The sequence below is a fragment of the Campylobacter hepaticus genome, from assembly GCF_001687475.2.
Taxonomy (GTDB): domain Bacteria; phylum Campylobacterota; class Campylobacteria; order Campylobacterales; family Campylobacteraceae; genus Campylobacter_D; species Campylobacter_D hepaticus.
This window is the reverse complement of sequence record NZ_CP031611.1, coordinates 1,268,772-1,326,442: the sequence shown is the minus strand read 5'-3', so window position 1 is coordinate 1,326,442 and position 57,671 is coordinate 1,268,772. Positions and strand designations below refer to the sequence as shown.

The 57,671-nt window shown below is 27.9% G+C and carries 53 protein-coding genes, 6 tRNA genes and 5 pseudogenes (1 of these 64 only partly in view); 28 read left to right on the top strand and 36 right to left on the bottom strand.

What is annotated here, in order from left to right; genetic code table 11:
- From A2J15_RS06540 to A2J15_RS06505, 6 genes are all read right to left on the bottom strand, one after another.
- On the bottom strand, positions 1–573 hold the start of the coding sequence (locus A2J15_RS06540; RefSeq protein WP_152778859.1) for a ShlB/FhaC/HecB family hemolysin secretion/activation protein. 1,050 nt of this gene lie to the left of the window's left edge; 573 of the gene's 1,623 nt are visible here — the first part of the coding sequence; its start codon is at positions 571–573; its stop codon lies beyond the left edge, outside the window.
- A gap of 30 nt (positions 574–603) precedes the next feature.
- Complete coding sequence (locus tag A2J15_RS07975; RefSeq protein ID WP_066779073.1) at positions 604–6,303, bottom strand: hemagglutinin repeat-containing protein; 5,700 nt, start codon at positions 6,301–6,303, stop codon at positions 604–606.
- Positions 6,304–6,551: 248 nt separating this feature from the next.
- Positions 6,552–7,655, bottom strand: coding sequence for a chorismate synthase (gene aroC, locus A2J15_RS06520; RefSeq protein ID WP_066779077.1), 1,104 nt, complete (start codon positions 7,653–7,655; stop codon positions 6,552–6,554).
- Between the two features lies 1 nt (position 7,656).
- Positions 7,657–8,331 (bottom strand): ribonuclease III, encoded by a 675-nt coding sequence (gene rnc, locus A2J15_RS06515; protein WP_066779079.1) that lies wholly within the window; start codon positions 8,329–8,331, stop codon positions 7,657–7,659.
- Positions 8,318–8,758, bottom strand: a complete 441-nt coding sequence (gene rnhA, locus A2J15_RS06510) for a ribonuclease HI (protein WP_066779080.1) — start codon at positions 8,756–8,758, stop codon at positions 8,318–8,320. Before rnhA ends, rnc begins: the two co-directional genes overlap by 14 nt.
- Positions 8,745–9,725: a tetratricopeptide repeat protein gene (locus A2J15_RS06505; RefSeq protein ID WP_066779082.1), complete on the bottom strand. Its 981-nt coding sequence runs from the start codon at positions 9,723–9,725 to the stop codon at positions 8,745–8,747. Before A2J15_RS06505 ends, rnhA begins: the two co-directional genes overlap by 14 nt.
- A 70-nt stretch (positions 9,726–9,795) precedes the next feature.
- On the opposite strand from A2J15_RS06505, the gene dnaG reads away from it, so the two are divergent.
- From dnaG to A2J15_RS06440, 13 genes are all read left to right on the top strand, one after another.
- A complete protein-coding gene (gene dnaG, locus A2J15_RS06500) occupies positions 9,796–11,607 on the top strand; it encodes a DNA primase (protein WP_066779088.1) in 1,812 nt (603 codons plus the stop codon).
- Positions 11,608–11,688: 81 nt separating this feature from the next.
- The gene (locus A2J15_RS06495; protein ID WP_066779091.1) at positions 11,689–11,961 is read left to right on the top strand and encodes a NifU family protein; all 273 of its coding nucleotides are present in this window, start codon (positions 11,689–11,691) and stop codon (positions 11,959–11,961) included.
- Positions 11,948–12,499 (top strand): histidine kinase, encoded by a 552-nt coding sequence (locus A2J15_RS06490; RefSeq protein WP_066779094.1) that lies wholly within the window; start codon positions 11,948–11,950, stop codon positions 12,497–12,499. Before A2J15_RS06495 ends, A2J15_RS06490 begins: the two co-directional genes overlap by 14 nt.
- Entirely contained in the window at positions 12,483–13,766 is a 1,284-nt protein-coding gene (locus A2J15_RS06485) for a UDP-N-acetylmuramoyl-L-alanyl-D-glutamate--2,6-diaminopimelate ligase (RefSeq protein WP_066779096.1), read from the top strand. Before A2J15_RS06490 ends, A2J15_RS06485 begins: the two co-directional genes overlap by 17 nt.
- Positions 13,767–13,769: 3 nt before the next feature.
- On the top strand, positions 13,770–14,078 hold the full coding sequence (locus A2J15_RS06480) for a YbaB/EbfC family nucleoid-associated protein (protein ID WP_066779099.1): 309 nt from the start codon (positions 13,770–13,772) through the stop codon (positions 14,076–14,078).
- Entirely contained in the window at positions 14,078–15,166 is a 1,089-nt protein-coding gene (locus tag A2J15_RS06475; protein WP_066779141.1) for a PDZ domain-containing protein, read from the top strand. The genes A2J15_RS06480 and A2J15_RS06475 overlap by 1 nt, the downstream gene beginning before the upstream one ends.
- Positions 15,163–16,008 carry a polyprenyl synthetase family protein gene (locus tag A2J15_RS06470; RefSeq protein ID WP_066779101.1) on the top strand — a complete coding sequence of 282 codons (846 nt, stop codon included), beginning with the start codon at positions 15,163–15,165 and terminating at the stop codon, positions 16,006–16,008. The genes A2J15_RS06475 and A2J15_RS06470 overlap by 4 nt, the downstream gene beginning before the upstream one ends.
- 10 nt (positions 16,009–16,018) lie before the next feature.
- Entirely contained in the window at positions 16,019–17,917 is a 1,899-nt protein-coding gene (tkt, locus tag A2J15_RS06465) for a transketolase (protein ID WP_066779104.1), read from the top strand.
- A gap of 3 nt (positions 17,918–17,920) precedes the next feature.
- Entirely contained in the window at positions 17,921–19,030 is a 1,110-nt protein-coding gene (locus A2J15_RS06460; protein WP_066779106.1) for an MlaE family ABC transporter permease, read from the top strand.
- Positions 19,031–19,753, top strand: coding sequence for an ABC transporter ATP-binding protein (locus tag A2J15_RS06455; protein ID WP_066779108.1), 723 nt, complete (start codon positions 19,031–19,033; stop codon positions 19,751–19,753).
- A gap of 3 nt (positions 19,754–19,756) precedes the next feature.
- Positions 19,757–20,647: an MlaD family protein gene (locus tag A2J15_RS06450; protein WP_066779112.1), complete on the top strand. Its 891-nt coding sequence runs from the start codon at positions 19,757–19,759 to the stop codon at positions 20,645–20,647.
- Positions 20,647–21,243, top strand: a complete 597-nt coding sequence (locus tag A2J15_RS06445) for an ABC-type transport auxiliary lipoprotein family protein (RefSeq protein WP_066779115.1) — start codon at positions 20,647–20,649, stop codon at positions 21,241–21,243. Before A2J15_RS06450 ends, A2J15_RS06445 begins: the two co-directional genes overlap by 1 nt.
- Before the next feature lie 58 nt (positions 21,244–21,301).
- Positions 21,302–21,802, top strand: a complete 501-nt coding sequence (locus A2J15_RS06440) for a flagellar FLiS export co-chaperone (protein ID WP_066779119.1) — start codon at positions 21,302–21,304, stop codon at positions 21,800–21,802.
- A 303-nt stretch (positions 21,803–22,105) separates the two neighbouring features.
- Here A2J15_RS06440 and map read toward each other — a convergent pair whose 3' ends face one another.
- The 9 genes from map to A2J15_RS06395 form a co-directional block, all read right to left on the bottom strand.
- Entirely contained in the window at positions 22,106–22,867 is a 762-nt protein-coding gene (gene map, locus A2J15_RS06435) for a type I methionyl aminopeptidase (protein WP_066779122.1), read from the bottom strand.
- Positions 22,868–22,878: 11 nt separating this feature from the next.
- Entirely contained in the window at positions 22,879–23,622 is a 744-nt protein-coding gene (gene murI / locus A2J15_RS06430) for a glutamate racemase (RefSeq protein ID WP_066779125.1), read from the bottom strand.
- Position 23,623: 1 nt separating this feature from the next.
- Positions 23,624–24,085 (bottom strand): C40 family peptidase, encoded by a 462-nt coding sequence (locus A2J15_RS06425; protein ID WP_066779128.1) that lies wholly within the window; start codon positions 24,083–24,085, stop codon positions 23,624–23,626.
- Positions 24,086–24,088: 3 nt separating this feature from the next.
- Complete coding sequence (gene nhaA / locus A2J15_RS06420) at positions 24,089–25,255, bottom strand: Na+/H+ antiporter NhaA (RefSeq protein ID WP_066779130.1); 1,167 nt, start codon at positions 25,253–25,255, stop codon at positions 24,089–24,091.
- A complete protein-coding gene (nhaA, locus tag A2J15_RS06415) occupies positions 25,252–26,400 on the bottom strand; it encodes a Na+/H+ antiporter NhaA (RefSeq protein ID WP_116980507.1) in 1,149 nt (382 codons plus the stop codon). Before nhaA (A2J15_RS06415) ends, nhaA (A2J15_RS06420) begins: the two co-directional genes overlap by 4 nt.
- 132 nt (positions 26,401–26,532) lie before the next feature.
- The gene (locus A2J15_RS06410) at positions 26,533–26,712 is read right to left on the bottom strand and encodes a putative motility protein (RefSeq protein ID WP_066779134.1); all 180 of its coding nucleotides are present in this window, start codon (positions 26,710–26,712) and stop codon (positions 26,533–26,535) included.
- A gap of 116 nt (positions 26,713–26,828) precedes the next feature.
- On the bottom strand, positions 26,829–27,272 hold the full coding sequence (locus A2J15_RS06405) for a DUF411 domain-containing protein (protein WP_066779136.1): 444 nt from the start codon (positions 27,270–27,272) through the stop codon (positions 26,829–26,831).
- Between the two features lie 712 nt (positions 27,273–27,984).
- Positions 27,985–28,155, bottom strand: a complete 171-nt coding sequence (locus tag A2J15_RS07685; RefSeq protein WP_185157313.1) for a hypothetical protein — start codon at positions 28,153–28,155, stop codon at positions 27,985–27,987.
- A 273-nt stretch (positions 28,156–28,428) separates the two neighbouring features.
- Positions 28,429–28,653 carry a helix-turn-helix domain-containing protein gene (locus A2J15_RS06395; RefSeq protein ID WP_066777481.1) on the bottom strand — a complete coding sequence of 75 codons (225 nt, stop codon included), beginning with the start codon at positions 28,651–28,653 and terminating at the stop codon, positions 28,429–28,431.
- A gap of 177 nt (positions 28,654–28,830) precedes the next feature.
- Between A2J15_RS06395 and A2J15_RS06390 the strand changes: the two genes are divergently transcribed.
- Both A2J15_RS06390 and A2J15_RS06385 read left to right on the top strand, forming a co-directional pair.
- Positions 28,831–29,055, top strand: a complete 225-nt coding sequence (locus A2J15_RS06390) for a DUF6290 family protein (protein WP_066777479.1) — start codon at positions 28,831–28,833, stop codon at positions 29,053–29,055.
- Entirely contained in the window at positions 29,052–29,315 is a 264-nt protein-coding gene (locus A2J15_RS06385) for a type II toxin-antitoxin system RelE family toxin (protein ID WP_066777477.1), read from the top strand. Before A2J15_RS06390 ends, A2J15_RS06385 begins: the two co-directional genes overlap by 4 nt.
- Positions 29,316–29,408: 93 nt before the next feature.
- Here the strand turns inward: A2J15_RS06385 and A2J15_RS06380 are convergent, their stop codons facing one another.
- Together A2J15_RS06380 and A2J15_RS06375 are read right to left on the bottom strand one after the other, a co-directional pair.
- Entirely contained in the window at positions 29,409–29,663 is a 255-nt protein-coding gene (locus tag A2J15_RS06380; protein WP_066777474.1) for a hypothetical protein, read from the bottom strand.
- Between the two features lie 14 nt (positions 29,664–29,677).
- Entirely contained in the window at positions 29,678–29,926 is a 249-nt protein-coding gene (locus tag A2J15_RS06375) for a hypothetical protein (RefSeq protein WP_066777470.1), read from the bottom strand.
- A 749-nt stretch (positions 29,927–30,675) separates the two neighbouring features.
- On the opposite strand from A2J15_RS06375, the gene A2J15_RS06365 reads away from it, so the two are divergent.
- Positions 30,676–31,002: a hypothetical protein gene (locus A2J15_RS06365; RefSeq protein ID WP_066777468.1), complete on the top strand. Its 327-nt coding sequence runs from the start codon at positions 30,676–30,678 to the stop codon at positions 31,000–31,002.
- Positions 31,003–31,073: 71 nt separating this feature from the next.
- Positions 31,074–31,421 carry a hypothetical protein gene (locus tag A2J15_RS06360; protein ID WP_066777465.1) on the top strand — a complete coding sequence of 116 codons (348 nt, stop codon included), beginning with the start codon at positions 31,074–31,076 and terminating at the stop codon, positions 31,419–31,421.
- A gap of 300 nt (positions 31,422–31,721) precedes the next feature.
- Here the strand turns inward: A2J15_RS06360 and A2J15_RS06355 are convergent, their stop codons facing one another.
- Positions 31,722–32,393 carry a LexA family transcriptional regulator gene (locus A2J15_RS06355; RefSeq protein ID WP_066777462.1) on the bottom strand — a complete coding sequence of 224 codons (672 nt, stop codon included), beginning with the start codon at positions 32,391–32,393 and terminating at the stop codon, positions 31,722–31,724.
- 443 nt (positions 32,394–32,836) lie between these two features.
- Here A2J15_RS06355 and A2J15_RS06350 point away from each other — a divergent pair, with 443 nt between their 5' ends.
- The 6 genes and pseudogenes from A2J15_RS06350 (at position 32,837) to A2J15_RS07800 (ending at position 39,000) form a co-directional block, all read left to right on the top strand.
- On the top strand, positions 32,837–33,817 hold the full coding sequence (locus A2J15_RS06350) for a hypothetical protein (RefSeq protein ID WP_066777458.1): 981 nt from the start codon (positions 32,837–32,839) through the stop codon (positions 33,815–33,817).
- 9 nt (positions 33,818–33,826) lie between these two features.
- Positions 33,827–34,402: pseudogene (locus A2J15_RS07910) on the top strand (hypothetical protein); the annotation flags it as partial.
- Between the two features lie 429 nt (positions 34,403–34,831).
- On the top strand, positions 34,832–35,212 hold the full coding sequence (locus A2J15_RS06340; RefSeq protein ID WP_066777456.1) for a hypothetical protein: 381 nt from the start codon (positions 34,832–34,834) through the stop codon (positions 35,210–35,212).
- Positions 35,213–35,472: 260 nt separating this feature from the next.
- A pseudogene (locus A2J15_RS06335) lies at positions 35,473–36,616 on the top strand (hypothetical protein).
- Between the two features lie 19 nt (positions 36,617–36,635).
- Positions 36,636–38,581, top strand: a pseudogene (locus A2J15_RS06330) (hypothetical protein); the annotation flags it as partial.
- A gap of 164 nt (positions 38,582–38,745) precedes the next feature.
- The gene (locus A2J15_RS07800; RefSeq protein ID WP_066777454.1) at positions 38,746–39,000 is read left to right on the top strand and encodes a putative barnase/colicin E5 family endoribonuclease; all 255 of its coding nucleotides are present in this window, start codon (positions 38,746–38,748) and stop codon (positions 38,998–39,000) included.
- Between the two features lie 147 nt (positions 39,001–39,147).
- On the opposite strand, the gene A2J15_RS06325 is transcribed toward A2J15_RS07800, so the two are convergent.
- From A2J15_RS06325 to A2J15_RS06320, 3 genes are read right to left on the bottom strand one after another with little or no spacing between them, the layout of a single operon-like run.
- Positions 39,148–39,594 (bottom strand): hypothetical protein, encoded by a 447-nt coding sequence (locus A2J15_RS06325; protein ID WP_066777452.1) that lies wholly within the window; start codon positions 39,592–39,594, stop codon positions 39,148–39,150.
- The gene (locus A2J15_RS07600; protein WP_162876108.1) at positions 39,563–39,739 is read right to left on the bottom strand and encodes a hypothetical protein; all 177 of its coding nucleotides are present in this window, start codon (positions 39,737–39,739) and stop codon (positions 39,563–39,565) included. The genes A2J15_RS06325 and A2J15_RS07600 overlap by 32 nt, the downstream gene beginning before the upstream one ends.
- 11 nt (positions 39,740–39,750) lie before the next feature.
- Entirely contained in the window at positions 39,751–39,936 is a 186-nt protein-coding gene (locus A2J15_RS06320) for a hypothetical protein (RefSeq protein WP_066777450.1), read from the bottom strand.
- A 195-nt stretch (positions 39,937–40,131) separates the two neighbouring features.
- Between A2J15_RS06320 and A2J15_RS06315 the strand changes: the two are divergent.
- Positions 40,132–41,124: pseudogene (locus A2J15_RS06315) on the top strand (SU10 major capsid protein).
- Positions 41,125–41,289: 165 nt separating this feature from the next.
- Here the strand turns inward: A2J15_RS06315 and cas2 are convergent.
- The 13 genes and pseudogenes from cas2 to recA form a co-directional block, all read right to left on the bottom strand.
- On the bottom strand, positions 41,290–41,715 hold the full coding sequence (gene cas2 / locus A2J15_RS06310; protein WP_066777447.1) for a CRISPR-associated endonuclease Cas2: 426 nt from the start codon (positions 41,713–41,715) through the stop codon (positions 41,290–41,292).
- The gene (gene cas1 / locus A2J15_RS06305; RefSeq protein ID WP_066777444.1) at positions 41,702–42,604 is read right to left on the bottom strand and encodes a type II CRISPR-associated endonuclease Cas1; all 903 of its coding nucleotides are present in this window, start codon (positions 42,602–42,604) and stop codon (positions 41,702–41,704) included. Before cas1 ends, cas2 begins: the two co-directional genes overlap by 14 nt.
- Positions 42,594–45,596: pseudogene (gene cas9 / locus A2J15_RS06300) on the bottom strand (type II CRISPR RNA-guided endonuclease Cas9). Before cas9 ends, cas1 begins: the two are co-directional and overlap by 11 nt.
- Positions 45,597–45,832: 236 nt before the next feature.
- A complete protein-coding gene (locus A2J15_RS07795; protein ID WP_227655908.1) occupies positions 45,833–46,048 on the bottom strand; it encodes a hypothetical protein in 216 nt (71 codons plus the stop codon).
- A 626-nt stretch (positions 46,049–46,674) separates the two neighbouring features.
- Positions 46,675–46,759 (bottom strand) — tRNA-Leu (locus A2J15_RS06290).
- A gap of 4 nt (positions 46,760–46,763) precedes the next feature.
- Positions 46,764–46,840 (bottom strand) — tRNA-Arg (locus A2J15_RS06285).
- 13 nt (positions 46,841–46,853) lie between these two features.
- Positions 46,854–46,930: transfer RNA gene (locus tag A2J15_RS06280), tRNA-Arg, on the bottom strand.
- Positions 46,931–46,936: 6 nt separating this feature from the next.
- A tRNA-His gene (locus tag A2J15_RS06275) sits at positions 46,937–47,013 on the bottom strand.
- 19 nt (positions 47,014–47,032) lie between these two features.
- Positions 47,033–47,110, bottom strand: a tRNA-Pro gene (locus A2J15_RS06270).
- Between the two features lie 159 nt (positions 47,111–47,269).
- Positions 47,270–47,929 carry a glycoprotein CgpA gene (gene cgpA, locus A2J15_RS06265; protein WP_066777442.1) on the bottom strand — a complete coding sequence of 220 codons (660 nt, stop codon included), beginning with the start codon at positions 47,927–47,929 and terminating at the stop codon, positions 47,270–47,272.
- On the bottom strand, positions 47,919–48,122 hold the full coding sequence (locus A2J15_RS06260; protein WP_066777440.1) for a hypothetical protein: 204 nt from the start codon (positions 48,120–48,122) through the stop codon (positions 47,919–47,921). The genes cgpA and A2J15_RS06260 overlap by 11 nt, the downstream gene beginning before the upstream one ends.
- A 65-nt stretch (positions 48,123–48,187) precedes the next feature.
- Positions 48,188–49,432 carry a phosphopyruvate hydratase gene (gene eno / locus A2J15_RS06255; protein ID WP_066777438.1) on the bottom strand — a complete coding sequence of 415 codons (1,245 nt, stop codon included), beginning with the start codon at positions 49,430–49,432 and terminating at the stop codon, positions 48,188–48,190.
- A gap of 2 nt (positions 49,433–49,434) precedes the next feature.
- Positions 49,435–50,469 carry a recombinase RecA gene (gene recA / locus A2J15_RS06250; protein ID WP_066777435.1) on the bottom strand — a complete coding sequence of 345 codons (1,035 nt, stop codon included), beginning with the start codon at positions 50,467–50,469 and terminating at the stop codon, positions 49,435–49,437.
- 111 nt (positions 50,470–50,580) lie between these two features.
- Here recA and A2J15_RS06245 point away from each other — a divergent pair, with 111 nt between their 5' ends.
- From A2J15_RS06245 to A2J15_RS06230, 4 genes are all read left to right on the top strand, one after another.
- Positions 50,581–51,441 (top strand): menaquinone biosynthesis family protein, encoded by an 861-nt coding sequence (locus tag A2J15_RS06245; RefSeq protein ID WP_066777431.1) that lies wholly within the window; start codon positions 50,581–50,583, stop codon positions 51,439–51,441.
- Between the two features lie 11 nt (positions 51,442–51,452).
- Positions 51,453–51,722 (top strand): flagellar biosynthesis protein FliQ, encoded by a 270-nt coding sequence (gene fliQ / locus A2J15_RS06240; protein WP_066777426.1) that lies wholly within the window; start codon positions 51,453–51,455, stop codon positions 51,720–51,722.
- On the top strand, positions 51,719–52,495 hold the full coding sequence (locus A2J15_RS06235; protein WP_066777423.1) for a UDP-N-acetylmuramate dehydrogenase: 777 nt from the start codon (positions 51,719–51,721) through the stop codon (positions 52,493–52,495). The genes fliQ and A2J15_RS06235 overlap by 4 nt, the downstream gene beginning before the upstream one ends.
- 234 nt (positions 52,496–52,729) lie before the next feature.
- Positions 52,730–56,683 (top strand): autotransporter outer membrane beta-barrel domain-containing protein, encoded by a 3,954-nt coding sequence (locus A2J15_RS06230; RefSeq protein ID WP_116980506.1) that lies wholly within the window; start codon positions 52,730–52,732, stop codon positions 56,681–56,683.
- Between the two features lie 243 nt (positions 56,684–56,926).
- On the opposite strand, the gene A2J15_RS06225 is transcribed toward A2J15_RS06230, so the two are convergent.
- Both A2J15_RS06225 and A2J15_RS06220 read right to left on the bottom strand, forming a co-directional pair.
- A tRNA-Ser gene (locus A2J15_RS06225) sits at positions 56,927–57,016 on the bottom strand.
- 60 nt (positions 57,017–57,076) lie between these two features.
- Positions 57,077–57,631: a hypothetical protein gene (locus tag A2J15_RS06220; protein ID WP_066778131.1), complete on the bottom strand. Its 555-nt coding sequence runs from the start codon at positions 57,629–57,631 to the stop codon at positions 57,077–57,079.
- Between the last annotated feature and the right edge of the window lie 40 nt (positions 57,632–57,671).

The window sequence follows — 57,671 nt, the reverse complement described above, 5'->3', positions numbered from 1 at the left end:
TGAATAATCATAATCTTGGCTAGCTTTTATAGAAATTTTAACATTTTCAGCAGCATTGCTTAAATTTTCTATTCCTGTATCTAAATCATAAATATTAAATTTATCTCCCTTTTTTAAAGGCACACCAAGCTCTAATTTTGTAGCATTATTATCCCCATTAAGATATATTTCTCCAACAAAGCCATATTTTAAATCAAGTAAAAGAGTATGATTGCTCTCATCTATTTTATCAATACTTATACCTGAAGTAGAATAACCCTTTGAAACAATAAAATTAGTAAGCTCTTTAATCATATTATAAATATCATTAATATTTAAAGCCTTATTAAGATATTTTTGCAAAATTACTTCAGCTTTTTTTGTAAGTTCATCTTCTTTTTTAAATTGAATATGTTCAAAAGTATAAAACTTATCTTCAAAATTGGGATTTTCTAAGATAATTTCATCTTCTTCTTGTTGCTTTCTTGCTAATTCATCAAATTCTTTTTCTATATAGATTTGTTGTTGTCTTTTTTCTAACAAATTAAGCATTTTTGCTGAGTCATCTGCTTGTAAAAAGCAGATATAACTCATAGACAAAAATACAATTTTAATAATTCTCACTTATAACCTTGTAGTTTGAGTAGTCTCATTGATATAAGGTCCATTATCAGCACCTCCATTTTGAGCTCCATTTGCATTTGCTCCTCCATGATTATTTGCTTGAGGTCCATTAACATTTGGATTTTGGGCTCCAGCATTTGCTCCTCCATGATTATTTGCTCCTCCATGATTATTTGCTCCATGACCATCAGAACCTGAATCAATAAATTTATTAACTCCATCTTTAATTTTATGAGTAAAGATACCAATATTAACATTTCCTCCATCCCAAGAATTATCTTGCATATGTTGAGTATCTTTAGTATCTTGACTTAAACCATGATCTTTTTTACCATTAACATCAATATTGATTGCAGAATTAACACTACCTGTTTTATCAATATGATCATCTATATTAATTTTTGCTTTATAAACATGGTCTGATGTTCCAGTTAATGAAACATGAGCCCCATCACCTTTTTCATAAACTTTAATATCAGATCCTTTAACCTTTCCTCCAACATTTAAATTGCCTTTTTGAGTATCAGAATTAATAACCCCGCCATCTAAAGACAAATCTCCATTAACATTACCCTTAATCTCATTTTTTGCACTAATGCCACTTTGCTCTCCTACAGTTTGACTATCTTTTTTACCATATCCTACTCCTACTGTGCCTGAAAAATCTCCCGAAACAATATGATTTGATGATAAGTCTAATTCTACAGTTCCGCCTAATGAAACACTATATTTATCTGAATGAGATTGATCTTTTAAAGAATTAACATTTAAATCTCCACCTATATCTAAATTAACATCATTAGAAGCTTTAACATTAGCTCCATTTAAAGTAGCATCTTTTCCTGTTTTAATACTAACATTTTTTCCATCAAAATGAGAATTATGATATTTAGTTTCATCTTCTTTAGAACGTGATCCTCCAGCAGAAAACTCAATTTCACCTCCAACAGTTCCTCCATCAAAAACATTATATCCTGCTACTGTTTTTTTGCCTACTTCCATTTCAAAAGAAGTACTTGAAGAAGAATGGCTTGATTTTGAAGCATTAGCTGTGAAATTTTCTTTTGCATTAATATTGATTTCACCTGCTTTAGCATCAACCCCATTTAAAGTCACATCTCCTTTAGTGCTTTCTATATTTAATTTACCCCCGGCTTTAAGATGGGTAGTATTTTCTTTAGAGCTTCTTTCATGTTCTTTTTCAAATCCTAAACCTACGCTTTCACCAGCACTTGCTTCTGCGATATGATCATGAAGCACACCAAGAGTAGTAGCAAGACCTTGAACTACTGGTATCCCATGATTTACACCTCTATCGCTGCTAAGAGTAGCAATACCTTGATTAAGAGCAGACACTGCTAAGCCACCCACTTCAAGTCTTTCTTTAACATAAATACCAAATCTTGAACTATCCTCAGTTTTGCTATCTTCATATTTAGTGCTTATAACCTCTCCACCTTTTAAGTTAATATCTTTCTCTGCTTCAAAGTTACCTCCACCTATATCTAAAGTACCATCTGCATCAATATTGATATTTGATCCTGTAACTGAGCTAGAAAGATGAGAAACTTCATTTTCTGTTTTTTGAGTTCTAGCAAATTCTATTCCAACTTCAGAAGAACCTAAGGTACTAGATCCTCTAAAATTATCATCATAAGTTTTACCAGCACTTGATATTCCATCTGTAAAGCTGTATTTTGCACCAACTCCATATCCACCTAAACCTATGTCAGTATTAGCAAAAAATCCTATAGCAGAAGAATTGCTTTGTGTGTGAGTTTTATTTTGTGCTGCTTTAAAATCAACCCCATTAGCATGTATATTAATATCTCCACCACCTAAATGGCTTCCTGTAATAGTTGCTTTATCTTTTGCATGTAAATTTAAATTACCTGCTTCAACATTAGATGAAGAAGCTAAAGTACTATCACTATTTACAGAATCATATCTATATCCTAATGCACTAAGACTTGAAGAATCCAAAGAATAAGAAACTTTATTTTCTCCATTTTTAATATTAATATTTTCTGCATCTAAATCTGCTGATTTTTGAGCTTTAAGATCAGAACCTTCAATATTAATATCTTTTTTAGCATCAATTTTAATATCTCCTTTTGAGCTTAATTTACTGCCAATTGATTTAGAACTTTGTGAACTACCGCTTTGATGAGTAATAGATGCTGTTCCAAAATATATTCCATCAAAAGTAGTACTAGATTTTTCATGAGCATCTGTTATATTAACATTATTTCCTTTAATGTTAATTTCACTATTTGCATCTATATTGCTACCTTGTATATTAACATCTTTATTAGAAATAATATCTACATCCCCTGCTTTAAGATTTGAACTTAAAACTCCATCTGTTGTTTTAGAAGTATTAGATTTTTCATTATTTGTATCAGTATTTTTAAAAGATGAAGTATTAGAATAATCATTGGTTATATTAATATTTCCATCTTTAGAATGTAAGACAATTTTAGAATCATCAGCTTCTCCAACAAGATCACTGTTTTTAATATTAATATCCTTATCAGAATCAATATTAATATGATTTTTTGCACTCACTTCACTCTTATCAATAGAATTACGAGAACCTTTTTCATCTATGCCTGAGAAAGTATCTATATTTACTTCTCCTGCATTGATATTAACATCATCTCCTTTAACACTTGTGCTGTGTAAATCAACTTTATCTTTAGCATTGATATTAACTTTACCTTTTGAATCAACACTACCTAGTGAAGAATTAAATGAATTTGTATTGACATTAACACCATTTTTTCCAGAAAGATTTGAGCTAAGCTTATTATCTTCTAAAGTTTTTTTAGAGAAATAAAATCTAGGAATTAAAACTTCTTTTCCATCTCTATTAACTTTTTCAAATATAATCATATCATTGTCAACTTCTTGATCTTTACCCAAGCCTTGACCTAATTTTAAATTATGTTTATTAGCATAATCTGCACCGTTTTTAAGAAGACGCTCAATATCCTCATCACTTAAAACCCCACCAAGACCATATTTTTCATACATTGATTTAAGAAGTTGATGTTGGAAAAAAGAATCTCCTATAACATTATTAGTATCTGAATCTTTATTTTTAAATTCTTTTGCAACATCTTTAAATCCATAATAATCAGGATCTACTATAGCATGATTTGAAGTATACTGATAAGTAATTTCTCCATCTTTTTTATTAGTATAATGGAATAATCCTGTATTAGCCATATCTGGTATTGTAGAGAGTAAATCTTGTTTATTAAGCTCATCTTTTAATTGTGATTTGATTAAAGAAGAATTTTTATTAAAAGAACTTACCAAACCTTGATCATATTCATTAGCATTTACATTTAATTTTCCATTAGATGATATTACAGCTTCAGATTTTGATTTAAAGACTATCTTAGCATCATGATTCCATTCGCTAACTTTTGGAATAAATCTCTTAGAAGCATAATCACTGCCAAACAATAAAGAAAAATATAAATTTAAAGTTTCATTATGAGCAGCAGCATCTTTAAAAGCATTCCAAGCTGATTCTCTTTGATGATCTTTTAAATTAGCTGTAGCAAAATATCTTAAAGCATTAAGTAAATTACCGCCTCTAGCTAAATAATCTTTCCAATTTGTATTCCAAGATCCAAGAAATTCTTTAGCAAAAAGCTTATCAAGTTTCATACGAGCTAAAATTTCTTCTACACTCATATCCTGACTTAAAGTTTTATTATCTATATTTCCAAAAGTTGTAATATCACCTTGAGCTATTATTTTTCCTCTGTTGAAAATAAACGCTGATTGATTTTTTGAATTAACATTGATATTAATATTTCCACCTGCTTGAATTGAAGCTTGTTTACTATCTAAATTATTAGTATATTTTAAAATATCAATTCCAATATCCATATTCCAACGTTTAAAAGCTGTATCACCATAATTTGCCCAACCATTACCTTCAATTCTTTGGCTTGATGCATCAAGAGATCTTGTTAAACTTGCATTATTAGTTAAAACTATTGTTTCAATATTAATGTCTTTGCTAGCAACAATCAAACCATAATTATCAATAGCCTCAGCATTTAAATACATATTATTTAAACTATTAAAAGTTGAATTATTTCCAATATGAAAAGCTTTTGCTATTAAATCATTAACTGCAAAGAAATAACCATTGTTGATAATATTATTGCTAGCATGAAGACTTAAATTTTTACCACTAGCAACAAGATTTCTATTATAAATATTTTGAGCTTCAAGATCTACTGAAGAAGAATTTTCAAGTTTCCCATTGATATTTAAATCACCGGAGCTTTTAACACTAAGTAAATGATCAGCAAATAAATTACCATCATTTAAAGTTAAATCTTTGTTAGCTTGCACCTTAATATCATGTTGACTAAATACCTGACCGCGGTTTACAAAATCATCATTATTTAAAGTTAAGTATACATCTTCATTAGATGAAATTTTACCTTTATTTTCAAATCCTCCTGTAGTAATTCTAAGATCTTTTAAAGTGTTTATAGAACCAAAGTTAGACATTTTGCCTGTAGTATGCAAATCTAAATTTTCAGCAAGTATTTTTGATCCATCTTGATCTGTTTTGAAAATATCTCTAGTTTCTTTACTTAAAGTATCTTTTTTTGCATTTTCAAAATCTTTAGCATCGATTTTAATATTTTTACCTCTATATAAGCCCTCATTAGTAATTTTACCATCGGCATTTAAATTCATATTATCTGCATCAATTAAAGATGTTGTAATATTTCTAGCATCTATACCAACACTTCCTCCACTATTTACACCAAGAGCTTGAAACTGAGCATCACCATTAACTTTAACAATAATATCTTTAAGCCCTCTTATAACTCCAGTATGTCTTACACCAACACCTTCTTCAGTACTTACAAGAGTAACAGTATTAGCATACATAGAACCTAAATTTCTACCATCTATACCATAATCAATTTTATCATTTGTTTGTCTTGAAGCAAGAATTTTAGGTAAATTAGGATTACTTAAATCTACCTTATTAAGCCCGGCTATAAAATTAATATTAGATAAATTTTTTCCCTGTCGATAATGAGCTATACTACCGGCAATATCTATGCTACGGCTAATCACATTAAAATAATCCCCATCAACTGCAACACCTTTATCTCCAATAGATATCTTGCCATTGCTTCCTACATCTGTAATATTATCTCCATTAAATTTACCTGTACTAAAAGTAACTCCTGTTGTATTTAAAAAAGACGCACCATTAATACTAAAACCGTTTTCATTAGCAAAAATTAAATTAGCACTCTTTCCAAATACCTCAATATTACCATGGATCCCAGATGCTTGCTTACTCATAATTTCATTGATTATAGTATTAGCATTTTGTTGTAAATTAGGGTTTTTATCAACCCAACCACCAATTTGTGAATTACCACCTATTAAACTATTATTAAAAATCACACCATCTTGAACATTAAAATCATCAAATTGATTGTGTGAAACCCCATTTTTATTTGGATTATTAACATTAATTACGTCTGTACCATTGCTAGAATGTGTAATGCTGGTATTTTTTGAAACAATAACATTACCATTTCTTTGTCTTAAGTCTGCAGATAACAAGACGCACGGGAATAAAGCGCTAAGCAGCGTTAAATTCAACGATAAACGAACAAATTTTCCTTTATTGAAATTCATATAAAGCCTCCTCTTTTATATTTACATATATATTTTACTATTAAATCAGTAATTTTATATAATAATTTTTACTAAATTACAAACAAAAAATAAAAAAAAATTAATTTTATTTCTTTTTTACACACTATAAAATAAATAAAATATTAATTTGTTATTTAATTTTCAAAACAAAATTAAAAAGTCATAGAAAAGTTTTTAGTAAGTAAATAGTATGATATTAAATCTTTTTTAAAATATTATTATCAAAACTATTTTTTGAAATAGTTTTGATAATAATAAACATTTTTTAAATTCTTTAAATTTGCACTGGCATTTAAAAGCAAACAATCAGCTAAAACTAAACGCACCATAGCATTAACAACCACACTTCCTCTAACCCCCACACAAGGATCATGCCTGCCTTTAAGTTCAAATTCTAAATTATTTCCTAATTTATCCATACTTTTTTGCTTAATAAAAATAGAAGGAGTAGGTTTAAAATAAGTTTTTAAAAGCAAATCATCTCCATTTGAAATACCTCCTAAAATACCTCCACTATGATTGCTTAAAAATTTTCCATCTTTTAAAGCATCATTATTTTCAAAACCACGTAATTTACTCGCATTTATCCCTTCACCTATTTCTACAGCTTTTACGGCATTTATCCCCATTAAAGCATGAGCTAATTTAGAATCTAATTTATCATAAAGAACTTCTCCAAGTCCTATAGGCATACCACTAACCCTAGTAAAAACTGCAGCTCCTACACTATCTTTAGAATTTCTGGCATTTAAAATTTCATTTTTAAAATCTTGTTCTAATTTAGGATCAAGGCAAAAAATTTCACTTTTTTTAGCAAAATCAAAATCAAATTCATCTTCTTTTAAATTTGAAACCAAAGAGCCTACTGCAAAAACTCCACTTTGAGCGCAAATACCAAATTCGTTTAAAAGCATAGCACAAACTGCACCACCAGTCACTCTAGCTATACTTTCTCTAGCGCTTGATCTTCCTCCACCCCTATGATCTCTTAAACCATATTTATAAAAATAAGTAAAATCAGCATGAGCAGGACGGAATAAATCTTTTATATTATCATAATCTTTAGAATGTGCATTTTCATTAAAAACCATGATAGCTATAGGATGACCTGTAGTATATCCTTGAAATACTCCACTTAAAACTTGAGCCTTATCGCTTTCCTTTCTTGGGGTGCTAAATCGTGTTCCACCTTTACGTTTATCCAGTTCACTTTGTAAAAAATCTTCATCAAATTTAACTCCTGCAGGCATTCCATCAATAACACACCCAATTCCAACTCCATGAGATTCACCAAAGCTTGTAAATTTTAATCTTGTACCAAAAGTATTCATATTATAAGGCTCCTAATTGCTCAAGCACAATTTTTGCTGTCATTTGTTGTGCTTCTTTTTTGCTTCCTGCAATAGCCCTTGCAAGCTCTTGACCATCAAGTATTAAAGCCACTTCAAAACGCTTTAAATGATCAGGACCAAAAGCACGTATAGTTTCATATTGTGGGGTTTGTCCAATTTTACCTTGAGTAAGCTCTTGTAATTTAGTTTTATAATCTCTTATAAGAATTTTCGCATCAATTTGTGGAAAATTCTTATCTATAAGCTTTAAAGCAATATTTTTTGCACGATTAAAACCTGATTCTAAATGTATAGCTCCTATAATAGCCTCTAAAGTATCAGAAAGTATAGAAGGTTTTTGTTTCCCACCATTATTTTCCTCAGCCATGCTCATAAAAATAAAATCTCCCAAATTCAAACTCTTTGCAATTTTTGCAAAAGATTTTTCATTAACTAAAGCTGCTCTAAGCTTAGATAAATCCCCTTCAGCATCTTTAGCAAATTTATGAAAGAGATATTCTCCTACAACCAAATCAAGAACAGCATCACCTAAAAATTCTAAACGTTCATTATTATAAGGTTTTTTATAACTTTTATGTGTTAAAGCGTGAATAAGAAGGTTTTTATCTTTAAATTTATAAGCTAAATTTTGTTCTAATTTTTCAATTTTTTTCATTATTTTCCCTTGCAATTTTTAAAGCAGCTTCACGCGCTAAAGTATCACACCTTTCATTTTCTAAATGCCCATTATGTGCTTTTATCCAAAAAGCTTTAATTTCATGAGATTTTGCCACTTTAATGTATTCTTTCCATAAATCTATATTTTTTTTACCTTTAAAATCTTTTTTTATCCAACCATCTAACCACTCATTAATACTCTTAACCATTAAATGAGAATCAGTAAAAATTGAAACCTTACAAGGTTCTTTTAAAGCCTTTAAAGATTCAATAATTGCAACAAGTTCCATTCTATTATTAGTCGTATTAACCTCAGATCCAAAACTTTCTTTTTTATAATTTTTATAAGATAAAATATAAGCCCAACCTCCAAAACCTGGGTTATTAAGACAAGATCCATCCGTATAAATTTCAACATGTTTCACTATTTTTCACTTCACAAATAATTTTACAAGTATTAAACTCATAACAAATAGGACAATGATAAAAAAATAAAGGCATAATATTTTTACACTCAGCGCAACGATAAGAAAATTCTAAACTTGCATTAAAAGCATTATCTTTTAAAATCTTCAACATTTTAAAGTTAGAATTTTTAAAAGTAAAACAATTAGCATCTTGTTTAACCCTACCCAAAGCATAAAAAAATTCCAAAAAATCTTGATCTTGTAAATTAAATGCTTTATTTTCTTTATAAAGCAAATCATAAATATCAAAAAAATTTTGCCCTAAAAATAAACCGTATTTTTCAAAAATCAAACGTCCTAGCATAGAATTATCAACCACTTTTAATTCTAAAAGTTTTTTCTTTTTTTCTTCATCACTTATATTAAAACTACAAAATTCTAAAGCCTTAATAAAATCATATTCTTTTTGTACATTTTCATTAAGCTCAAAAAGACATTCTAAAAGTTCTAAATTTGCTTTATAAGCTCGTAATTTTAAATAAACTATTTTTAAAAGCTTTAAAGCTTGTATATTTCTTGGACGCAATTTTAAAGCTTGCAATAAAACTTCTTTAGCACGTTCTAAAAATCCTGCTTTAAAATAAACCTTTGCTAAAGCAAGGAAAATAAATTCTCTTTCTTGCTTATCTTTACATTTTTCTAAAGCTATCAAATAAATTTGAGTTGCTTTTTCAAATTCCCCGCTTTTAGTAAAAATATCAGCTAAAAAACTCAAATTTCCAAAGCTTAAACTACTATTTCTTAATAATTCTTTATGGACATGATCCATTTCAAATTTTTTGATAAATTTTTCAAGTTTTTGTTCTTCATCTTTATTTGCAAATATTCTCCAAATATAATTTGCAAGAGCTACAACAAAAACCAAAATACTTAAAATAATAAGCCCAACTAAAGGGTCTCTGTATTCTACAAAGAAAAAATCCATAGTCTCACTCTAAAAATTTTATGCTAAATTATAGCCAAATCTTTGTATAATTTTAATTAAGGTTTGAAAAATGATAGCTAAAGAAAGTATAGAAATTTTATCCCAAAGACTTAATATAGTTGACATTATTGAAAACTATATTGAAGTAAAAAAACAAGGATCAAGCTTTGTTTGTGTTTGTCCTTTTCATGCAGATAAAAATCCTTCTATGCACATTAATCCCACTAAAGGTTTTTATCACTGTTTTGCATGTAAAGCTGGAGGAGATGCTTTTAAATTTGTTATGGACTATGAAAAACTAAGCTTTGCTGATGCAGTAGAAAAAGTAGCAAGCCTTAGTAATTTTACCCTAAGTTATACCAAAGAAAAACAAGGGAATAAAAAAGAACTTAAGTTTATATTACCCATGTTAAATGCATATTTTAAAGATAATTTAAAACACAATAAAGAAGCTTTAAATTATCTTTATCAAAGAAAATTAAATGATAAAGATATAGTTCAATTTGAATTAGGTTTTGCTAAAGCCAGCGAAGATAGCATAAGATTGCTTCAAAATGAAAACATTGCTTTAGAAGATGGATTAAGCGTTGGTGCTTTAAAAAAAGATGAAAAAAATCAATTTTATGCTAGCTTTACTTGGCGTATTACTTTTCCTATTTATGATCATAAAAATTTTCTAGTAGGTTTTGGTGGACGCACTTTAAATTCGCATGCTATGGCAAAATACATCAATTCCCCTCAAAATATATTTTTTGATAAAAGCAAAATTTTTTATGCTTTTAATATAGCTAAAGAAAATATAATTAAAAAAAAAGAAATGATAATATGTGAAGGATACATGGATGTTATAGCTTTACATAAAGCAGGTTTTAATAATGCTGTAGCCGTTCTTGGAACAGCATTAACCCAACACCATTTACCCCTTATACGCCGTTATGAAGCAAAAGTTATTTTATGTTTTGACAATGATGAAGCAGGATTAAACGCAGCAACACGATCAGCTTTTTTACTAAGTACTCATAAAATCGATGGCAAAGTTGCACTTTTAAAAGGAGGAAAAGACCCCGCAGAACTCATTGCAAATAATGAAATAACAAAACTTTATGACATACTTGAAAAAGGAATGGAACTTGGAGAGTTTTATATTAGACGCTTATTAACAAATCATTCCTTAAATTCAGCTCTTGATAAACAAAAAGCCTTAGAAAATATACAAAAATATACCTTTGCCCTTGAACCTTTAATAGCCAATTCTTATACAAATTTAGTAGCTAGTTTATTAGGAGTAGAACAAAAATTTATCCTTTTATCAAAAAATTCAAAAAAAAATTTACAAATTTCTTTAAACACCCAAAACAATTTTTACAAAGAAAAAATTCACATTGTAGAATTAGAACTCATAAGTTTTTTACAACAAAACCCTTACATTCACAATTATTTCAAGCAAATTAGCGATAGTGCTTGTTTTAAACATAAAATCTTATTAGATAAAATTTTAGAAAAAAAAGGTTATGAAGATGTTGATATTAGAGAATTTGAAAGCAAAAATATACGAAAAAATTTAACTTATAGCGATTTTTTACTAGGTATTTGCAAAGTCAATTTAGCTTTTTTAAACAATATAAAAATTACAAATCCCATACTTGGTTTTAAAAAACAACTTTTTACACTTATTGATAAAAATGCTCTTCTTTTATCCAAAAATTTAAAAAATGAAGAATGGATTGATTTTTTAAAATACTATTTATCATTTTTAAAAAATGAAAAAAATGAAGAAAAACTAGAAAAAACATTTAAAAATTTAAATAAAACTTTATCCCATAAATTTTTTACGTCCCATGATTTAGGGTTTTACACTAAAGACAGTAATGAACCATTTTAATTTATTTAAAAATTCAAAAGCTAATTTACCTTTTTTTAAACACAATAACGCTAAAGTATACAAAAATTTTAAGGATAAATTATGATGCCTTTTAGTGATGAAGAGCTTATAAATCCTGTAAAAGCAAGCTTAAATAAAAGCATGCCTATGCTTGAACGCGATGGGGGAGGTCTTGAATTTTTAGGAATTAAACAAGGTGTAGTTTATGTGCATTTAATTGGTGCTTGTAAGGGCTGTGCTTCTAGTGGAACAACGCTAAAATATGGACTTGAAAGACAACTTAAAATTGATATTCATCCTGAAATCACCATAGTGAATTTAAACGGCGGAGCAGAAGAATTTGCAAAATTATAAAAAACTTGGCATTAAGCACTTTTATAAAAAAGACTTTAAAACTGCCAAAATGTACTTTTCTATGGCCTATGAAAAACATAAAAACAAACGTTTATTTTATTTTATTTACCTTTGTGATTTAGCTTTAAAATCCCCTAAAGAAGCTATCTTACTCTTTGATTTTTACATAGAACATTATAAAAGTGCTAAAATTGATCAAGATTTAGAAGAAATTTTAAATGCTATTGAATTAAGACAACAAGAAAACAAACAAACCATAGAATTTGAAGATGGGTACGCATTAAATTATCAAGATTTTTTAAAAAGTGAGGAAAAACTAGGTTTTAAAAAAAGTTTTGAAAATATTACTCATAGTGCAAAACTAGTTATTGATAATCGTGATGATTTTTTAGATTTTTTAGAAAAATTATTAGAAAATGGCTATAAAGAAATGACCTTAAATTATATAGAAAGTGTTATACCTCATTTTTGGGCTAATGATAGATTTATCAAACTTCAAGAAAAACTTATAGGATTTAAAAGTGAAATTAAAACTTAAACATTCATTTATTACAGATAATAGCCTAGAATGTGAAAAAGATTGTTTTTTCTTGTATACTGCTCAAAACACTAAATTTAAAGACCAAGCTTTAAAACAAGGTGCAAAAATTATAGATATTAATACTTGTAAAAAACTTCTTCATATTAATGAAAATATTAAAATCATTGGCATTACAGGAACTAATGGCAAAACCACAACCGCAGCTGCTATTTATTCTATTTTACTTGATTTAGGATATAAATGTGCGCTTTGTGGAACAAGAGGAACTTTCATCAATGATGAACAAATTGATGAAAAATCTTTAACCACTCCTGCTATTTTAAAAACTTTAGAATATTTAAAAATTGCTACAGAAAAACAATGCAATTTTTTCATCATGGAAGTTAGCTCACACGCTTTAATACAAAACCGTATAGAAGGTTTAAACTTTGCAGCCAAAATTTTTACTAATATTACTCAAGATCATTTAGATTTTCATGGAACTTTTCAAAATTATAAAAAAGCCAAGGAGCTTTTTTTTAAAGATGAAAGTTTAAAATTTATCAATAAAGACGCCTTGGCAATCAATTTTAACTTTCATAATGCTTATACTTATGGCATTGAAAATCCTGCTTTATATCAGATCAAAGCTTATTCTTTAGAACATGGTATTGAAGCTATTGTAATGACTAAAAACCAAAGTTTTCATATTGATTCGCCTTTATTAGGGCTTTTTAATCTTTATAATCTTTTAGCCGCAAGTGCTTGTATAAATGAACTCATTAAACCTGATTTAAAAAAATTAGAAAAAGCTATAAGCGGATTTGGAGGTGTTTGTGGCAGGGTTGAACAAGTTGCAAAAGGTGTGATTATAGATTTTGCGCACACACCTGATGGTATAGAAAAAGTTTTAGATGCCCTTAAAAACAAAAAACTCATTGTCGTTTTTGGAGCGGGCGGTAACAGAGATAAAAGTAAACGCCCTTTAATGGGAAAAACTGTTGAACATTTTGCAAAAACTGCTATTATTACAAGTGATAATCCACGCGATGAAGAAGCTCAAAATATCATGAAAGAAATTTTAAGTGGTTTTAAACAAAAGCATAAAGTTTTAATGATAGAAGATAGAAAAAAAGCTATTCAAAAAGCTTTAGAACTTAAAGAAAAAGACGATTTAGTTGTTATTTTAGGTAAAGGGGATGAAACAACTCAAGAAATCAAAGGAATTAAATACCCCTTTAATGACAAATTAATAGTAAATGAAATCTTAAATAATCAAGGATAATAAATGTTTGAAAATATGGATCTTTCTAAAATGGGAGAACTTTTAAATCAAGTTCAAGAAAAAGCAAAAAATATAGAATTAGAACTTGCAAACCGTGAATTTAGCGCTAAAAGTGGAGCTGGACTTGTTAAAGTAAGTGCTAATGGAAAAGGCGAAATTATTGATGTTAACATAGATGACTCTTTACTTAATGATAAAGAATCTTTACAAATTTTATTAATTTCTGCCATCAATGATGTTTTAAGCATGGTAGCGCAAAATCGCTCTAGTATGGCAAATGATGTATTAGGTAGTTTTGGAGGTGTAAAATGATAAAAAAAATTCTGGTTTTTTGCACACTTTTTGGCCTATGTTTTTCTATAGAAAGACCCAAATTTGAAGACTTCATAGCCGGCTATGAAAGAAATAAAGCAAGTATGTTAACTTATGAAGGCATGCCTGCTTTTGCCTTAAGCGAAAACTTACTTGCAGTTTTAAAACAATCTAACACCAAACTCAATAAATACGTAAAATATGATCCATTTTTAAATTTATATCTTGTAAGAACTGATTTTAGCCTATTCCCTGCTTCCATGGGTGATGAAGAAAAACTCACGCGCAATGATTGGGTTGGAATTTGGAATATTAATGAACCCTATATAGGACATATTAAATATTTAGCTCAAGATATTAATGAAAAAGATCAACTTGATTTTAATTCTAAAATAGGTCTTTTAGGAACTCCTTGTTGTGAAATGATGGGTATTGCTTTAAACAATAGCTCTTTTATAGGCAATCGTTATTTAAAGCATTTTATGAAATACAATGATGTATATTGGGGGGATATTGGGGTTGATTTTGTTATGAGAGAAAATAAAATTTATGTCAATAAAGTAAGAAAAAATCCTCAATTTTTAATCAATGATCAAATCATAAGTGTAGATGGTGTAGCAGTAAATAATTTAAGAAAATTAAATGAAAAAATTCTTTTTGCAGATCGTGGAAGCACTCTTTATTTTAAAGTTTTACGCGATAATCAAGATTTAAATATTTCTACTGAAATTTTTGCTAAAGATTTAAGCAAATTTAATATCTTAAATACCAAACCAAAATCTAAAATAACAAATTTTAGAAGCAATCTTGGTTTAACCATAAATAATTCTTCTATAATTACAAAAATAGATCCTAATTCTAAAGCACAAAAAGCAGGGTTTATGGTAGGAGATAAAATTTTAAGGGTCAATAATATCATTTTTAATAATTCTAAAGAATTACAAGATATTTTAACCACAGGAAATGATTTTAATATATTAATTGAACGCAAAAGCAATAAACTCCCTTTATCTAATTTTGACAATATTGCAGATACTAGCTTTGGAGGAGATGGCAAATTTCAATTTTTCATAAGGCTTATAAAGTGAATTTAAAAGAACTTTTTATCCAACACTTGGATAAAAACCTGCCTCAAATAGAAAGTTTTCATCCTTTTTTTAATGAAGCTTTAGCCATGATGCTTAAAGCAGGAGGTAAACATTTTCGCGCACAATTACTCTTAAGCGTAGTACAAAGCACTAAACCTCAACTATTAAATCAAGCTCTTGATGCAGCCCTAGCTTTAGAATTTATCCATACTTATTCTTTAATTCATGATGATTTACCTGCTATGGACAATGCTGATTTTAGACGCACTCTTCCAACCTTACATAAAAAATACGATGAAAGCACCGCTATTTTAATAGGAGATGCTCTAAATACTGAAGCTTTTTTAATTTTAGCCCATGCTAATTTAAAAGATAGTATTAAAATAAAGCTCATTCAAACTCTAGCTTTTAATGCAGGAATTAATGGTATGATTATAGGTCAAGCTATTGACTGTTTTTTTGAAAATCAAAAACTCAAACTAGATGAACTTGAGTTTTTACATATTCACAAAACTGCAAAATTAATTGCTGCAGCCTTGAAAATGGGTTGTGAAATTTGTGAGTTAGAACCTTATCAAAATGATATAATTTATAAACTAGGTTTAAAACTGGGTTTAATTTTTCAAATTAATGATGACATCATAGATGCAACAATGAGTCAAGAACAAAGTGGAAAATCCTCCCATAAAGATACATATAAAAATTCTTTTGTTAATCTTTTAGGTTTAAATCAAGCTATAAAAACAAAACAAGATCTTCTTTATGAATACCAAAAAGACTTAGAAAAAATTGATCAAAAACTCGCACAAATGATACAAAATTTAATCACTCAATATTTATAAAAGGTAAAAAATGGACATTAAAATTTTACAAGAACAAGCAAATACTTTAAGATTTTTAAGCGCAGATATGATACAAAAAGCTAATTCAGGTCACCCTGGTGCACCCTTGGGTTTAGCAGATATACTTAGCGTTTTAAGCTATCATTTAAAACACAATCCTAAAAATCCTACTTGGCTAAATCGTGATAGACTTATTTTCTCAGGTGGACATGCTAGTGCTCTACTTTATAGCTTTTTACATTTAAGTGGTTATGATTTAAGCTTAGATGATCTTAAAAACTTCCGCCAACTCCATTCTAAAACCCCAGGTCATCCTGAAATTACAACACCTGGGGTAGAAATTGCTACAGGTCCTTTAGGTCAAGGTGTTGCAAATGCAGTAGGCTTTGCTATGGCAGCCAAAAAAGCTCAAAATATCCTAGGAGATGATTTAATTGATCATAAAATTTATTGTCTTTGCGGGGATGGAGACTTGCAAGAAGGTATTGCTTATGAGGCTTGTTCTATAGCAGGATTTCATAAACTTGATAATTTAATACTCATTTATGATAGTAATAATATTTCTATAGAAGGAGATGTAGACTTAGCTTTTAATGAAGACGTTAAAATGCGTTTTCAAGCACAAGGATTTGAAGTTTTAAATACCAATGGACATGATTATGAAGAAATCAACCAAAGCTTAAAAAAAGCACAAAAAGCTACAAAACCTTGCCTTATCATAGCAAAAACCATTATAGCAAAAGGTGCACAAGAACTTGAAGGCAGTCATAAAAGCCATGGTTCACCTTTAGGCGAAGAAATAATTAAAAAAGCTAAAGAAAAAGCGGGGTTTGATCCAAATTTAAGCTTTTATATACCAGAATTTGTGAAAATTCGCTTTGAAAGTGCTATAGAACTTGGAGATTTAGAAGAAGCAAAATGGAAAGAAAAACTTAAAAAATCTGGTAAAAAAGAACTTTTAGAAAAACTTTTAAATCCTGATTTTACTAAAATACAATATCCTGATTTTAAAGGCAAGGACTTAGCCACAAGAGATAGCAATGGTGAAATCTTAAATGTTTTAGCTTCAAATTTAGAAGGTTTTTTAGGAGGAAGTGCAGACTTAGGACCTTCAAATAAAACAGAGCTTTATAATATGGGTGATTTTATAGAAGGGAAAAATCTCCATTTTGGTATCAGAGAACATGCTATGGCAGCAATCAATAATGCCTTTGCAAGATATGGAATTTTTCTTCCTTTTTCAGCAACTTTTTTCATCTTTAGTGAATATTTAAAACCTGCTGCACGGATAGCAGCCTTAATGAAAATCAAACATTTTTTTATCTTTACCCATGATAGCATAGGTGTTGGAGAGGATGGACCAACACATCAACCCATAGAACAACTTAGTACTTTTAGAGCTATGCCTAATTTTTTAAGCTTTAGACCAGCCGATGGGGTAGAAAATGTTAAAGCATGGCAAGTAGCTTTAAAAGCTGACATTCCAAGTGCTTTTATACTTTCACGTCAAAAACTTAAAGCCTTAAACGAACCTATTTTTGGTGATGTTGAAAATGGAGCATATTTATTAAAAGAAAGCAAAAACCCTAATTTTACACTTTTAGCAAGTGGTAGCGAGGTCTCACTGTGTTTAGATTTAGTCAATGAATTAGAAAAACAAAATCTAAAATGCAATGTTATTTCTATGCCTTGTTTTGAACTTTTTGAAAAACAAGATAAAGCCTATCAAGAAAGATTATTACAAGGTGAAGTTATAGGTATTGAAGCAGCCCATTCAAATGAGCTATATAAATTCTGTCACAGAGTTTATGGCATAAAAAGCTTTGGAGAAAGTGGCAAAGATCAAGAAGTATTTAATCATTTTGGTTTTAATGTTTCAAACCTTTTAAATTTTATCCTTAATCAATAATACATGAGTGCTAATTTTAAGCTAGAAAACAATACTCTTTTTATTTTGGGTACTTGGGATAAAACAAGTACTTACAAGTTAAAAACTCAAGACTTTTTAACTTTAATTTTAAGCAAGGAAATTATTTTTGATTTTCACTCTTTAGAAGAAATTGATACTGTAGGAGTAAGATTTTTCCTTGCCTTAGAAAATGATCTTAAAAATAAAAATATTAAAACCATTAAACAAGGTTTAAATACACGTTTTCAAGCACTATTTGAACTTTGTGCAAAAAATTATCAAAGACTAGATAAAAACAATAAACCTCATAAAAATCTTAATGAATATTTTATCAATCTTGGAAAATCGACTTTAGAACTTTTAATAATTTTAAAAAAATTCATTAATTTTACAGGAGCTTTTTTTATCAGCCTTTTTTCCTGTTTAAAACATCCTAAAAATTTCCGATTTATAGCCTTTTTATACCACATAGAACACTCAGCCTTAAAAGCCCTACCCATAGTGATATTAACCGCTCTTTTAGTAGGTATAGTTTTAGCTTATCAAGCTGCTTATCAACTTGCTCAATTTGGTGCAAATATTTTCATTGTAGATTTAATGGGAATTTCAGCCACAAGAGAACTTGCTCCTTTAATCGCTGCTATTGTGATTGCAGGAAGAAGTGCTAGTTCTTACACAGCACAAATTGGGGTAATGAAAATCACAGATGAAATTGCAGCTATGAACACCATGGGATTTGGATCTTTTGAATTTATTATTATTCCACGCGTTATGGCTTTAGTTGTAGCCATGCCTTTAATCGTTGCTATAAGTGATGCGATAAATATTTTAGGTGGAATGTTAGTTGCAAAACTAAGTCTTGATATCTCTTTTAATGAATTTTTAAGACGCTTTAAAGAAGCTGTAGCATTAAAACACATTATCATAGGTCTTATTAAAGCCCCTATTTTTGGATTTTTAATAGGCATTATTGCTTGCTTTCGTGGTTTTGAAGTTAAAAACACCACTCAAAGTATAGGAATTTATACAACAAAAAGTGTTGTAAACACTATTTTTTGGGTTATAGCTTTTGATGCTTTATTTTCAGTAGTTTTAACTTCTATAGGAATTTAAATGATTATTAAAGCACAAAATATCACAACCAAATTTGGACAAAATATTATCCACGATAACATAAGTTTTCAAGTACAAAAAAATGAAATTTTTGGGATTTTAGGTGAAAGCGGAAGTGGGAAATCTATACTTTTAAAACAAATGCTTATGCTTGAAAATTTCAACGATGGTGAGTATGAAATTTTAGGATATAAATTAAAAAATATTAGCACACAAAATGCTTTAGCTTTACGTAAAAAATGGGGAGTAGTTTTTCAATTTGCTGCTCTTTTTAGCTTTTTTAATATTTACGAAAATATTGCCATTCCTTTAAAAGAATATACCAATTTAGATGAAAGTACTATTGAGGAACTCGTTTTAATGAAGCTTAAAATGGTAGGATTAAACGAAAGTGTTTTAAAACAATTTCCTAATGAACTTAGTGGAGGTATGCAAAAAAGAGTAGCTATTGCTAGAGCTTTAGCTCTTGATAATAAATTGCTTTTTTTAGATGAACCCACCTCAGGACTTGATCCTCATAGCAGCCGTGAATTTGACGATTTAATTTTAAAATTAAAAAAAAGTTTTGACTTAAATATTGTTTTAGTCACACACGATAAAGAAAGTATGAAAAACCTACTTGATCGTTTTATTATTTTAGAAAATAAAAAAGTAGGATTTTGTGGAACTTATAAACAATTATACGAACAAAATGAAAAACTTTTTAAAAAATTTATGGAGTAAAAAGTGGAAAATAAATCAAATTATTTTTTTGTAGGACTTTTTGTTTTTGGGATATTTTTTGCCACTCTTGCTTTCATGCTTTGGCTTAGCGAATACGCCAAAGAAGAAAGTTTTAAGTATTATGAAATTCACACGCAAGAATCTGTTGCAGGACTTAGTATAAAAGCACCTGTAAGACTTTTAGGGGTAGAAGTGGGTAGTGTAGAACAAATCAATATTTACAACAAAGATAAATTAGGTGTTAATATACTCATAAAAGTTAAAAATGATACTCCTATAAAAGAAGATACCTTTGCCACTTTACAACTTCAAGGCATTACAGGACTTAAATTTATCGAACTCCAAGGTGGAAATAAAAATAGTCAAGACTTAAATCCAACAAAGACTCAATTTCCTATTATTCCTTTTAAGGAAAGTTTATTAACAAGTATAGATAAACAAAGTGAACATATTTTTTCTCTTATAACAACTCTTGATACCCAATCTAAAGAACTTTTAAGCGAGAGAAATCTTAAAAATCTAGAAATATTGTTGCAAAATCTAGCCCAATTAAGTGCCAATTTAAACAATCACTCTAAAAATTTAAGCCTTAATCTTTCAAACGCAAGCATTAAAATGGGAAAAATGGCTGATAATATAAGCCTTAGCACTCATCATTTTAATTCTAGTCTTACACAAATAAAAGATACTTTATCAAATTTAGATGATTTTATAAAAAAAGCAAATACAAAACTAGATAGTTATGATGATATAAAAATATCTTTATTGCAGAATTTAGAACTTCTTAAACAAGTTTTAATTCAAAGTAATATTTTAATAGAAAATTTACAAAATAGTCCTTCTGATTTGCTTTTTAAAACAAGCAAACCTAAGTTAGGGCCAGGAGAAAAATAATGAAAAAAGCATTTTATTGTATTTTAATTTTTATTTTTATATTAAATGGATGTTCTTTAAAGCGTGAATTTGTAAATCCAAACCAAAGCCTTTTGCTTAAAGATGATAAAAGCTTAGTAAGTATAAATTTCAAAAAAACTAACAAAATTCTTAAAATCCGCAATATAGACACACCTTTGTATCTAAATTCAAAACATATCATTTATCTAAATCGTGGTTTTGCAAATAAATATGCTCATTATTTGTGGGCTGATTTACCAAGTGATCTTTACTCTTCTTTAATATTATCAAAATTTGAACAAAGTCAAATTTTTATAAGCGCATTTTCTCAAGTAAGTTCTTTAAAAGCTGATTATATTCTTGAAAGCAAAATCAATGCTTTTAATCAAATAATCAATCTTCATGAAAATTATGTTCAAATTTCTATAAGCGTTAATTTTATAGATCTTGAAAAAAATCAAATGATTGCTCATAAAAATTTTAGTATTAAAGAAAATATAGAAAAAAAAGATATCTATGCCACCCATAATGCTTTTGAAAAAGCCTTAAACACCCTAACAAATGAAATTGTCTTATGGGTAAATTGTAATTTATAATAATTTAAGGAACGCTTTTTGCTTTTCAAAGATAAGCTATACTTTTGAAAGGCAAACAATGAATAATAATTTAAATATTTTCAAAAAACACTTAGGTGAAATTCAAAGTCTTAACGAATTCCAAGCAAAACAAATTTATTCACAAATAAATGATGCAAATGATTTTATTGGAGCATTGCAAGTACTTGATATAACTTTAAAAAAAATAGAACAAAGTATATTAAAAAGAATAGATGAAAACTTAGATGATGTACAAAAAAGAACTTTAGATGCAACAACATCACAACTTATACAAAATTGTTCTTTTATGGGAGCAGGACTTTTTGGAAATATTTTTAATGTATATGTGGGAAAAAAACTTTTTGAATTTGAAATAAGTAATCCTCTTTTAATTTTAAAAACAGATAATTATGAAGGGGTATTAGCTTATATTCAAGATAAAAAAGATGAAATAAAAAATATTTTATCAAAATTAGCTAGCACTATTAGCATGGATCAAACCCTTGATAATAGAGGGATTTATGAAGACACAATAGACTTTAAAAATTTATTTAAATAAATTAAGAAATTATTTGTTTTCTTTTAATGAATATAATATGTTTTAGCTTAAAGAGATTTTCTAAAATACCAAAAAGAGCCAGGCTATAAATAAAAAAGGGGAGGGAAAATTAGCCTAGCTCAAATGAGACCCACAAAAGATCTCTTTAAGCCAAAAATTCTAAATATATCAAATCATATCTACGTTTTAATTTAATATATTTTAAGTATTTTATTCTAAAAATACTTAAAATATTATTTAGTAATTTAAATTATTAAATAATATTACTATAATTTTTCAAATAAAATACTATTTTTCACAATTTTACACAATTGCAGAAAGAATTTCAGCACGCCCATTAACTACAGCAACACAATGCTCATAATGTGCGCTATTGAGCCCATCAACACTTCCAGCATCCCATTTACCATTATAATGCTTTGGAGTCCCATCTTTTTGACATATCATAGGCTCTATACAAAAAACCATACCATTTTTAATTTTTGGACCACTTTTTGCATTAGCTCCATTTTCTAAATAATTTAAAATTTCAGGTTCTCCATGAGGTTTACGTCCTATACCATGCCCACAATACCCACGAAGCGGAACAAAACCTCTAGTTTGGATAAATTCACCCAAAGCAGCCGAAAGCTCTTTAAAACGCATGCCTTCTTTGATAATATCTATAGCATGATATAAAGCATCTTTAGCGCAAGAAATTAATGCCTGATCTAAAGATGAAATCTCTCCTATAGCAATAGTCCTTGCAGCATCTCCATAATATCCACCAACCACACTCCCAACATCTATTCCTAAAATATCACCCGCTTTTAAAATTTTATCATCTGGAATTCCATGGATGCAAACCTGATTTAAAGAAGTACAAATTGCACCTGGAAAACCATAAAGTCCTTTAAATGAAGGTTTAGCTCCAAGACTTAAAATATAATCTTCGGCCATTTGATCAATTTGTTTTAAACTCATTCCTATTTTAATTTCTTTTTCTAAAAAATCTAAAGTTTTTGCTACAACTTGATTTGCTATTCTTAATTTTTCTATTTCATCTGGTTTTTTTATTTCTATCATTTTTCATTTCCTTATAATTTTAGCCAAATTCTAGCAGTATTCTTTAAAGAATCAACATCACTAGAAGCATAAAAATGTAAATTTGCCTTATAATTTTTAGTTTTTATATTCTCTTGTTGCTTAAGAAAATCAACTATAGCATCCCCTGAATGAATTAATTTTGTTTGATTACCAAAATACTCACTCAAAGAAGAACTCAATAAAGGAAAATGAGTGCAAGCAAGTATTAAAGCATCAGGAGTTAAAAGGTCTTTAAAATAATACTCCATAGTACTTTGCATAAGCTTACCCTCAAAAATACCTTCTTCAACCATAGGAACAAAAAGCCCTGTAGCTAAAGCATTAACCTTAGTAAAACCTTCAAGCAATAAACGTTTTTGATATTCTTTTGAATTAATAGTAGCTTTTGTACCAATCACTAAAATTTCTTTATCTTTATCACACAAAGCTTTACTTGTTGCCTTAACACCTGCATCAATAACTCCATACACTGAAAAAGTACTTTTTTGTCTTAAAACGTCTAAAGCATAAGCACTAGCGGTATTACACGCAATAATTAACATATCAATTTGAAATGATCTAAAAAATTCTAATGCTTCAAGACAAAATTTAACAATAGTATCTTTATCTTTTACACCATAAGGAACCCTAGCAGTATCTCCATAATAAATAATCTCATCAAAAAGCCTAGCTTCATAAAGAGATTTTAAAACACTTAATCCTCCAACACCACTATCAAATACACCCACTTTCATACTAATATCTTCTTGCTCCTATATAACGTGATTTCCAATAAGAACTATCAAGTCTAGCTTCTTTTACTCCACCTTTTGTGGATAAATGTATAAATTTTCCTTTATTTGTATAAATACCTACATGCATGCCATTTGGTCCTCTATTGGTTTTAAAAAAAACAAGATCTCCGGCTTTTAATTTAGATTTAGAAACCTTAGTACCTAAGGCTAATTGAGTTTGAGTGGTACGTGGTATATGTATTTTAAACTCAGCCATAACATTTTGTGTAAAAGCTGAACAATCAGCACCTTTTTTGCTTCTCCCCCCTAAAACATAGGGAGTATTTTTCCACTCTTTAGCAATAAATTTAAGTTTTCTTTCTTTATTTACATGAGAAGGAGTAAAATCAGGATATAAATTTTGATAAAAACTACATCCACTCATAAAAAATACTACAACAATAAAAAAATAAATCTTTCTCATATTCTAAGACTTTTTAGCAAAAAAATTAAGATAAATCAAACCCCAAATTCCAGAACAAAAAGAAGCTATAAGAATAGCTAAATTATCAGCATAATTAAAAATATCACTTGCTTCATAAGCTAAACCATCAATAAACAAACTCATAGTAAAACCTATACCTGTTAATATACACACTCCATAGAGTTGTTTTATATTGCAACCTTGAGGTAAGCTTGCAAATTTAAATCGAATTGCCAAGTAAGAAAACAAAAACACCCCAACTTGTTTACCTACAAAAAGCCCTAAAAAAATACCTATACTTACACCTGAAAAAAGTACTTTAAGATCAATATTAGATAAATTCACCCCAGCATTAGCAAAAGCAAACAAAGGTAAAATAACAAAAGCTATCCAAAATTTTAAACCTTCATAAATTTCTTCTAAAAAAGGTTGTCCATTTTTAGTTTGCATAGGTATAAAAAATGCTGTAATAATTCCAGTTAAAGTTGCATGAACCCCACTTTTTAAAACACTAATCCAAAGAATAATAGAACAAATAAAATAAAAAGACTTTCTTGTTACACCCAAAAGATTTAAAATAAACATTACCAAAATAGCTATACCGCCAATAACTAAAGCTAAAGTAGATAATTTTGTCGTATAAAAAATAGCTATAATTAAAATAGCACCAACATCATCAAAAATAGCCAAAGAAAGCAAAAAAAGCTTTAAACTTGTAGGAACATGTTTTCCACACATCATCAATATAGCCAAAGCAAAAGCAGTATCTGTAGCAGTAGGAATAGCCCAACCCCTTAAAACATAAGGATTAGTTATATTAACTAAAGAAAACAAAAGTGCAGGTATAAGTATACCTCCTAAAGCAGCCATTAGAGGTAAAACAATATTTTTGGGATGTTTAAACTCACCGCATAAAAATTCTTTCTTAAGTTCAAGCCCTATTGCAAAAAAAAATATTGATATTAAACCATCATTTATCCAAAGTAAAAAAGGTTTTATAAGCTCAAATTCGCCTATACTAAAACCTACCTTTAAATTTAAAAATTCACGATAATACGTACTAAAAGACCCATTTTCCATAAGTAAGGCAAAAATAGTACAAACTATAAGTAAAATACCGCCAAAAGCTTCATTTAAAAGTAAAGCTTTTAATTTAGATACTAAAATCATTTAACAAACTTAAGATAAATAAAACCAACAATAGCACTTAAAAAACTAGCTACTAAAATAGCAAGTTTATCAGCATGTTCAAAAATATTACTATTTTTATAAGCTAAACCATCAATAAACAAACTCATAGTAAAACCTATACCTGTTAATATACAAATGCCATAAAATTGTCTATATCTCACGTTTTCAGGAAGCTTAGCTAACTTCAATTTGATAGCAAGATAACAAAACATAAAAACACCCAATTGTTTTCCTAAAAATAATCCCAATATAATCCCAATACTTACAGGTGAAAATACAAAATCAAGTTGCATATCTCTAATATCAATTCCAGCATTAGCAAAAGCAAATAAAGGTAAAATAAAATAAACCACCCAAGGATTTAAATCTTTAAAAACTTCGTGTAAATAAGGTTTTTTATTTTTAGTATCAAGAGGGATAAATAAAGAAATAATTACACCTGCTAAAGTTGCATGAACCCCGCTTTTAAGCATAGCTATCCACAACACAACACCCACTAATACATAAAGCGATAAATGAGTAATATGATAATAATTTAATAAAAGCAAAGCAAAAATACAAAACAAACAAATAATAATAGCTAAAACAGAAAGCTGATCTGTATAAAATAAAGCTATAATTAAAATAGCACCCAAATCATCAAAAATAGCCAAAGAAAGCAAAAAAAGCTTTAAACTTGCAGGAATTTTATTTCCCAAAAGCATTAAAATACCCACTGCAAAAGCAATATCAGTTGCTGTAGGTATAGCCCATCCTTTCATAGCAAATTCATGAGAATAATTAATAGCAAAAAAAATCAAAGCAGGTGCAATCATACCTCCTAATGCACCAAATATAGGTAAAGACACAGATCTTATATTTTTAAGTTGCCCTCGTAAAATTTCATATTTTAACTCAAGTCCTATACAAAGAAAAAATATAGCTATTAAACCATCATTTATCCATAAATCTAAAGATTTTGTAAGCTGAAAATGATCAAATCCAACAGTGAAATTAGCATGAAAAAAATCTGTATAAATAGGGCTTAATGAAGAGTTTTTGCATAGTAAAGCCAAAAAAGTACAAAATACAAGCAAAATACCTGGAAAAGTTTCACTTAAAACCATTTTCTTTATCATCAGCAAATCCTTAGTTGTTAAAAATAAAAAAATAAATGCTAGGATTATAACCAAAAAATGCTAAAGAAATATTTATTTAAAATCACTCTAAGACACTAAAGTCAATATCTTAAAGCGATTTGTTACATTTTAAGATATTTAGGCATAAATATCTAAACTATTTGATCCCAAAACTTCCGCATTAAAAGATTCAGAGCATTCTTGCATACCTTCCATGAGTTTATTTAATAATTCTTCATTTAAATCCATAGATTTTTTTAATATTGAAGTATTAATTGTACTCATTAGGCAAGCATTAGAAGGAATATCTAAAGCCATAACGCCTCCTTTAATTTAAGTCTTAAGACTTCAATTAAATCGAATATTACATGTAAAACTTGATACTTTTTAAATTTATTTCAAAAAATTATAGTTTTTATGGCAAGAAATTAAAATCAAAATTTTTCATCTCCCATAAAATATCCATAAAGTTCATAAGTTCCATCTTTTTTTATTAAAATAACAGGATATTTTTCACTATATCCTTGCTCCATTCCAGGACTTCCTTGTGGCATACCAGGAGCTGAAATTCCTATAATATTTTTAGGTTTATTCTCAAGCAACCAAGCTATCGCACTTTCTGGAACATGCCCTTCTACTATATAACCCTCAATAAACCCTGTATGACAACTTTGATATTCATCTTTTATACCAAAATCTTTTTTAATCTTTAAAATATCATGTGTTTTATGCACACTAATTTCATAACCTTTATTTTTCATATAATCAGCCCAAAGATCACAACAACCACAATTTGGACTCTCATAAATTTGTATATTTTTAGCCTGCATTGTACTGAATAAAATACATGCAACAAAAATTAAAATACTTTTTTTCATTTTAAATTATCCTTAAAAAAATATCTAATAATACTTTTATAAAGTAAATATAATAATTATTTAAATACTTTAAATACAAAGATATTAACAATTAAGTTTTTTCACAGAAAAATCAATTCTTTTAATATATCAATTCTCATGACAATTTTTAAATTTTTTATATTTAATCATGATCTTAAAATGCTTGGAAAAAATCCAAAAAAATAAGAAAAGCAAGTGATTTATTAATTAAAACTAGTAAAAATACTAAATACAACACAAAGAACAATTAGTCTTTAAGAAACAAGAAACTTTAAACCGCCGCTTAATACAATTTTGCTTTTAGATGATATTTTTAAAGTTACACCAAATAAACTATTATTAGAAGAGTGTTTAATGATAATATCTTGTGCATCATAAGATTAACAAAAGAACTTAATCGTAAAACTTAAATATAAAAAAGATTGTTTAATTATATTTTACATAGACTGGAGTTAAAAAACTCATCACATCTGTAAAAATTAAAGGTGATTCCTTTGCTAAAAATTTTGTTTTAGTCTCTTTTTAAACTTCTTTATGGTAAAATACACTTTTATCAAATAAAGAAAATTAGATGTTTTTCTATGGAAAAAGATCTAAAATTATGTTATAATTCTTACTAGAGAAATTTAAAAAGAGACTAAAATAAGTGGTTTTTGGTTATCCACGCAGGGTTACAATCCCTTTAAAACCATTAAAATTCAAATAAACTAGCTTGTATAAACTTAGTTTTTTTCTTTTCTTTACTTATTTTTTCATTGTAATATTTAAATTCTTTGCTTTTTTCATCATATTCAAATAAAACTAAATTTTTATTATCATTTATTTTTTCATTAAAAGAAGTTCCACCTAAAAGGATTTGCATATTGTCAAATTGTTTTTCTGTTATGGTTAAAACTCTTATATTTCCATCTTGTTGTTTTGTTCTATGAAGTTATTTTGAAAATTTCTATTTTTTCATCTTCAATTGATAAATTTAAAAAATGATCTGATTCCTCATCAGAAAGACATATTTTATAACTCTCTTTATTTTCACTATTTTATGAAATTTTATCAATACTTTTTATTCATTTTTAATAAATTATTCTAAAAATTTTTCCAAAAATAAAAATAAATGGTGTGTAAAATTTCAATATCTTTATAATTCTGATATTATTTGATGAGCTTTTTTAATTGTTTCTAATTTTCGCTTTAATTCTATATTTTCAAGCATTGTTTTTAAAAAAAGTTCTGTAAGTCGTGGCAAATTTCCATTTTTCCAACGTGCTATAGTACTTTCTGGTATTTGCAACATTTCACTTAATTGTCGTTGAGTAATATTTAACTCTTCGCAAACTTGTTTGATTATGTTTTCTTTGTGCATATATCTCCTTTATTGTTTTAATAATTTTATCATAAAGCACCTTGATTTTCTTGCTTTAATTGATTTAAAATGTTTTGTTATTAAGTGTAAAAAAGTAAAAATTTTATATTAAATATTAAAATGTATAAAAACTTTTATAAAATAATTTGCTATAATTTTTAAAAAAAAGGATTTTTAATGCTTAATCTAAATATAGAATTATCAAGGGAAAAAGAACAAGCTTTTTTAGATATAGCCAAAGCAAGAAATACAAGCAAAGAAAAGATTGCCCAAGCCTTAATTATAGAATTTTTAGAAGACTTGCAAGATGCAAAAATAGGCGAACAAGCTTATAAAGAATATTTGGCAAATGAAAAAAAAAGCATTAGTGCTGATAATCTTTTTAAACAACTTAATTTATGATAGAAATTTATTTTAGCCAAAAAGCAGCAAGACAAATTAAAAAACTAAATAAAGAAGCCCAAAAGCAAATTAAAAAATGGAAAGAAGAAATGCAAAGCCTAGAAAGCCCAAATCAAAAAGGCAAAGCATTAAAAGGAAATTTAAAAGGTTTATGGCGTTATAGGATAAATGATTATCGCTTAATTTGTTTAAATGATGATAAAAAATTAACTATTCTTTGTCTTGAAGTAGGACATAGAAAAGAAATTTATAAGCCATAGCTTATAATAATATCACTCATAAAAATGCATTTGTTTATCTTTATCTTGTTGATGTATTAAAAATTCAATTTTAAAAATGTTTTGTTTGTTTTTTCATAATTCTTTCTCCTTTAATCTTTTTACTTCTTTTATAGCTGCTTCATCGTTATTTTTAACCTCTATAAGTCGTAAAGCATCAAGGATTTTTATACGAAAATTAGTAAGTTTTGCATTCATTTTAATTTCACTTTCAAATTTTAATGATATTTCATTTATAGTAGTATCTTTTAAAGCTATAATGCTTTTTAACCTTTTAACTTCTTTTTTTAAAGCTATAATTTTTTCATTTTTTTTAAACGTAAATAACATGTTTTACCTTTTATTTATCTATCATAAGATAGATGATAAATTTGATTTTGCAAAGAGCTAATTTCTTTTATATTTTTAATATTTACTTCTATTTGCTCTTTTAATTGATTTAGAAGTTGTATTTTTTTGTTTTCAAGATTAGAAATTTGAGTTTTTAAAGATTTATTTTCATCTTTTAAAGACTTATTTAGCTTCATTTCTTTTCTATATTCATCTTTACTTAGTTTTATAATGACTTGTTCTTTTGTGTGATAAGCTTTCATTTTTTCTCCTTTTAGATTAATGCTTAAAAGGGACAACTGAGTTCTTTAGAATAGGAGATAAAACAAAAAGGTAAATTATGAAGTAGTTAATTTGTAAAAGTTGCCCCATTTAAGCATTAAAGGAGCTTAAGAAAAGCCAAGAGCCTTGCTCTCTTGGCGTGAGTATTGTTTAAGTATAGGCTAAGCAAGGCTATTCTATAATTTTAGTGGTTTTTTAGTTTAGTTGATTGATTATTTCAATCAACTTTTTTACTATTTCTAACAATAAAAAAGCAATTTTTAAAAACTTCTCTATCATCAAAAACAGCTCCTTTCCCACCAAGAGAATTAGCCACTTAAACTTTATAATTATACAAAATATTTCTTAAACTCTTGATTTTCTGTCATTTTAAAGTGCAAGAAAACCTTAAAAATAGCACTATAAACAATAATAACGAGCCAAGTTTATGGATAACTTGCTAACCCTTCCGCTATACACAACTATCAACGCGATAGCAAAGCTTAATTTCCAAGCAGTCAAAAGCTTAAGAAAGTTCTTTAATAAAAAGAACTTGTTAAACTTTTAATAAAGCTTTTCGTATTTTTTATATATAAAAACAAAAAAACCTTTAAAACTTATTTTTTGTTTTTTGAAATAATTCTACATAATGGATAATTAAAACAAACTTAAAATTTATACAATTTGGATAATTTTTAAAAAATATTTTGTGATATAATTTCTTATATAAATTAAAATAAAGGATATATTTTTGAAAAATGAAACATATGAAGATAAACTAGAAGAAGCATTTAATGATTATCTACATGATAAGATGAGTAAATATGAACTTTTTAAAAAAATCAGCGAAATAAAAATTGAAAATTTAAAAAATATTAAAGATATTTATGTAAAAGAACCTAATTTATTTCAATTTAAATGGTTCATATTCTGTGTAGCGATGTATTTTATTTGCGTTTTTATATCTATGAGTTTTTTAAAAAATGAAGTTTGGTTTTTTATTTATTTTATATTTTTTGTATATGTTTATGCAAAAGGAGTTGACAGAAAAATTTCATATATTTATCTAATAACATAGATAATTGTCAAGAATATATAGAAAAATTAAAAGAGAGAATTAAATATATCGAAGATCACCTGCTTGATTTTATGGATGGAGCAAAAGAAAAAGCAATTATAGAAGATTATTTTAAATTAAAAAAATATACCGAATCTATAAAATTTCAACTTAAAATTTTAAAACTACACCCTACACTGAAAAATGAATTATCTAAATTAAAAAATTCTTTTGAGTTTGAATTGTCACATGAAATAATTGATTTTTACTTTTCAGAAATCGAAAAACAAATAGAAAATGAAATGGGGTTTAGCGATGAGATGAAATCAATAATAAAGTATCAAAAAACTCTTTGGCTTGATAAAGATGACTATAAATTTTATAATTATTTTTATAAAAAACGGGATGAATTTGTTGAATCAATTCCATGGCTATTTTAAAATCATTATAAAATTCTTGTTTTAAAGAATTTTATACATAATTTGACATTATGATGGTTAGTGCGGTGATTAAAAATCCAACTAAGCTTAAAGAAGTTACCAAAATGACATCAATTTTCTGAATTAAATTTTCTAAAATTTGTTCAATCAATTCGATAGTAATACCATCCTTTTATAAGATATTATCTAATTGAAAAATTTATATTTATTATATTACAAAATTACCAAAAATTATTTATGCGCATATATTTTTCCATAAATTATCATCATCTAATGACTTCTATAAAATTTTTAAAGGTTTCAATTTTCATTTACCAATTTTAAATTAGATTTTGGGTTATTGGGCGTCTTTTGAATTTTTATAACTTTATAAATTTTCAAATCATCCATATTATCAATATCAATCCTAAAAGTAGTAGTTTTAAAGTTATCACTTTGGTTAACTGGTTTAAATTCAATAATTCCAACATCTTTCTTTTCCACAAAAATCTTGCAAGCAATTTCATTATTATTGATATAAACAACAAGGTCTCCATGTCTTGGTTTTGAACTGTCTGTATCATATATAATAATGTCTCCATCTTCAATTATAGGGAACATGCTGTCGCCATTGGCTCTAGCTGCTTTTAAATTTGATTTACTTTGTGATAATGGTATATAAGTAAATTCATCTTCACACTCATAAACATCATTAATTGACAAGCCACAACTTACAGACCCAGTAATTCTAATTCTTTGCACTTGGATTGGCTCATGTGATATTAAAACATTTGCATCAGTTTCTCCAAGAACTTTCAAAACCGCTTCTATAAATTCTGCAGTCATTTTTCTTTGTCCTAATGCATATTTTGAAATTGCAGCTGTTTTAATTCCATGTCCATTTCTATACCCATATGCGGTTAACTTCTGTGCTAACTGATTTTGTGTTAAATTATGTTTTTTTAAGAGTTTCTTTAAATTGTATCCATTCATATTTTATAACCTTGTATTTGAAAATAATTATACATATTGTATAATTTATAATTATACAAATCGGATTATTTTAAGAATAATTTAATTATCCATTATGTAGAATTATATTTATGAAAAAAATAGATTTAATTAAAAAATAACTTTGAAATTTGGAGGAGCCAATAGCTCTTGGTAGGCAAAAATTAACGGCAGTAGGAAAGTTGATATAAAAACCGCATTAAAATTAAAAGATGAATTTAATATTCCATTAGAATTATGGGGAAATTCTGAAATTTTTATTAAAATCACCAAGGAAGTTACAAACATACCCAAGCGCGGTAGAAAGCGAAAGGATAGAGAATTAAAGTGATTAATAAAAGGTTAAAATAGGTTTTATAGCGGGATTTTCAATAGGTTTTTTTTAGTTTATTTTTTAATTTAAATTATAACATAAAGGAGAGTTGGTGATACCAAATTTTATAGCAAGCTTTGAAGTTGCAAATTACGAAGGAAAAAGATTAAGACAAAGAAAAGGATATTTAAAACTATCAAATACTATAGCCTATGGAGGACTTAGTGTTGATGCTCTATCATTATATATTCAATTAGCAAAACTTAGCGAAAAAACACTTGTAAGTGAGATTTATTTAAGAGAATTTATAAAAGTTAAAAATAATCAAAGAATGAGTTTAAATAGATTAAGAACTGCTAAAAAAGAATTAATCGAACTTAAACTTTTAGAAATTAAAAAAGTTAGAAAGGGTTCTTTAAATTTTTATGAGTGGATTTTAAAAGATGAAAATTATCAAGTTAAAAAGCACTTCAATAAATCTTTAACTTTGCTTAAAAATAGTGATGAAAAACTAAGCAAAACTCTTAAAAATAACGCTTCATCAATCGACACAATTTCGACTCCTCAAAGTCAAAAAAGTCAAAATTCGCTATATATAGATACGCGTGCGTGCGTACGCGCTAATAATATAAATAATATAAATAATATAAATAATATAAATAATATAAATAAAAAAGTAAAGAAAGAAAACGTTTTTAATCAAAACGTCTCTTTTTGTGGTAGTTTTTTAAAACTTGATGAAAAGGAACTTCAAAAAATGAGTAAAAAACAATTTAAAGTACCAAATATTAATGAGCTTATGGGACAAATAATGAGTTTTAATGAGAAAAATGGAACAAATTTTGGTGAAAAACTAGCTAATGATTTTATAGCTTATTGGGATGCTAGAGAGTGGAAAAGAAATGGAAAAATAATGTCAAGTGTTCCTGGAAGTCTCTATACTTGGCTTAAATACGCAAAAGAAAATGAAGCAAGAAAAAGTTACAGTTTTACTAGGAGAAAAAAAGAAGCTGATCCAAGTGTGGTTGATAGCCTGATGGAATATTATGGAATGAAAAAAGAAAATGAAGTTAATCTCTTAGGATGCTTTTAAGGAGTGAAAATGCAAGAAAAAATTCAAATTTTAATAGACTTATTAGAAATTAACAAAGCCCAAGCTACAGATATTGTGGGTAGATATTTAAAAAATGCAAAAGATATTCATTCTTTTTTAGATTTTTATTTTGAAACTTTAGAAAAGGAAAATATTATAGGAACCACCTATGAAAAATTAAGAATGGTTTGCAAAAAAGCAGAGATTGAATTTAAAAAACGCTTTGAAGATAAAGAAATATTTTTAGAATGGCTTTGCAATAAATATAAAAACCAAGCCTGTTTTAGAGTTTTTCAAGGCGATTTCAAATACTCATATTTCGCAAATTATGGAAGCAATCAAAAAATTAAAATAAATCAAGAATGTATCGATTCTTTAATTTGCATCAATGCTTTTAAGCAAATCACTTATAAAAATGGCGAACCATTAGAAAATAATGAATTTAAAGAAGCCCTACTTGAATTTATTTTCAAAAATCAAGATAGGATAGGAAGAGATTTAGAGCATTCTTTACCAGTGCGAGAAATAGAAAGAGTTTTAACTTTAGATGAAATGAGCGAGCTTGAAACTTTAAAAAATCCAAAGAAAGAACCAAGCGAACAAGAATTGCAAAGACAGCAGTATTTGAAAGAGCTAGGACTTGATGGGCTTGATGAAAAACTGAAAAGACTTGAAGAACTTGACAAAAAGCAAAGAGATAAAGAAGAGCAAGATGCATTAATCGCTAAATATGCACAAGTAGAAAGCGAATTAAGAAAAGCTTACCCTGATGCTGATTTAAAAGCTATAGCAGAACTTGCTACAAAGTTAAGTGGTTTAGGTGAAGGCAATATAGATAGTTGGAAAACCCTACTTAATTTAGCTGGAAAATCAAGTAATGCTAAAAAAGCTGACGATTTATCGAGCGCAAATAACAATATTAAATCTAGTTATTTTAACGATAAATTAAAAAAAGCGAAGTAAATGAAATAGATCTTGGAAAAGAATTATTAAGTTTAGTATCAAGGATAAATAATGGATTTTATAAAAGCACTAAAAGGCGGTATGGGATTAGGATCTGGCTTTGCAGATACTTTGATAAAAACAAGCAATTTCACTCCAAATTTAGCAAGTAGCAGTGGTAGTTTTTTAAATGGATTAAAAAATTCTTTTAGTAATTTCGGAGATTGGTTATTTAAAAGTAGCGATACAAACAAAATAACTAATTTTGATAGATTGGGAAATATTTTAGGAATGGGAGGGGCATTGTATGGAGCCTATAATCAGCAAAAAATGGCTAAAAAGAATTTTGACCTGCAAAAGGATGCATATAATTTTAATAAGTATTTGGCTCAAGAAGAGTCAAGAAGGCGGAAAAATATGGAAAATAATCTTCAAAAGGTTTGGAGTAGTTAATTTTTTGGTTTAAGGAAAAAAGCCAAAGGGTGAAATTATAGTTGCCCCTTAAAAAGGGGAGTCAAGAGGACTTGACTATAATTATACAAAGTAGTATAATTATAACTATAACTTGATTAGTCAATTTAATCGCCTCCTTTTTGGGCGTGATTAAATGCTAAAGGGGTTGGCGCCCCTTTAGCATCAAACCCTTGCTAAAATTATACAAAAATCTTCCTTAAACCCTTTATTTAATTATATTTAATTATAAAAGGATAAAAATGGCTTATTATAACCCACAAAGAGTAGTTTTTAACCCAGATGGCAATGTTATTCAAAATGCTGGCAAAGTCGGAGGGGTATTATATGATGTGCTCAATAAAAATTATAATGATAATTTAAAATTTTCAAAGTGGCAACAAGAGCAAGATCTTAGAAAACAACAAATGGAATTTAATGAGGCTATACAAAATAATCAAATCTTGCAAAATGAAAGAAATTTTGATTATCAAAAGGAAAGAGCAAATATAGCAGATCAACAATGGCAAATGAATTATAACCAAAGAGCTAGACAATATGCCATGCAAAATGCTTTAAAACAGCAAGCAATAAATGCAAAACAAATAAAAGATGAAATTTTGGCAAGTCAAGCAATGCTTAATCTACCAAGCTATACAAAGTCAAATCCTCAGATCAGAGCAATACAAGAAAGATTTAATACCATAAAAAAAGGTGGTGGTGATTCTTATTATGATGGGCAAGGTCTTTTGGATGGAACATGGGAAAACATAAAAGGATTTTTTTGGGGAAGATAATATAAATGATGCTCAAGATAGCTTATTTAAGTTTATAAGCGATAGTATTTATAATGAAAAGGTTAGAAGAGACACAAACTATAATAGAACAAGGTATGATGAAATTTACAAAGAGCCTTCAGCTTGGAAAGCTCAAACCATAAATGCTAAAGAATATGAAAAAGCAATAAGGGATTATATAGCTATTACCCAAGCTAATATTAATGCTTATTATGATGAGCAAATGGCAAAAATTTCTAATTTAAAAAATCCTTACATTAATCATCTTTATGAAGAGCAAAGACAAAAAGATTTAAAATATTTTAGAGATCACTTAGCAAAGGATTTTGAATCTTATTACATTAAAGATAAAATCTAGAATAGACCTAGTAAAAATGCAGTAATTGTAGATAATTCAACAACTCGTCAAAATATACAAAACAATTTAGCTAAAAATATACTAGCGGTGCAAAATCAAAATACTCCAAAATTACATAGTGTTAGTTTTAATGGAATTAATGCTCAAATATCAGAACCCGATGCTAATGGTAATGTAATATTGGTCAATGGGGCGGGTAAAAAAATGCAAGTTAGTGTAGAAGAATTAAAAAAACAAGGATTGATGCAATGAATATAAGAGAATTTTTACTAGTATTTCTTTTTTAAATATAATTAAAGAACAAGATGAAGTATTTAAGAATAAAACAGGTTTAAATGGCGAGTTTGATTATAAAGCTTGGCAAAAAGATAACCACACTTATGAGAATAGAATAAATCGAGAGTATGGCGATGCTATAGGCAAATTAGATGAGCTTAACAATGGAAAAATAATATTAACTAGTCAAGATTTAGCAAAGCTTGAAAAATTTAAAAATAATAATTTTTTAGAACAAGATGTAAAAAATAACATACAAAGCTATTTAGATGAAATAAAAGGGAAAGAAGTAAGCGCGGAACAAATTTTTGGATTAAGAACGGCTATAAATAAGCAATTAAACACAGGAAATAAAACATACAACACAAAACAAGCCTATGCAATAGTAAAAGAAATTTTAGATGATGCGTTGATAAGAAATGCTAGCGATAAGACATTAGCAAAAGAAATCCTAGATAATGCAAATAAAAATTTTGCTTTAAAGGAAAATTTTAAAGAAAGTTATTTAGGCATGATGAAGCCTCAAGAAACAAAAGAAGGGCTTATTGATAGATTGGTTAAAGGGCTTAGAAATATAAATGAAGATAAAAATTTAGAAAATGCTTTTAAAGGTATGAATAAACAAGAAAGATTAGCTAATGAAACTCATACAATGAATGCTTTATTAGAAAAACATAGGATTGAAGACATAGGGTATGATTTTAAATCCTTAGCAAAAGATTTGGAAGATGTTGAATTTTCAAGCAAAAAATTAAAAGATGTTAAAGGTGTTATTAATACATACGCTTTGATATACAATAACAATAGAGACTTAATAATGACAGCTTTAGCCAGTAGCGGTAAAAAGACAAACTCTTCAATAGCTACAACAATACAGGGTGTTTTTGATAGGATATTAATAAGTAGTATTTTCGCCAGAATTCACGCTTTAGCTCCTTTTTTAAAAAGTGCCAAAGAACAAGCGTTAAGAAATCAAATACTAGATGCCATAAAACTTGCTAAAACCAATAAAGAAGTTATATCTAATCTTAAAAACATAAAAATAGCAGATAAAGAACAAAGTAGAATTTTTAAATATGCTTTAGACAATTATATTAAAGTAGATAAAGAGCAAAATAAAATATTAAAAGATGCACTAATAAAAGAAGGTGTCATTAAAGGTGACAATTTTTTCATGGATAAAGCTGATCCAGCTAAAGCAAACAGTGATTTAAATGTAAAAATAAGCGTTTCTCCAAATGTTAGAAATTTGGCAAAGCTTACAAATGATGAGATTATAGCTGACTTAGAATATTTAGCCAATAAACATAACGAGATGTTTAAAAAGCCTAGTGATGTGTTTAAACTTATAAAAGAAATTAAGGAAAATCCTACATTTTTTTATAAAAATAATAGAATGGATATAGCTTTAATAGCAAAAAGATTAAATGATAATAAATTAGGAAAACTTGGTGTAAATAAAGATACTCGAGAAGTTAGACATATAACAAAAGTTAAAGAAAAAGATTTAGCGAGACTTGAAAAAGTTAGCAAGAAAAACACTAAAGAAAATGTTGGCATTATCCAAACTTTCATCCAACCAGGTAGCAAAAATGAAAATTCATTGAATGGGCTACCAAATATCTCTAATTCTACCCAAGCTAAGCCTAAAAAAACTTAATGGAAGATATAAAAGAAAATATTGAGGCTAAAGAAGTAGAGAAAAAGAATAAAAAAAGCGTAAAACAAAAACTTGATAAAAAAATACAAGATGATAAAAAAGCTAGTGAAGATATTCTAAAAAGATATGATAATTTTCTAAAAGAAAATAAAAATAACAAGCTTGATTTTCTAGATAAGATGAATTTAAATACTGTTGAATACAACCTAACTAGACAGATGATAATCAATGCTAAAGAAAACACCCATAAAGGGATAAAAAAGATATTCCAAGCGCTTTAAGAGGTAAAATCGAACAAGAATTAAATATACAACCCTTAAAAGAATTTGGTAAAAATTATGCAGAATATTATCATGATGGAAAAGGTGCTTTACAAAAATTACTTATTGAAAAACAAGGACAGGTAGCAGGTGCTTTTCATAGGAAAGATTTAGGAGATATTGATTTGGTTTGGGAAGAAGTAAGAACATCTAATAGTGAAGTAAAGGGATATGGTTTAAGCAAAATAATTGAAAAACATAAAGAAATTAACGCTGATATCTTAAATGATGTGATAACAAATGGCACAGTTGAGCACAGACAAAATGAGGCCATACAAATAGTAAAAGATAATTATAAAATTATTCTAAAATCTAATTGGAATGGAAATAAGACAAAAAATAAGTGGATTGTGACCGCATATGAAATAAACAAGAGATAAAGAACAAGTATATCAATTGTTCTTTTTACTAAGAGGATTAATCCCCCCCCCCCTTTTTTTTTAAACTCTTAATTAAAATTCTAACAAGCAAAGTTAAAAATAAAGTTAAGTTGGTTTTAATTTGTCTTGTTTTTTTTAAAATATAAATTAATTTTTAGGTTTGTTTTTTATAGAATCAATTATTTTAGGCAAAAGTGCCAACACTCCGAATATAAAAGAAAAATAAGCACCATCATTATGTCCGTTCAATATAAGATACAATCCAACACTTATACTAGTAATAGTTATAAGTAGAAAAGATACCATTCCAAGGCCATTCAAAAAATGATAAGATTTTATATCTTGTCTTTTAATCTCTAAATTTTTATTTTCTAAATCTAATATTTTATTATCGTTATCTTTTTTATATTCTAAAGATCTTTCTAGCATTGTCATAGTTCTATCTGCTAAATCTGAAGGAAGTTTTGCTATAGCATTGAGCTCATTTTCCATAAGAAAGTTAAACTGAGTATTGAAAGTTTGAGGTGGAATTTCTTTATTTTGATTTTCTTGTTTAATAGTATTAGGTGTTTTTTGTTTTTGTGATTTTTTCAATTTGTTTCTCTCTAAACTCAATATTTTCTTTATATAGTTTTGTTTGTTTTTCTCTTATAATGGAATTTAAATCCCATAAATTAAAGCATTCATTTTTTATAGGCTTACCTATAAAACCATCTACAAAAGCTTGTGTTTTTGTCATTTTAGTTTTCCTTATTTTTGTTTTGTGATTTTTTCGAATTTGGCGTTATACTCTTCATTACTATGTTTTCTTAATTCTTCTGATTTTTTATAAAAATCATTTATTAAAGTTTTTCTATCTTTTAAAGATGTAACTTTAAGGATATCTGCATTAAACATATTTTTAAAGCCAAATAAAAAAGCATTTATGTTTGACATTGTTTGCTCCTTAAAAAATCTTAACTTATTATTGATTTTAATTAAATTATACTTTTTTTATAGTTAATTTATACTTATTTTATAGTTTTTATATAGTCTTGTTTAAAAAAATATCTAAATTATTTCAAAACACACTATTTTTGAAATAGTCATTTTTGGAAAAATCCTTAAAAATAAACTAAGGAGAATTCAAAAATGGCTTTACCTTCAATGGGACATACAGCACCCGCAACACAAAATGTTAAGTTAAAACAATCAGTATATGAAACGATTATTAAAGTTGGAGCTACTGAAACACCAATTTTAATAAAATAGGCACTTCAAAAGTTACAAATCCTTTAACCCATAGTTGGCTTACAGACACTTTTGAAGAACCAAAGAAAAACGCAAATCTAGAATTGAGCAAATTTGTAGGGGAAACAAAAAACACTGCTCAAAAAACTACCAATGCTACTCAAATTTTTATCACAGAAGTTATGGTGTCAAAAGCCTTAAAAGCTAATCAGTATGGCGGCAATGAGATGGAATATCAAATCGGCAAAAAAACTAAAGAGCATAAAATGGATATAGAATATGCTTTATTTGGTTTAGGCAGAGATAATGATGTAAAAAAATCGGTTTTTAAAGATTATATTCAAGCGCAAGAAGCAACAAGTGGAGAAATGGCGGGTATTTTTCACTATGTAGCCAAAAGGGAATAGTAGATTTGCAGGTGGAAATCGTGGAAATGTACTAGCTTTTGATGAAGCAGGAGACTGGAGCGGAACTGCAACTGAACTTACAGAAGATAAACTTAATCAAATCTTACAAAATATTTGGAATAGCGGGGTCACACCTAAAGATGTATTTTTAGGAGCAGATCTAAAAGGAGCTATTAATAAATTTGCTACAAGAATTTTAGGTAATGAAACAAAATTGGTAGGTCAAGTAATAAGTCTTGAGACAGATTTTGGGACAGTAAATTTTCACATGCATAGATTATTAAGTCCTAAATATGGTCTGGGAGATGTTTTAATAGCAGGTGATTTTCAATATATGAAACACGGACTTTATATTCCTACTATCATTGAAGATGTAACAACTGATATTACTGCAAAGGCGAAAAGATTTTACACGCAAAGTACTTTAGAAGTAAGAAATGCAGACGCTTTTTGTATTGGCGTTGGTTTTGTTTTAGTCTCTTTTTAAACTTCTTTATGGTAAAATACACTTTTATCAAATAAAGAAAATTAGATGTTTTTCTATGGAAAAAGATCTAAAATTATGTTATAATTCTTACTAGAGAAATTTAAAAAGAGACTAAAATAAGTGGTTTTTGGTTATCCACGCAGGGTTACAATCCCTTTAAAACCATTAAAATTCAAATAAACTAGCTTGTATAAACTTAGTTTTTTTCTTTTCTTTACTTATTTTTTCATTGTAATATTTAAATTCTTTGCTTTTTTCATCATATTCAAATAAAACTAAATTTTTATTATCATTTATTTTTTCATTAAAAGAAGTTCCACCTAAAAGGATTTGCATATTGTCAAATTGTTTTTCTGTTATGGTTAAAACTCTTATATTTCCATAAGGTGGTAGAATTCTTTGTATAGATTTTATCGTTGTTTTTGCTGAAACTGATCCTTTGCAAATTTTAACATACACACTAAATTGCATCATAAAAAATCCAAGCTTTATTAATGAGGTTCTAAATTTATTTGCGTTTTTTTGATCCTTTTTGCTTTTGGTGGGCATATCAAACATCAACAAAACTCTCATAAATTTATCTTCTATCATACAAATTTACCATCATAAGTTCATCATCTTCTAATAAAGCATTTTTAAAATTTTGAACATAGAAATTTATAGCCCTGTTTAAGGGGTAAGATTTATTTTCAAATACCACTTCTTCTTGTAAAACACCAATTAATTTTTGTTTTGCTTGCTTGTCTAAAAATTCACTATCCTTTGTATCTTTTAACTTAAATACACACAAGTCAATCAATGGTCTAAAAACTTCTATCAAATCATCACAAAGATTAAAATCATTGTAAATATTATCATGTTTTATACCCTGCCATGGCAAAAGTCCGCTTATACAAATAGCTCTAATGATAAGTGATCTTATAATAGCATAACCATAATTTAATCCTGAATTTATAAAACATATATCATTTCTTGTAAAATCTTTACCAAATAAAGTTTTAAAATATAAAGCAGCTGCGGTTGATTCTAAGTTTTTAGAGTCGTTTAAATTTACATTCTTAGCCATATTTAAAAGTTCTTTAGCTTCTTTAGAATGATTGGCGATTTTTAAAATATAAGCTTGATTTGAAATTTTGTTTTTAATAATCTTTTGCCATAAAATTGCTTTTCTTTGCAAACTCACTCCAATTTGTTTTTTAGCTATTTTTGCACTTATAAAATGCCCTAAAAATGGAGAAAAAATTCCATTTATATTATGAGATTGATCACAGGTTAAAAGTATAATTTTATATTTAGCTAAAGCACTAAGCAAGCTTGAAGTAATACTTGCTTGTAAAGATTCTAATACAACAAAATTAATGTCTTTTAAAAAAATTCTAGCCTCTTTATCATCTTGTTTTATTACAAGATGATTTAACTCGAGGCTTAGTTTTGCCTTATTTGCAATCAATACACTTTTAAAAGCTTCATCATAAGCCATTTTTTTTACTTGATTTTAAAGAAATATTTTTTCTTGGCTGAAAATCTGCTTTTATTTTATCTCCAAGAGGAGTTATAATATATTTTTCAAATATTTTTAATCTTTGAATTCCTAAACCTTTAACCTTGACGTTTCCTTCTTTTACATTAGAAAACAACAATTTTTGATTAGATGTTAAATTTTCAAATTTATTATCATGTTTTTCAATACAAATACTACAGCCACCAATATCAAAACTATTATAATAAGCAAATTCAGCTTCTTGCATATTTTTTTTCTGCAACAAAATCAAATCATTTTTATATAATGAAAAACAAAATTCGTAACTTTCATCTATTTCTTTCCATGGTTTTGGATTTTTATTTTTATCTTTACCAGAGACTACTATTTTACTTGGTAAAATTCCTAAGGCAAAATCCATAGTATAAATAGGTATGGCATAAAATTTGTTTTGCTTTTTAAAGATATCAACCCTTACCATAGTAACATTTTTAACATATTTTGTGCCTATTTTCCTTATTTTTCTACAATCTAATGCTATATTTAAACCTTCTTTAGAATTATATTCTTTAATCATTTTATATTCAGAATAAAAAGTTTCTTCATGTAAAGCACCTCTTGCTCTTTTTCTAGGTGGTTTTGAAACAAATACTTCATCTATTTTACTTAAAATTTTTTCTCTAAATCCTTCAAAAGGTTCAAAAAATTTAGCTTGATGCTTATAATTATCGCTTGTAAGCTCTTTAGCATAAAGTCTTGCTTTTAAAAGCTCTTGATTTTTCTTAAAATCAGAAAAAGCTTTTATGATTGAATTTGTACTATAAGCAACTATAATAGCATCAAGTGCGTGATGAAGATAGTTGTTTCTATCTTTTTGTGAAAAACCCCAAGTGTGTCTTAAAACAGATGTAAGCATACCATTGACAGTTTGAACGTGGATTTTACTTCCTTTTTCTCCGCTTTTTAAATTAGTATTTTCATTTTCATTTAAAGGTAAAAAATTTAAATATTGTGTTGTATATTTAGCTATTAAGCTTGCAATATATCTTGTGTCATTTAAATTTCTATTAATAAAATCTTGTTGTTTATCTTTAAAATTTTCATCTAAAATTTTACTTTTCTTTTGATAAGGAAGGTTTTGAGCTAATGTTTGAATTGTATTCCATTTTTCTACATTTTTTCCAAAAGCTTCAAAAGGAGTTTTGTTAAGTTTTTCTTGATTTTCTTTAGTAAAAACCAAAACCTTATTTCTAAATGAATTATCAAAACTTCTTGAGTAAGGATATATATGATCAAGCTCTAAAGCTTTTTCATCTTTTAAATGTTCTATGGATATTTTCTTTCCGCTATAAATACAAATTTCTTTTTGTTCTTTCCATAGTTTTAATTTTAAAATATTTTTAGCATTTGTTTTAAGCCCCATATTATCACACTCATTTAAAGCCCATGTATTGATGGCCTGATTTTCTTTTTGTTCTTTTTCTATTTTTTCTTTTACCTTCTTGCTAAGTCCTACATCTCTTGCTAATTCTAAATGAATTTTATGCACTTTCCCATATTTTTTAAGTAAAGCATTTAAGACTTTTCTATACTCACTTATAGCTCTATTGACAATAGGATTAGCAAGCTCATAAGCAAATATACTATCGCAAAAAGCCGGAAGGAAATCTTGCTTTTGATTAATTGTTTTTGGTTTTAAATTTGCAATTTCACATGCTTGATCATATTTTTTTCCTTCTCTCGTCAAAGGAAGTATCATACTAAGTGCTTTAAAACTAAGATTGATATGATCATTAAATTCAATTTCTAGTAAATTATTGATTTGCTCATTGCTTAAATTATATTTTTCTAAAGCAGTTTTTAGCTTTACATTATCTTTTATTAAAGTAATATATGTAGATATTTGATCTAGTTCTTGCCTATTAAAAGAGTGTTCCCCTAGGGCTTTTTTAAAATCAACTAATTTTTTAAAATCAACTAATTTTGCATTTTCTTCATTATCCTTGTCATAGTTAAGACTTTTAAAATTAATGCTTTCGTGTAGATTGATGTAAGATCTAAATTTTTCATAAGTAATGCTTCCTTTATCTAAGATATGATTTAAAATTTCATTTATTGTTTGGGCTGATATAAGCTCTGCACTTATTTTTTCTAAACTTTTTAATTCATTAACAATCTTAGTTAAAGCCACAAATTCCCAAGCACTATATGAATTTTTACAAGCTCTTTTTTCTTCCTCAAAAAAAAGTACAAGTTCCCACCAAGTGTGAAAAATCTTTTAATGGTCTTTGAAAAAATGCAACTTGTATAACTTCTTTGATAAAGTCATTGCTATAACTATAACCAAATTCTCTTTGTTTTTCTAAGATTAATTTTAATTATTTTTCTAAATCACTTGCTAAAACACAATTATTGTAATTATCTTTAGTATTGCGGATTTTGGTGAAATCTTTAGTATTTTCTCTATATTTTTGGAAAAATTCTTTATAGAAATATTCTCCAACACTTTGATATTCTTTTAATTTTAAAGCATTATTTTTTAAAATATCTGAAATTTCTCCTTTTTTTCAGTATGGTTTGATTTTTTTTCGTTTTTATTCATGTAACCACGATGTTTTGCTATATGCAAAATCACTCTTGCTAAATCTTTAACTTCTAACTTCTGAGTCAATGCTTTATATCTTAGCTCATAAATGCTTGTTAGCTTACCTTCATAAGCTTTGGGTAGTTCTCCATCATTTGCTATATAATCTTTATAATTTAAATTAAATTCTTTAGCAAGAATATGTTTTATAGCAATTAATCTTAATTTTCTTCTTTTAAGACGCTTTCTAGAACTTCTTAGATTACGTCTAGACAAGGCTAAAGATTCTTTGTTTTTTGGATTTTCAGCTTTTGTAAATATCCTAACCCCGCAATCTTTTAATTCATCATTTTCTAAAAAAGCCCAACCTATAGAATTAATTCCTATATCAAAACCTATAATTTTCATCTCTTCATCCTTAAATAAATATTGTATTTTTTATTACAAAGTTTATAAAAATTAAAGTAAAAGGATAATAAAACAAGCAAGATAACTCTTGTTTTTATAATAAAACTGCTGTAAAACAAATTTGAAATAAAGCGATATTTAGTTGTAGTAAAATCTTTACAATATTTTAAAGTCTTCAATATCTTCATTTAATAAAACACATTTATTGTTTAATATAGTGTATTTATAAAAAATATCTAAATCAAGTCTTGTAAGCTTCTATCTTGCACTTTATCAAGCTTTAAACCCATCATAATATTTTTATTAATCCATTTATTTTTTACTGCATATTTAATCATAAGGCTTAATACTTCTTTAATGGCTTTATTATATGTTTTTGGTTCTAGTGCTTTGTTTTTCATTCCATTATAAAATTCTTGCACCTTATAAAACATAAGCTCATCTAAGTGCATATTTTCTAATGGCTCTAAATATGATTACTAAAAATACTTATTAGATTTCTTGTGTGTCCTTTTTGTTATTGATTTAAGTTTTTTATATTGTAGTTAGTATAAATACTTCAAAAAGATTTTTTATTAAAATGCTAGAATTTAAAGCGTATCCAATACTAAAAAACTTTTTAAACTCATTTTCGTATTCTTTAACTCTTGCAAGCGCTATTCTTATATATTCATTTTAGTTCCAAATGGGGCATAAAGGAATGATAAAAGCGTGTTGCTTTTGTCTTTGTGTCTTTTTAAATACTTTCCTTTTCCTATGGGTATATACAATCCTTTCTATCAACGCTATTTTAACCTTATTATTTTTATTGTATTATAGCGTATTTCAAAGCCTTATAAACTTAATAAAATTATCTTGGGTTGCCTTTTGCTTTAGGGCTTATTTTACCTTTTTTACCGCTAAACTTAAACAGATGAAAAGGACTATTTTATAACTATCCTTTCATCCAGCTACTATTAAAAGTTACATGCTAAAAGGTTACCTTTTTAAAATAATTCAAAATGATACAATGGGACTTCAAAGGTTTCAGGGTAATTTAAGTAAAATCTCTAAAAGTATGGTAAAATAGGATTTATAGTGGTGCGGATGAAAGGACTTGAACCTTCACGCATTGCTGCACCAGATCCTAAGTCTGGCGTGTCTGCCAATTTCACCACATCCGCAAAGTGGTACGCCCAAGAGGATTCGAACCTCTGACCTACGGCTTAGAAGGCCGTTGCTCTATCCAGCTGAGCTATGAACGCATGTAAAAATTGGTGGTACGCCCGATAGGAATCGAACCCACAACCTACAGATCCGAAGTCTGTTGCTCTATCCAGTTGAGCTACGAGCGTTCTCAATGGGGTGAGTGATGGGGATTGAACCCACGACCCTCAGGACCACAATCTGATGCTCTAACCAACTGAGCTACACTCACCATTTATAATTCATAAAAATGGTCGGGGTGAAAGGATTCGAACCTTCGGCCCCTTGGTCCCAAACCAAGTGCGCTAACCAGACTGCGCTACACCCCGATAAAACGGAAATTCTATCAAAAAATAATTCTAAAGTCAAGGATTTTCATCATTTTATTCTTAAAAAAACCCTTATAAAAATTAAAATTCTCAATGTATCATGTTTATATTTTAAATAAAAATATGATACTCAAATCAAATATTAACACAATGATATTATCAAAACAAACTGATCATATAACCTGTAGCATCTTTTTGTATATGATAATAATAAGTCCCATCAAGATAAATCACTAACCTATAATACCCCTTATGTGATCCAAAATCAATACGCTTAAAAATAGAATTACTAAGACGTATATTTTTAGTAGGACTCACAAAACGTGATCTAAAATCAATAACTATTTTATTAGGGTTTCCTACTGAAAGATCAGTAATCATCTCATCAGTAGTAATTAATTTGATTTTATTTTTATAAACTGCATAAGAAATAAAATCATAAATTTTACTCACCTCTAAAGGAATTTCTACATTAGCAGTTATATTAGACTCTTGCTTAGATCCATTTTCAGGTATAGTAACTGAAACATCAAGAACTCTTGAAGGATCAGGGCTTTTAAATCTTGATACGATATAAGTATCATGCCAATCTATACTTTTATTTATATCTAAATCTACCCTGCCTTCACTACCATCTAAATTAATATAATTAAAAGTAATACTTTTTAAAATTCTTGCACTAGAATTAAATTTAACTTCTTCTTTTTGAAACTGAGGTAAAATAGCCAAACTAATATTTTCATCCATTTTAAAAGGATTATCATCTGCATACAATAAACTTAAAAAAATCAAAAATATTCCTAAAATTTTAATTTTCATTGGGATACAATCCTTTTAATTCAAAATAATCTTTTTGTGCTTTAGCATTTTGCTCTTTAAGTAAAAGAATTTTTTTATAAAGCTCTTTTTTAGTATTTTCTAAAGAAAGCAAAGTATCTAAAGAATATTGTCCAAAAAACAAATTACCAAAATAAATCGCTCCAACAACAACCCCAAAAACCCAAAGAATCATTTTAATTACATAAACATAAAAGCTCTTTTTTTTATTGCTTTTATCATATTCTTTAAGTAAATCGCTCAGAGTTTTTCTCCTAAAAATTCATCATTATCAAGCTCAATTTCTAATAAACGATTATATTTAGCCGTTCTTTCTCCTCTTGCTAAAGCACCTGTTTTAATTTGCCCTGTATTCAAAGCTACAGCAAAATCAGCTATAAAAGCATCTTCACTTTCGCCACTTCTATGGCTCATCACACATTTATAATTATTTCTTTGTGCTAAACGCACAGTTCTCATAGTTTGAGTAAGAGTTCCAATTTGATTTGGTTTTATAAGCACTGCATTTGCCATTTTTTTCAGTATACCTTCTTTTAAAATATCTTCATTAGTGACAAACAAATCATCTCCTACAAGCTGAATTTTATGACCTAATTCTTCAGTAAGTTTTATCCAACCTTCAAAGTCATTTTCAGCTAAACCATCTTCTATACTACATATAGGATACCTAGTACAAAGTTCTTTATAATGTTTAATCAAATCTTGACTTGAAAAACTTGTACCTTCTATATGGTATTTTCCATCTTTAAAAAATTCACTGCTTGCTACATCAAGAGCAATTTTTACTTGCTTTTCATAACCTGCTTTTTTAATACAAGTCATTAAAAGATCAATAGGCTCTGTATTGTTTTTTAAATTTGGAGCAAAACCGCCCTCATCACCCAAAGCAGTACCATGACCCAAACAAGCAAGTTCTTTTTTCAAAATAGCATAAATCTCACAAACACAACGTAAAGCTTCTTTAAAACTTGTAAAGCCAAAAGGTATAATCATAAATTCTTGAAAGTCTACATTATTGTTTGCATGTGCTCCCCCATTGATGATATTGCACATAGGAACAGGTAAAACACTTGCATTAACCCCTCCTAAATAACGATATAAAGGTATTTTCAAAGCATTTGCTGCTGCACGTGCTACTGCCATAGATACACCTAAAGTAGCATTAGCTCCTAAACGAGAATAACACCTTGTCCCATCAAGCTCACGTAAAGTATCATCAAGCTTACTTTGATTAAAAGCATCAAATCCTAAAATAGCATCACAAATGATTTCATTCACGTTCAAAACTGCCTTTAAAACACCCTTTCCACCAAATCTTGCATCTTCATCACGAAGTTCTAAAGCTTCCTTAGAACCTGTACTTGCACCACTTGGAACTATAGCTTCTCCTAAACTTCCATCACTTAATACAACTTGAACTTTTACAGTAGGATTTCCCCTACTATCAAGAACTTCATAAGCTCTAAGCTTTTGAATGACTGGCATTATTATTCTTCTCCTTCTTCACTATCTTCACCACCACTAATCATTCCTTCTATACCTATAGAATTTTTAATTGCTTGTGCGATTTCATCTGCTATTTCTGGATTTTCTTTAAGAAAAGCTTTAGAATTTTCTCTACCCTGCCCTAATTTTTTATCTTTATAAGAAAACCATGCTCCACTTTTATCTACTATATCAAGTTTAACACCATAATCTATAAGCTCACCCTCGCAACTTAAACCTTCTCCAAACATCACATCAAATTCAGCTTGTTTAAAAGGCGGTGCAACTTTGTTTTTAACAACTTTTACTTTAACGCGATTACCAATAGGTTCTTCATTTTGCTTTAAAGTAGCCACTTTTCTCACATCTAAACGTACAGAAGCATAAAACTTAAGTGCATTTCCTCCTGTAGTGGTCTCAGGTGTACCATAACCCATAGCACCGATTTTCATACGAATTTGATTGATAAAAACCACAGTAGTATTCATTTTATGCACTATGCCTGTAAGTTTTCTTAAAGCTTGAGACATTAATCTTGCTTGAAGTCCTACATGCTGATCTCCCATATCACCTTCAATCTCAGCTTTTGGAGTAAGAGCTGCAACACTATCTACTACTATAAGATCAATAGCCCCACTTCTTGCTAAAGTTTCTACTATTTCTAAAGCTTGTTCACCAAAATCAGGCTGAGAAACATAAAGATCATCTGTATTAACTCCCAAATTCTTAGCATATTTAACATCAAGCGCATGTTCTGCATCTACAAAAGCACACACTCCTCCTGCTTTTTGACATTGAGCAATAATATGCAAGGTTAAAGTCGTCTTACCTGAGCTTTCAGGTCCATAAATTTCTACAATCCTTCCCTTAGGAACCCCACCTATCCCAAGAGCTAAATCTAATCCAAGAGAACCTGTTGCTATACTATCAATTTGTTCAACTTCCTTATCCCCTAATCTTAAAATCGTCCCTTTTCCAAAAGTTTTATCTAAACTTTTTAAAGCAGCATCTAAAGACTTTTTTTTATTATCATCCATACTTTTCCTTAAAAATTCCATAATAGTATTTTTAGCCAGAATTTTAACAAAAATAAAATTAAATAACGATTTATTTCGCTAAAATAAAATTAAAGATTTAAAGGAAACAAAATGAAAAAAATCACTCTAGCACATTCTCCTGATGCAGACGATATTTTCATGTATATGGCTATTAAACTAGGTTGGACTGGTAATGACTTTAACTATGAAAACACAGCATTAGATATACAAAGCTTAAATGATTTAGCTTTAAAAAATGAATTTGATATTACAGCTATTTCTTTTGCACTTTATCCTTTGATTGCTTTAGAATACGCCCTTTTAAGAACAGCCATAAGTTTTGGTCAAGGCTATGGTCCAAAACTAATAAAGAAAAAAAATACTCACTTAAAAAAAGATTTTAAAGTAGCTTTAAGTGGATTAAATACTACCAATGCCTTAATCTTTCGCATCAAATATCCTCAAGCTAAAATCATTTATAAAAATTTCTTAGACATTGAAAACGCTGTTTTAAATGATGAAGTTGATGCTGGGGTTTTAATCCATGAAAGCATTTTAGATTTTAACCATAATCTTTGCGTAGAAGCCGAAATTTGGGATATATGGCTTGATCTTATTAAAGAAAATCTACCCCTACCTTTAGGTGGAATGGCTTTACGTCGATCCTTGCCTCTTAATGATGCCATTAAAATAGAAAAAGATCTTAGCAATGCAGTCAAACTTGCTGATTCAAATCGCAAAATTTTAATCCCCATGCTAATAGAAAGAAAACTCATCCGCGTTAATGAAGAAAAACTAAATACCTATCTTAATCTTTACGCAAACAAAAACTCTATCAGTTTAAGTCCAACACAAATGCTTGCACTAGATGCACTCTTTAAACTAGGGTATGATTATAAATTTTATGATAAAATTATACATACAAAAGATTATCTTATCCCTAGTGAATACGAACAAGCTAGAAATTCTTAAAAAGGATGAAAATGAATGAAAGCACCTTAGTTGCTCTTGGAGTGCAAACTTTTAAAATCACCTTATTACTCTCTTTACCTATGCTTATTGCAGGACTTGTTGCAGGACTTATAATCAGCATTTTTCAAGCAACCACACAAATTAATGAAATGACTCTTTCTTTTGTTCCTAAAATCATCTTAATTGTTATTGTTTTGATCTTTTTAATGCCTTGGATGACTACAACAATGATTGATTTTACTCAAAATATTATTAATCAAATTCCAACTTTTATCAAATGATTATAGATTTTAAAAAATACTCTTCTATACGTATAGGTACTTGTTTTGAAGTACAAATTTTAGACAAAATCAGCGATTTTGAAGGTTTTTTAATAGGAGGGGCAAACAACTTACTTATAAGCCCTAAACCTAAAAATATAGCTATCTTAGCAGATAATTTTAACTTCATAGAATGTTTAGATCAAAGCAAAGATTTCATACATCTTCGCATAGGATGCAAAACCAAATCAAGCACCATCTATCATTTTGCTAAAAAAAATAATATTTGTGGCTTTGAATACCTTAAAAAAATTCCTGGAACACTAGGGGGTTTGTTAAAAATGAATGCTGGGCTTAAAGACGAATGCATCAGTCAAAATTTATTTAAAATTGCCACCTCTAAGGGTGAAATTCTTAAAGAAAATATAAATTTTGATTACCGTTTTTGTCCTTTAGACTTAGCTTTTTTTTGGGCAGAATTTAAACTCAAATTCGGCTTTGATGCGCATAAAGATCAATACTTACAAAATTTACGCACCAATCAACCCAAAGGAGCAAACTTTGGATCTATTTTTAAAAATCCCAAAAACGATTTTGCAGGGCGTTTAATTGAAGCAGTAGGACTTAAAGGTTTTACTAAAGGAGATGCTATGTTAAGCCAACAACACGCTAATTTTTTAATCAACAAAAAAAATGCAAGCTATGAAGATGCCATTTTTCTTATAGAACTAGCTAGAAAAAAGGTTTTTGAAGAATTTGGTATCATGCTAGAAAACGAAGTTATAATAATATAAATCTTATTCAAATCCCATTTTCATTTAACCCAAAAGCAAAATGATAATCTCATAATAGTTTAATCTTATTTTAAAGATATATTACTTATCATTCGTGTAATTTTTTTGTATTTTGTATTACCTGCAATTTACGCCAAGGAAAAATGATCCATAAAAATATATAAGAAAATTATTTTATTAAAATCATTTTCTTAAAAAGAAATTCTACAATAAAACACTTAAACAGGAGGGACATTGAGAACAAATCCTTTTTCATCTTCCAAAAAACTTATTTTATCTTTAGCTACTATTTCTTGTTTAAGCTCTTTAGCCCTAGCTCAAATTTATGAAGGTTACACTCATATTAATTCTCATCAAACAAATTCAAAAACCATAAGTTCTGGTAAAGGTCAAGACAAATCTGGTCTTATTTGGATAGAAAAAATGGCCAATATAAGAGTTAATAACTCACCAGCTATAAATATTGAAAAAGATGCTAATATTTACCTTTTTTATAATCAAGGAATCATTCAAGCTCAAGGAAATTATTCTAGTATACAAATAGGAATGGATAATGAATTAAATAATGCCACAATAAAGTACTTTTATAATGCAGGAGCTATAGGAGGAAGTAAATTTGGTCTTGCTCTTTATGATAAATTCCCAAAACAAGCTACAATACATCTTTTTACTAATGAAGGTGTATTACAAGGAAATGAAGCAGGAATATTGATTAGAATTAATATAGATACTTTTAATAATGAACAATATATTTATGCTTCTACCAATAACGGTATATGGATAGCACCTAATGTAAATATTAATCATTTTAATAATCAAGGTCTCATATTTGGACAACAAAGAGGTTTAGTTATTAATCAAGCTAATATAGATACTTTTAATAATAAAGGCATTATAGGAGGTGAAAATAATTCAGGTATTAATTTTAAAGATAAAACTAATATAAATACTTTCACCAATGAAGGTCTTATATTTCATAATTCACAATCATCAAATTCAAATGAAAATTATGGAATCTATTTTCAAGGAGAAAATAATGGAAAGATACAATTAGATTCTTTTAAAAACTCAGGTATTATATATGCTTCAAATGGTGATGGTATTTTATTTGAAGGCAAAGATACACAAATAGGAAACTTCATTAATACAGGTATTATTGTAGGTAATCATAGTAATAGTTCTAATAATGCTAGTGTACTTATAGGAAGACCTGATAAAAACCATGGTAATACTACTATAGATCTTTTTTTAAATGAGGGTCTAATAGGAAGTAATATGGCTAAGTATGGGGTTAAGTTTGATAGTGGTAATGATAGCAATGGTGGCAATAACAATCGTCACAAAGCTACAGTCAAACATTTTATCAATACTGCTACCATACAAGCTAAAGACACTGCATTGCATTTAAGTAATACTACTATTACTGATTTCTTAAATATGGATACTATTAAAGCTGAAAATGGCAAAGCCATAGAAACTTTAAAACAAACAAGAATTACTAATTTTATTAATGCTGGGACTATAAAAAGTGAGAGTTCAAGTCAAGAAGCTATTAAGTTTGCACATTCAATTATTGATAATATTCTTAATACAGGAAATATAGAAGGTAAAAAACAAGCTATTATTTTTAATGGTTCAAATGTTAAAAACTTTATCAATAGTGGGACTATTAAGAGTACTAATAACGATCAAAGTAATGCTATAGAAGTAAATGGTAATAGAACTATTAACAATTTCATTAATAGTGGGACTATTTATGGTAATGATACTATTAGATTTAACAAAACAGCAAAAATTAATTATGTTTATAATACAAGTATTATATATGGTGGCAACACAAGTGTACATGTATATGGTGGCAATATTGATCATTTTGTCAATAAAGGCATCATTGCCAATGATAAAACTGTAAATTACGGTGCTGCTATAAAATTAGAAAATGGTGGAACCATAAAACATATAACCAATACAGGTCTTATAGCCTCCAAAAAAGCTGGCATCTCTGTAACTTATGGTAAGTTTGGTACCATTACTTTAGAAGAAGGTAGTATAGTTTATGGAGAACATTTTGGTGTTTGCATAGCACAGTGGCAAAATTTAGATGAACTTATTATAGTTGGAAGCTCTCAAATAGCTAGTGGAATTTATAGTAATCATTATGGAATTTTTTTAGGCACAGGATCTCAAGCTTCTAAAATAGAACTAAAAAATCAAGCTGTAGTTCAAGCAAAACAAAATGCGATTAAATTAGAAAATCAAGCTAATTTAAGCGGACTTAACATTGATAACTCAACAATAAAATCAGGACAAGAAGCTATTTTAAACGCAAAAGGTAAAATAGCAGATATAAATGTAAATAATGGAGCATTAATTCAATCATATTCTAATACAGCTATAAGTAATTTAGGAACTATCGATAAAATAACCATAAGTGGAACAAATACCAAAATTATAGGTGATATTCAAAACAAAGGCACTATAACATCTGGCATAACAATACAAAATGACGCTCAAATACAAGGACAATTAGTCAACGAAGGCACCATAAAAGCTGATGCTAATGGTAAAAGCAGAAAACGCCGCTCCCTTGATGAAAGCCAACAAAGTGATGAAGAAAGCAAAGCAGCTATTCTTATAAAAGAATCAGGACAAATCACTTCAACTAGTGGTAAAGCTGGCATAATAAACAAAGATAAAGGAAAAATAGAAGGTAATATCATAAGCAAAAGTTCAAATACCATTAGCCTAGATAATCAAAATGGTGCCACCATAAGTGGAGGTATAACAAACTCTGGCTCAGGCACCCTAATGCTTAATAACTTTGGCTCTATAGGAACAAATACTGATGGCTATAACATAAGCAATGAAGGAAGTGGTAGTGTTAATATCACTTCTTGGACTATACGTACAGGAAGTAATAATAAACTCCAAACCCTTACAGTAGGAGGAAAAAGTGCTAATTCTGTTATGGTTGGAAACCTTATAGTTGATCAAGGTAATCTTAATATGGATGAACTTAATGATATTAAAAATCTTGTTAAGGGAGTAAGTTTAAATAATATAAAAAAAATAAAAACTAATGGTGGTGGAGAAATGATATTAAACTATGATGCTTTAAGTGGAAAAATCTCTACAGACTTTAATCTTAATGCTTCTATTATAGGAGCAAGCTTTAGATCTTTAAATGCTTCTAGCATTAAAAGAAATGCTTTTGTAGATGGCTTAATGAATAATATGAATTTAAGTTTAACTTTTAATCCTAATCATTTTAATCTTAATACTAATCTTACTTTTAATGAAGATAATTTATATGCTAGTATTAATGATTATATACAAAGTGATATACAAACTTATACTCATGATAATATTAAAGAACATGCCTTAGTTATACTACCTTATTTTTCTTCTCAAAGTGTAGAACTTTCTTTAAATGAAAAAAGTAAAGGACATATTAAAGGTAATATACTTGCTTATTCTACCTTAAAAGAAAGTGGAACTTATAGTTTTTATGCAGGTTATGAAGATACTAAGATGAACTCTTATTATTTTGATGTAAAAAACCGTACTTATTATACAGGTATAAAATATTTTAATACCTTATTTTATACAGACAATAATCAAGAAGTCTATATTAAAGCTCAAGCTAAAGCAGCTTTTATTAAAAATGAGTTCTTAAAGAAAATAGCCAATAATGAAGCTAGTGCTAATCCTAATGCTTATACTTATGGAGGAGGTATAGATTTAGGAATGAATTTTATCTTAGGATCTCATATGCTTACTCCTCAAATAGGTTTAGGTTATGAAGGATCTTATATGCAAGCTTATAGTATAAAAGATATTAAAGGTAGGGCTAGTGTACAAAAAGGAGAAAGAATATATAAAAATATCAATAATCTTTTTTCTACTAAGGCTAGCTTTGCTTATTTTAAAGACTGGTTACCTTATTTAAAGACTTCTATAGAATTAGGAGCTAAACTTTATATGAATACTACTATACATACTAAAGCACGCTTTGGTACTATTAAAGTAGAAGATGAAATAAACTTAGCAAGAATACAAAGATTTGCAAATGCTTCTTTAATACTGCCTTTAAATCAAAGCTTTATTATGAGTATGAATTATAATGCTCAAAATAGTAAAGATGCTACTACTCATACTGCTTATGCTCAATTTAGTTATTTGTGGTAAAAGAATAAGGTATTAAAAGAATAAAGTATAGCTTTAAAAGCTATGCTTTGTTTATATAAAGCATTTAGTTTTTAATAAAAAGTCTTAAAAACTCTTTTAAAACTTTAAAGCTTATCTTTATTTATAAGATTTAATGATAAGATTTTAAATTTAAATCTTAATTGATTAAAGATTATATAAAGAGTAAAAAGGAATTTTAATTGACTTAGAATTTTTATGAAGATAAAAATTAAAAGTTTTAACTGGCGGACAGAGAGGGATTTGAACCCTCGAGACCCGTTAAGATCTGCACCCTTAGCAGGGGTGTGGTTTCAGCCACTCACCCATCTGTCCTAATAAACTAAGCTATAATTATACTAAAAATATATAATTCCTAGCTTAAAATAAAGAAAATCAAAGACTAAGATAAGCTAAAAACGAAGTTATAGCAAATCCCATTAGTAAAACTATCAATTGTTTTATCCTATCTTTTTTACTTGCAAAGAAAACGATAATTAATCCTGAAAGATAAAGTATCAACAAAGCTATACCAAAAGCCACACTAAGTACAGAAAAATACCAAGCTCCTTTATCTTTATGCAACATGATCATATCTCCTAAAAAAGATCGGGTTTTTAAAGTAATATAATATTCATTTTTACCATTTTTAGAAATATTTGCACTATAGTGTATCCCTCCTATAGTTATGCCCCTGTCTTTACTTTTAATAATATTTGTATTAGAAGGTATTTTTAAGTTATTAACTTGTAAATACTCTAATAAAGCTTCTCTTTCTTTACCTGGTTCTACACTTTGATCTAAATAAAATCTTTCAACCTTTAAACCTACATTTTGATTGATATTAAAAATATATGCTATACCACTTAAAGCAAACATAAGAGCACAAGGTAAGAAAAACAAACTAAGATAAATGTGGATTTGTCTAAATAATTTATTTTTATTTATCATTTTATTACTTTTATTTTATCAAAATTTTATATATTTTGAT

Excerpts from the sequence above, each read along its gene's own strand:
- A2J15_RS06380 (WP_066777474.1), bottom strand. The coding sequence starts at position 29,663 with ATGTTATTTACGTTTAAAAAAAATGAAAAAATTATAGCTTTAAAAAAA.
- A2J15_RS06360 (WP_066777465.1), top strand. The coding sequence starts at position 31,074 with ATGGATGGAGCAAAAGAAAAAGCAATTATAGAAGATTATTTTAAATTA.
- tkt (WP_066779104.1), top strand. The coding sequence starts at position 16,019 with ATGGACATTAAAATTTTACAAGAACAAGCAAATACTTTAAGATTTTTA.
- A2J15_RS06405 (WP_066779136.1), bottom strand. The coding sequence starts at position 27,272 with ATGAAAAAAAGTATTTTAATTTTTGTTGCATGTATTTTATTCAGTACA.
- aroC (WP_066779077.1), bottom strand. The coding sequence starts at position 7,655 with ATGAATACTTTTGGTACAAGATTAAAATTTACAAGCTTTGGTGAATCT.
- murI (WP_066779125.1), bottom strand. The coding sequence starts at position 23,622 with ATGAAAGTGGGTGTATTTGATAGTGGTGTTGGAGGATTAAGTGTTTTA.
- A2J15_RS06320 (WP_066777450.1), bottom strand. The coding sequence starts at position 39,936 with ATGTCAAACATAAATGCTTTTTTATTTGGCTTTAAAAATATGTTTAAT.
- A2J15_RS06460 (WP_066779106.1), top strand. The coding sequence starts at position 17,921 with ATGAGTGCTAATTTTAAGCTAGAAAACAATACTCTTTTTATTTTGGGT.
- cas2 (WP_066777447.1), bottom strand. The coding sequence starts at position 41,715 with ATGATAGAAGATAAATTTATGAGAGTTTTGTTGATGTTTGATATGCCC.
- cgpA (WP_066777442.1), bottom strand. The coding sequence starts at position 47,929 with ATGAAAATTAAAATTTTAGGAATATTTTTGATTTTTTTAAGTTTATTG.
- A2J15_RS07975 (WP_066779073.1), bottom strand. The coding sequence starts at position 6,303 with ATGAATTTCAATAAAGGAAAATTTGTTCGTTTATCGTTGAATTTAACG.
- A2J15_RS06340 (WP_066777456.1), top strand. The coding sequence starts at position 34,832 with ATGGATTTTATAAAAGCACTAAAAGGCGGTATGGGATTAGGATCTGGC.
- A2J15_RS06455 (WP_066779108.1), top strand. The coding sequence starts at position 19,031 with ATGATTATTAAAGCACAAAATATCACAACCAAATTTGGACAAAATATT.
- A2J15_RS06440 (WP_066779119.1), top strand. The coding sequence starts at position 21,302 with ATGAATAATAATTTAAATATTTTCAAAAAACACTTAGGTGAAATTCAA.
- nhaA (WP_066779130.1), bottom strand. The coding sequence starts at position 25,255 with ATGATTTTAGTATCTAAATTAAAAGCTTTACTTTTAAATGAAGCTTTT.
- A2J15_RS06445 (WP_066779115.1), top strand. The coding sequence starts at position 20,647 with ATGAAAAAAGCATTTTATTGTATTTTAATTTTTATTTTTATATTAAAT.
- cas1 (WP_066777444.1), bottom strand. The coding sequence starts at position 42,604 with ATGGCTTATGATGAAGCTTTTAAAAGTGTATTGATTGCAAATAAGGCA.
- A2J15_RS06235 (WP_066777423.1), top strand. The coding sequence starts at position 51,719 with ATGATTATAGATTTTAAAAAATACTCTTCTATACGTATAGGTACTTGT.
- A2J15_RS06355 (WP_066777462.1), bottom strand. The coding sequence starts at position 32,393 with ATGAATGGATACAATTTAAAGAAACTCTTAAAAAAACATAATTTAACA.
- A2J15_RS06385 (WP_066777477.1), top strand. The coding sequence starts at position 29,052 with ATGATAGAAATTTATTTTAGCCAAAAAGCAGCAAGACAAATTAAAAAA.
- A2J15_RS06425 (WP_066779128.1), bottom strand. The coding sequence starts at position 24,085 with ATGAGAAAGATTTATTTTTTTATTGTTGTAGTATTTTTTATGAGTGGA.
- dnaG (WP_066779088.1), top strand. The coding sequence starts at position 9,796 with ATGATAGCTAAAGAAAGTATAGAAATTTTATCCCAAAGACTTAATATA.
- A2J15_RS06220 (WP_066778131.1), bottom strand. The coding sequence starts at position 57,631 with ATGATAAATAAAAATAAATTATTTAGACAAATCCACATTTATCTTAGT.
- A2J15_RS07795 (WP_227655908.1), bottom strand. The coding sequence starts at position 46,048 with ATGCACTTAGATGAGCTTATGTTTTATAAGGTGCAAGAATTTTATAAT.
- A2J15_RS06260 (WP_066777440.1), bottom strand. The coding sequence starts at position 48,122 with ATGATTCTTTGGGTTTTTGGGGTTGTTGTTGGAGCGATTTATTTTGGT.
- A2J15_RS07600 (WP_162876108.1), bottom strand. The coding sequence starts at position 39,739 with ATGACAAAAACACAAGCTTTTGTAGATGGTTTTATAGGTAAGCCTATA.
- rnc (WP_066779079.1), bottom strand. The coding sequence starts at position 8,331 with ATGAAAAAAATTGAAAAATTAGAACAAAATTTAGCTTATAAATTTAAA.
- A2J15_RS06375 (WP_066777470.1), bottom strand. The coding sequence starts at position 29,926 with ATGAAAGCTTATCACACAAAAGAACAAGTCATTATAAAACTAAGTAAA.
- A2J15_RS06390 (WP_066777479.1), top strand. The coding sequence starts at position 28,831 with ATGCTTAATCTAAATATAGAATTATCAAGGGAAAAAGAACAAGCTTTT.
- A2J15_RS06395 (WP_066777481.1), bottom strand. The coding sequence starts at position 28,653 with ATGCACAAAGAAAACATAATCAAACAAGTTTGCGAAGAGTTAAATATT.
- A2J15_RS06245 (WP_066777431.1), top strand. The coding sequence starts at position 50,581 with ATGAAAAAAATCACTCTAGCACATTCTCCTGATGCAGACGATATTTTC.
- eno (WP_066777438.1), bottom strand. The coding sequence starts at position 49,432 with ATGCCAGTCATTCAAAAGCTTAGAGCTTATGAAGTTCTTGATAGTAGG.
- A2J15_RS07685 (WP_185157313.1), bottom strand. The coding sequence starts at position 28,155 with ATGCAAATCCTTTTAGGTGGAACTTCTTTTAATGAAAAAATAAATGAT.
- fliQ (WP_066777426.1), top strand. The coding sequence starts at position 51,453 with ATGAATGAAAGCACCTTAGTTGCTCTTGGAGTGCAAACTTTTAAAATC.
- recA (WP_066777435.1), bottom strand. The coding sequence starts at position 50,469 with ATGGATGATAATAAAAAAAAGTCTTTAGATGCTGCTTTAAAAAGTTTA.
- A2J15_RS06505 (WP_066779082.1), bottom strand. The coding sequence starts at position 9,725 with ATGGATTTTTTCTTTGTAGAATACAGAGACCCTTTAGTTGGGCTTATT.
- A2J15_RS06495 (WP_066779091.1), top strand. The coding sequence starts at position 11,689 with ATGATGCCTTTTAGTGATGAAGAGCTTATAAATCCTGTAAAAGCAAGC.
- A2J15_RS06410 (WP_066779134.1), bottom strand. The coding sequence starts at position 26,712 with ATGGCTTTAGATATTCCTTCTAATGCTTGCCTAATGAGTACAATTAAT.
- map (WP_066779122.1), bottom strand. The coding sequence starts at position 22,867 with ATGATAGAAATAAAAAAACCAGATGAAATAGAAAAATTAAGAATAGCA.
- A2J15_RS06480 (WP_066779099.1), top strand. The coding sequence starts at position 13,770 with ATGTTTGAAAATATGGATCTTTCTAAAATGGGAGAACTTTTAAATCAA.